Genomic DNA, 57,671 nt, shown 5'->3' on the forward strand with positions numbered 1-57,671 from the left:
CACTTTCTATTTTAGGGTGAAACATAAGCATGGAGTAAATAAAAAATACAAATACAGAAAAAAAGCTCGCCATAAAAAATGCCGCATAAATTCGGAAATTTCGAAAGACATTACGGTAAGCGAATTGATGAAAGGTCACCTACTTGTCCCCCTCCGAGTAAGCTCAGCAAGTTTAAAATGCGTTGGAAAAACATCTGTCTACGATCATCACGGTAAATTTCATTAAAAAACTCGCCGTCCTTAATAAAGAGCACCCGGTCACAATAACTGGCTGCTATTGGGTCATGCGTCACCATCACAATTGTCGCCTGCTTCTCAGCATTCATTTTACTAAGAAGCTCCAGCACCTCACGCGACGAATTCGAATCTAAATTCCCTGTCGGCTCATCCGCCAAAATTATTGAGGGTTCATGAATAAGTGCTCTAGCAATCGCTGTACGTTGAGCCTGTCCACCTGAGATTTCATTCGGACGCTTATTTAATATATGCATTAAATCAAGCTTTTCACTAAGTAGTTGTACACGCTCCTCCATTACCGCTACCGGCTGTTCATCGAGCGTTAAAGGCAACACAATATTTTCCTCCACCGTCAGCATCGGCAGCAAATTGAAATCTTGAAATACAAAACCGAGCTGGCGTCGTCTAAAATACGCCAACTCTTGTTTCTTTAAGTTTTGCGGCTTTATGCCATCGAAAATAATTTCTCCAGATGTCGGCATATCAATTGTCGAGATAATATTAAGCAGCGTCGTCTTACCACTTCCGGACGGACCCATTATTGCTAAAAATTCACCCTTTTCCACTTCAAAGCTTAACTGATTAAGCGCACGATTCGTGACTTTCCCTTCGTACACCTTTGTTACTTCACTTATTTGCAATATTGGCATCGTTATCCCTCATTTAACTTTCACATTTCATCTATTCAAGCACCCAAGGCAGTACAACTTCAAAGCTAATTTCAATTGTAGGTTCCTTCATCATCGTTGGAATGTGTGTATATTCATCGGTTATCGAAAAACAGTGTTGCCCAACAATGGCATCCCAGCCGTCAATTTCTCCTGCCTCCACTTCTCCGATTACATGATACTGACCAGAATACATGACCGAACTATTGTCCTCTAAACGATGACAAGATAATTGACTTGGCTTCGATAAATCGATGGCTAGGCACTCGGCAAAATCAAGTACAACCTTGTCTAAGGAAGCACACGCTGCAACAAAGTTTTGGCAATCCTTACTGACGCATTGATACGTTATTAAATCCAATGCTTTTGTCGTTTTCTCTACATCTACTAACAATATCCATTCCCCAATTTGAACACTTTCCACACACTTTCCCCCTATGAATGAAAAATAATTTGGATCATTGTACCTTCCCCGACTTCAGATGAAATAACTAGCTGATGACCGAGCTTGTCACAAATTTCTTGTGCTATATATAAACCCATCCCGGTAGATTCTCCCGTTCTGCGTCCATTTTCTCCAGTAAAAAATGCTTTCGTTACACGAGATAAATCAGATTTCGGTATCCCAATCCCTTCATCCTTGATTGACAGTATGACCGATTTATTCGTTTGTTCTGTTGTTATATAAATTTTTTTATTCACGTCGAATGTGTATTTCACTGCATTTGTAATAAACTGCTCAAATACGAAACGAAGCCATTTAAAATCGCTCATTACCGTGATTTCCTCGTCAACTTGAACGTCAGGAAATACACGTTTTGTAATAAAGAGACGCTTATTTTCATTAATCGTTGCAAGTATCATAGATTTCAGAGGTACTTGGACAATTTGCATATCATCCTCAAAATTTTCTAAACGTGCGTTCATGAGCACCATTTCAAGCCCTCGCTTTAACCGCTCCACTTCTTCTTGCACGCTTTTTTTATCAAGCTCTTCATCCTGCTGCAGTAATAACTCTAGAACGGAGACGGGTGTTTTCATTTGGTGCACCCACTGATTCATAAATTTATGTTGCCTTGATTGGCTGGCATATAGCGTCTGCACCTCTCGCTGATAAATGCGGTACAGCTCCTGCATATATTCCTCCGTCACAAAATACTCCGGTGTCTTGGAATTTTTTTGTAGCGCTCCATCCATTGAGGTTGGCAGATGCGTAATTTTATTTAAATAGCGTCGTCTTAACATATAGCGGAGAACCAAAAACGAACTGATTAATAAAATTGTAATTACCACAGCGTAAATAGCAGTATTAATATTACGGAAACCATCTAGCCAAAATAGCGATAAGATAAACAGCGTCACAAATACTTGAAATACGATATAGGAAATATGCTCCTTTAAAAAAAGTCTAACGCCCATTACATTTCCTCCGAACTTAATACAAAGCGATAGCCAGCCCCTCGTACCGTTTCGATTACCGACGCAATTTTGTAATCCGTCAGCTTTTTACGTACACGGGTCATATTTACATTTAAAGTATTTTCATCAACGAAAGCCTGGTCGTCCCATAACTCTTCAAGCAGTCGATCACGTGTCACAACTCTTGGCGCTTGGCTCATTAATAAATCTAATATGATACATTCTTTTTTTTGCAACGGAATAGCCAAATCCTTTAAATGCAATTCCATTCGCTCTAAATAAAGCGTCAGATTTCCCTGCTTCACGGTACGTTCCTCTTGGCGAGCAGCATATTCACCGTATGTTCTGCGTAAATGACTGCGGATTTTTGCCAGCACGATTTCATAGTTAAACGGCTTCGTAATAAAATCATCCCCGCCATTCTCTAGCGCAAATATTTGATCCATCTCCCCAGAACGTGCCGAAATAAATAAAATCGGGCACATCGTATATTGGCGTAACTGACGACACCAATAGTAACCATCATAAGACGGTAAATTTATATCAAGCAGTACAATATGCGGTGCAAATGCTAGGCACTGTTCAATCAATGTATCAAAATTTTGAATTGTCTCCACTTCGTATTGATATTTCCGAAGTGTATCTGCAAGCATTGAAGCAATTTTCGGATCATCCTCAACGATAAAAATCCGATGTTTTTCCATATAGATTGCCTCCTTTTCGCGTTTATTTTATGTATTGCAATATGATTGTATCAAAAAAGAGAAGATCTCGAAAATAAATCCGAGCCTTCTCTTGTGCAATGATTTTTTCAAGATTCACAAAAAATCTAGCGTTTTAATATATTAATTGTAAGAAATCCTCTTTTGTAATGCCGCCTAAGTATTTTTGCATGTCGATTTCTTCCATTGCTGTAGCAATCGCTGCACGGTCATATTTAGCCCCTACGAGTAGCGCTTCTACTTCGGCAATATCGCCAACTCCAAAGAAATCACCAAAAATCGTGGCTTCTTCAATAATGCCGCGATTTACCTCTAGGCGAACATCTATGCCTCCTGATGGGAATCGGTGCGTTTTTTGAATGTTAAAGCGTGGCGATTTGCCGTAGTTCCAATCCCATTGCTGATAACGCTCCTCCGACAATGCGTAAATTTGTTCCCAGTCTGCTTCAGTTAACTCGTAGTACTGAATATTTTCTTCGCCGCCGAAAATTGATTTCAAAATTTCTACACGAAACTCTTCTACCGTAATTTTTTCTGGTAAGAAATCAATAATATTTGCTACGCGTGAACGGACCGATTTAATTCCTTTTGATTCAATTTTATCTTTTTTCACTTTTAATGAAGCAACAACTGCATCAATATCTAAATCAAACATTAGGGTCCCATGACTAAACATGCGCCCACGAGTTGCATACTGCGCATTTCCAGATACTTTGCGGCCTTCTGCTAAAATATCATTGCGTCCGGATAACTCTGAATTCACACCGAGCTTTGCCAGTGCTTCTACTACAGGCTGCGTGAATTTTTTATAGTTATGGAAGCTGTTGCCGTCATCCTTTGTTAAGAAGCTAAAATTCAAGTTGCCTAGGTCATGATACACCGCACCACCACCAGAAAGTCGACGAACAACGATTATGCCGTTATCTTCCACATAATTTGTATTAATTTCTTCGATTGTGTTTTGATTCTTTCCGATAATGATTGATGGCTGGTTTATATAAAATAATAAAAAGTCATCTTTTTCAATATCCATATTTTTTAATACGTACTCTTCAATCGCTAAATTGACGCGAGGATCTGTAATCCCCTTATTATCGATAAAATACACTGTCTTCACTCCTTCACAAAATATCCATATTTATTTTAACTTAAAACTCCGCTTTTGTATTGACGAACCTAAACTGTTATAATACAATAGATAATATCAACACAGTAATATAACAGTTAAAGTAAAGGAGGAGCCCACAATGTTAGAAAACGTAGTCGAATTTTTCAAAAATTTACCCGATAAAGTTTGTGTTCAATGCGGTGATAAAATCGAAGAACAAAGCGAGTGCTACAGCAACAATTGTGATAAATGCAACTCTCTTTAATCAATATATTATTGTTACTCCGTTAGCTACTGCTAACACCTTCATCTAAGTTTAGGATCGCTCTATAAACTAATACAGCTTACAACATTCAAAATCCAGGGTTCGCTCAATGCCCTGGATTTTTTTTGCACGTAAAAAAACGATTCACGGGCACTAGCCGCGAATCGTCTTTTTTATTTACACTTGTTCTACGCCTTTTGAATAGCGTTTGTTATATAGCAGTGCAAAGTAACCAAAAGTTAATGCTAGGCATGCTACTAAGAAGACACCAAGAATTGACCAATTGTATATTAAGAATGAACTATCCCCTGTTGAAATCGCCGCTTTGAACGATTGAACAGTAAATGTCATCGGTAAGAATGTATTAAAGATGTGCAACTGATTCGGTACTAATTCAATTGGGAATGTCCCCGCGCTTGTTGTTAATTGGAAAATTAAAATTAATATACCAACGAAACGACCTGAATCACCAAGTACAGACACTAATAACTGAATTAACGCTATGAACGTAAAACTTGTTAATATTGCTGTTACAATAAATTTCGGCATGCTATCCACTTCTAATCCTAACCAGCCGACAACAACGAATACTGATATTAACGCTTGAATAATACCAACAATTGTTAATACAGAAACTTTACTGAAGAACCAACTTGCACCGCTTTTCGGGCGAATGGCTGGCTCAACGAGTGGAAATACGATCGAAATTAGTAAAGCTCCAACAAATAATCCAAGAGAAATGAAGTACGGTGCGAAACCTGTACCATAGTTTGGTACGTGGTTAACCGCTGTTTTTTCAATTTCTACGGGTGCTGCTACCATATCGTATGTTTCCTCTGTTGGATTCACGTTTACTTGCTCACTTGCTTCACCCAATTTTCCAGCTAAAGTAGTTGTACCATCTGCTAACTCTTTTGTGCCATTTACTAAAGTAGTTGTACCATCTGCTAGTTCCCCAGTTTTTTCTGCAAGCAAAGATGTACCATCATTTATTTTTATTGATCCTACCGCTAAAGTATTTAAACCTGTTGCTAAATCATTTGCGCCTATAGCAGCAGTTTGTGCACCCGCTGTAAGCTCCGTTAATTTTTCAGCTAATGTTGCATTACCGCTAGCAAGACTATTTGAACCGTCTACTAACTGTGATGAACTACCATTTAATTGTTTCACACCTGCTGCTACTTGTTGTTGACCCGCATTTAATTGGGCTGCGCCGTCGCTCAGTGCTGCAATTTTATCATCAATATTTTCTGTACCCGTGTAAAGCTGTGATAATCCACCGCTTACCTGTTTACTACCTGCTTGTAATTGTACTAATGCTGTTTTTAAAGCAGTTTGATTTTCTTCAGGAAGCATGGGAATGATTGCTTCGAGTGATGCCGCTAGCTGATCAATGCCCCCTGCTACACTTGTTGAACCATCTGCTAACGCTTTAATCTTGTCATCAATTCCAGCTGTACCTGTTGTAAGCGCCGCTAAGTTTTCAGCTAAACTTGATTGACCACTTGTAAGTGATGCCTGGCCATCAGCTACTTGAGCGACCCCATTAGTATATTGAGCAATACCTTGCTGCAACTGACTAGCACCTTCAGACACAGTGGAGGCTCCTGATGCTAGCTGTGCACTAGCATCTGCAATTGTTGAAACACCTGACGCTAGTTGAGATGCTCCTGTTGCTGCACTAGCAGCACCAACCGTTAACTCACTAGTACCATCAGATAACTCAATCGTACTTGATGCTAACTGCTCTAAATACCCTTTGATGTCACCTGCTCCGTCCACAATTTTTTGTGCACCATCATCAAGCTTAGTAGCACCGACTGACGCTTCTGTAAAGCCATCACCTAATGTTGAGATGGAATCGAATAATTTTTCAGCATATGTTTTAGAAACTTGACTATTCACCTCTGCTTTAATTCGATCCATTGCTGTTTCCCCGATTTGTGCTCCTAAAAAGTTAAAACCTTCGTTAGGAATGTATTCAATTGTTAATTTAGAGGGTGTTTCATCTAATAATGTTGTTGCATGTTGTGAGAAGTTTTCAGGGATTTTGATTAAAATATAATAATTTTGTTCCTTTAATTTATCTTCTGCACCGTCTGAGTCGATTTCAATGAACTTAAATTGTTCACTTTCAATCAACTCGTCTGTTAACGTTTCTCCTAATCGTATTTCTTCACCGTCTATTGTAGCACCTTTGTCTCCATTGACAATCGCAACCGGCATACTACTTAGCTGAGCATACGGATCCCAAAATGCCCAGAGAAACATACCACTATACAGTACTGGAATAAATAATACTGCAAAAATTGCCACAAGCATTTTTTTCGTTTTGAAAATTTTTAACCATTCTGCCTTAATCATGCTTTTCCACCTTCCTATAAAACTAATTGACCCATATCGTCATTCGGTCAAATTAGACTATGAAAAAATCAGTTTTCCATTACTGAAAATCTGATTTTCACATTAATTTTTAGCTAATCCACGAAAAATTGTTTCTTTAAATATCGATAAAATAGCCTGTTCACCTAATTGCTCATCATGTGTTATTTGCCAATCGACAATAAAGGCTAAATAGGATTTTAATAATAAATATGCGACATGCTGAGGATTACATGGATTAATCTCGTCTTTATCAATACCGATTTGGATACGACCTGCCACATACGATACGATTTCTTCTTCTATTTGAAGGAGCATTTGTTTCACTGTAGGTGTTCGAAGTTCCTTTTCCTCTTCAATCAGCTTTGCAAACAACAAATGACGCTCCCTAAATTGAAGCATTTTCATTAGTGCAATATGTGCATTTTTCATAAAACCTAGATTAGGATCAATTGTTGCATCCGTTTCTGCCTTCATTTCACGAATCATCGAAATAACAACTTCTTGAAGTAGCTCTTCTTTATTCGCAAAAAATGTATAAATCGTTCCTTTACCGACATTAGCAATTTTTGCTACTTGGTCCATTGTCGTTGCTTTATAACCAAATAATGAAAAAGATTTTGATGCGGCTTCTAAAATTTCTTGCCTTCTATCCATGTCGTTCACCCCCAAAATTAAAAAGTGACCAGAAAACCATTTCGGTCATCTAGTCACCATTATACACCCACCACATTAAATTGCAATATTAATGATTGTGATTTTCATCTGATTCTTCAGTTTGGCCATGCCCATCTTCTGATTCATCCATCTCTTGGTTGCCGTGATTCATAGAGTTTGAGCTCGTATCTTCTAACACTTTGCCCATGTCTGGATTCCCAACTATAATTTCTTGTTTCGGCATCATGTGTAAACCGCGAGCTGTAGTATGTGCAAACATATAGTACACACCATCATGATCAAATGTGTAATCCACTTTATACGTACCTTCTTCCGTTAATGTCCCATCAAGCATTTCGCCCATATCACGCATTCCGGATTCCCATATTTCAAACTTCACTTCGTCAGCATCATTTACAGCTTCTTCCCCCTGTGTTACATGTGCAGAAAGCTCCACTGTCTCCTTTGCATTAAAAGTTGCTGGAGATGTAATTGCTACATCAATTGCAACCGGCATCACGCCGCTATCAATTGTATCCACGACTGGCTCTTCTTCCGCACAGCCAAATAATAATGCTGGTACTGCTACTAAACTAAATAACCACTTTTTCATTTTATAGTTCCTCCATTAATGGCAGCGTTATATGCACGCATGTCCCTTTTTCTAGCTCACTTGTAATAACTAACTTCCCATTATGCAGTTTAATTAACTGCTCCACAATGGACAGTCCTAACCCACTGCCTCCATCTACTCGGCTACGTGCTTTATTAACACGGTAAAAGCGCTCCGTAATATGTGGTAAGTCTTGTTCAGGAATTCCGATCCCATAATCCTGTACCGTAATCTGTGCAGCGTCACTAGCTTGCGTAGTAACAATCAATACTCTCGAATGTTCATTTGAGTAACGAATCGCATTTTCAATTAAATTAATAAAAATTTGCTTTAGTTTTTCCTCATCTCCGAGCACAATCAATTCTTCGTCAAGTTCGGTATGAAATGTTATATGTTTAACTGCTGCCTGATACTCTAACAGTGACAACGCATCACGAATCGTTTCCGCTAAAACAATTGGATCGAATTCTATCGTATCTAGCTCCTGATTCGTACGCGCGAGTTGCAGTAGTTCATTCGTGAGCCGCTCCATCCGGTTTGCCTCACGAGTAATTAGTTGGAGTGCCTCATCACGCTCTGCTCCTTCAATAAAGCCATTTTGTATCGTTTCACTATACCCCTTTACATAACTAATCGGCGTACGAAGCTCATGTGAAATCGTAGCTAAAAACACTTTTTGTGCTTCGTCCTCTTGCTGAATCGACTGAGCCATTTGATTGAAAGCCGAAGATAGTGTACCAATCTCGTCACGCGATGTTACTGCCACTCTGGCTCCGTAGTCACCTTTCGACATTTGCTCCACAGCATGCTGTAATTCATTTAGTGGACGCATAATGCGACGAATACCTTTATAAACGAAGAAGCCGATTAGTAACGAAAAGATAAGTGCCCCGCCGAGCAATAACAGAACCTCTTTATTCGCAAGCTCTGAAATTTTGGCAAGTGGATAATATAAATATAAAATGCCTTCTAGTCGATTTTGATCGGTAAATGGCAAAATGACCGAAATAATTTGACGTTCAAAACGCTCCTCATAGCCGATTTTCGTAATCGACTTGCCTTCTAAAAGCAGCTGCCGTTCATCAACACCGATTAATGTATCATAATCGATATCAAACGGTACGCAGGCACTCAGCTCCCTCGGGTTTCGCACCGCAAATACATTTATATTTGAAAAAGCATTATAGCTTTCAATTTCTTGGATCAGGTCTTCCGTTACCTTGCCGCCCTTATAAATCGTTTGTAGCTTTTCGCCAATCTCGACCATCGAGACTTCGGTATCCTCAACATATAATTGCTCATATAAAAAGTCCGTAAACCAATACATAAAAATAATCGTCACAAGTAAAAACAGGACAATTAGTAACCAAATTTTTGTAGATAATTTCTTCATTTACATTTTTCAAAGCGATAACCAATACCCCATACCGTTTGGATATAGTCACTTGCTTCCTTCGACTTTTTGCCTAGCTTTATGCGCAGCGTTTTAATATGGGTATCTACCGTGCGCGTGCCTCCAGCATAATTAATATCCCAAATAAGCTCTAGCAATTGCTCACGTGAATAGACCGTATCTGGATTTTGCATAAATAAATGCAGGAGCTCGTATTCTTTTAATGTTAAGACTACGGGCTGTTGATTAATCATTACTTTACGTGAACTTTCATCGAGCTGAATAACCCCACGCTGTAAAAACTTTTGCTCCACATCATGTGTAGTTACACCTGTACGACGTAGCACTGCGTTAATTCGTGCTATGAGCTCACTTGCTGTAAATGGTTTGACCATATAATCATCGCCGCCAAGCGTTAATCCTTTTACTTTATCCTCATTTGCATCGCGAGCTGTTAGGAAAATAACTGGGGTATTTGAAAGACTACGAATCGCTTCGCACACCGTAAAGCCATCTTCCCCCGGCATCATCACATCAAGTAAAACGAGATCCACTATTTCTTGCATGAGAACATGGTATGCTTCCGTTCCATTAGCAGCGGTAAATGTTTTGAAGCCAGATTTAGTTAGCATAACGTCAATTAAATTACGCATATCTTGTTCATCATCGACGATTAAAATCGTTGCCATATGTTTATCCCTCTCTTACAAGTAATTGAAACGGACCTTTGCCTGTCCTGATTTCTGCTGTTACATTGCCGTCCTGAATGAAATATAAGGTTTGGTCGTCATAGCCTGCTACTATAATCGCTTTCTTAAAATAAGCGACCGCAAATGGATTGGCTCCTATTTCAGCCTGCCATTTGATCACTCCTGCTGAATCTGTTACATATAGCTCATTTTCACCGTGACTAATAACAGCAATTTCATCGTCTTGCTTAGCAAATCCTACAGGCATTAATGGCATAGCTACTTCCTTCACTTTTTTACCGTTGTTCAAATTATAAATATCGACGCTTTGATTTGGGCTACTTCCTTCACCGTGCCCACCAATCCAAATACTATCTTGTTCTGGCAATACTAAAATACCATGTGATGATTTGGCAATGTCCCATTCATCGACCAGTTGTAAATCTTTCATTGATACGACGGATAGCACCGTATCTTTATAGTTAATTACATATAAATTTTCTCCAGAAGCCGCCATAGACATCGGATAATTCCGTAGCTTTATAGATTGTAAGAGGCGGCCCTGTGCGCTATAGCTCGATAACTCATTCGTTCGACTATTAGTAATAAATAATTGTTCCGATGCGTCATTATAATATGCATTCGTAACGCCAAGCCCTGTTTCTATCGCCGTTAATTTTTTACCAGACGACAATTCATATAAATCCGCTTCATCTAACTGATGTCCATATAGCAAGATAGAATCGTAGCCAACTAAGACTGCACCTGTATATGCTTTTTCAAAAGACCATGTTGCAATTTCCTTTGCTTTTTTGTCATAAATTGTGAGCGACGGCTGTAAAATATTCATCGATGCAACAAAGGATTGATGGGGATCAACTTCTGCATAATGTTCATTTGAACAGCCTGCAATAAGACAAACACATAACATACTCATATAAATTATTCGACGTCCTGTCATTAAACGACACCTCTATTTTAGAGTACTTGATAAATGTGAAATTTGCATGAAGTATCTGAAAAAAATTATGAACGTAAATAGGGGGGTGATTCTAAAAGATTTTAGAATCACCCCCCTATTTCGTTAAACGGCTTCACTTGAAAACATTTGGTCTATAAGGTGCTTTGCTGCATTTTTCCCTTGTGCAACACAGTCCGGTACACTAATCCCCTCATATGAGCTCCCAATAAGCTGTACTTGAGGGAACTGCTCACTAAACCGTTCCTTTAAAATGCTTAAAAGTTTATCATGACCTACTGTGTACTGCGGCATAGATTGCTTCCAACGTGCAACGACTGTAAATACTGGATTATCATGCAGGTCAATTGCCTTTTGTAAGTCTTGAACGACAGTTTTTTCAATTTCGCTATCCGATAATTCTACGATTGATTCATCTCCAACACGACCAATATACACACGGAGTAAGTCGTAGCCTTCTGGTGAGACATTATCCCATTTTCGGTTATTCCATGTACACGATGTAATCGCAAAATCACTGTTACGTGAAACAAAAAAGTTTAACGCGTCCTTATATTTATTAATTTGGCCTTCTTTAAATGCCATTGTGACAGTAGCAATCGTCGCATAGTTCATACTCGGTAAATCTTGCATTAGGTTGGAACCTCTAAATACATCTTTTGCTACATTATACGGTGTCGTCATAATGACCGCATCCGCTTGAATCGGTGCAATATTATTTAAATAAATTTGCAATGAATTGTCAGATGATTTTTCGATTGAATCGACTTTTACACCTTTTAGAATCGTATTTGGTGCTAGTTCCGCTTCTAACGTTTCGACTAATGTTTCTAAGCCATTGCGAAATGTTTCGTAATGTAGCTCATCTTTATCGTCTCCAATGGCGTAAATTCCTTTACCTGATTTCTTCATGCCTAAAATAAGACTGCGATGCTCTTTCTCTAACTGGTAAAACTGTGGAAACATAGATTGCATACTTAAATGGTCCACATCACCTGCAAATGTACCTGCAAGAACGGGCTCCACTAAATTTTCTACCACTTCTTTTCCGAAACGTCGTCTAAAGAAATCACTAATTGGTTCGTCTATTTTCTCACTTGATTTCGGCAATAAAAGATCACCTGCTGCTCGAATTTTACCACTTATAGAAATTAAACTAGAAGTAATGAATGAGGAGACTTCAGGTGATCCCCCGAATAATAAATTACTCGGGATTGGATGCAGTTCACTACCCACTGCTATATAAGTTTGTCCATTTTTATTTTGAACAATCTCATGTTCAATCCGCAAATCACGAGCTAACGAACGGACACTACTACAAGAATCGAAAAACGACTCAGGGCCACGCTCAATGATAAATCCATCCTTGCGCAAAGTATGGATTTTCCCACCTACGCGCAATGAGGATTCGATTAACACCACATCTAATGGCAAATTATACTGCTTCGCTTCTTGTTGTAAATAGAATGCCGTCGTTAAACCTGTAATTCCACCACCTATTACGACTACCTTGCGTCTTGTTAAAGTCACCCTCATCATCGCTCTCTATATTAATTCGCTAACGTTTTATTGATTACATCTACCATTGCATCTATAAATAATGGATGCGTGTTTGGCATTGTTGGGCGGTAGTAGCTTGCCCCAATTTCGTCACACACAACTTTACATTCGATATCGTTATCATAAAGAACTTCTAAATGCTCCGTTACAAAGCCAACTGGAATATATACGAATGCTTTATAGCCAAATTCATTATATAAATCACGTGTTAAATCTTGTACATCGGGTCCTAACCATGGCTCTGGTGTTTGACCAGCTGATTGCCAACCAACTTTTACGTTTTCGATACCAGCTGCTTCTTGAATAAGACGCGCTGTTTCGATTAATTGCTCCTCGTATGGGTCACCAGCTAATTTGATTTTTTCTGGTAATGAGTGGTTTGACACAACTAGACATGCATTTGCTCGTTCATCGTCTGTCATTTTTGCAAACTCACCTTGAACGGCTTGCTTCCAAAATTCGATAAACTTTGGCTCAGTGTAGAATGATTCTACAGAAGTAATGTTTAATGTACCACCAAGTTTTTCAGCCGCTTCTTTTGCACGACCGTTGTATGATTTGATTGAGAATGTCGAAAAGTGAGGAGCAAGTACGATTGATACCGCTTCACGGATTCCTTCTGCAACCATTGCTTCAACAGCATCTTCTACGAATGGCTCAATGTGCTTAAGACCGATAAATAGTTTGTATTCTACTTCGTCTTGTACTTCATTCAACCGTGTACAAAGTGCTTCTGCTTGCGATTTAGTCATTTTAGCAAGTGGTGAAATCCCACCGATTGCCTCATAACGAGCAGCAAGGTCATCAATATGTTCTTGAGATGGCTTACGACCGCGACGGATATGTGTGTAATAACGTTCGATATCTGCCTCTGAGTAAGGAGTTCCGTATGCCATGACTAATAATCCACGTACTTCTTTCATTCTTAATCACCTCTAGTTTTTTTATCCCTACTTGTATTATAAAATTCGAATAATTTGTGACAAATTTATTTACGTGTAGCAATTTGCTCACGGCTATAATCATGTATAAATGCTGTTAATCGTTTTAATACGTCTGGGTCTACTTCTGGGAACACCCCGTGACCTAAGTTAAAAATATGACCTGGTGTTTCTAAACCTTGGTCAATAATATCTTTCGCACGAGCCTCAATTACTGACCAGTCCGCAAGTAATAATGTTGGATCTAAATTACCTTGTACTGGTTTTGTGATGCCTTTAGCTCTTGCTTCACGAATTGGTAAACGCCAGTCTAAGCCTACTACATCAATTGGAAGGTCATGCCACTCATTAACTAAGTGACTAGCACCCACACCAAACTGAATTAGCGGTACATTTAACTTACGTAATTCGCCAAAAATACGTGTCATTATTGGTTTAATGAAAATGCGGTAATCTTCAACGCTTAATGCGCCTACCCAAGAGTCAAAAATTTGCACAGCTTTTGCGCCTGCTTCAACTTGTGCTGTAATATCAACAATAATCATATCGCTTAGCTTATCCATTAATAAAAACCAAGCTTGTGGTTCTGATACCATAAATGATTTTGTTTTTGCATAGTTTTTAGAAGGGCCACCCTCAATCATGTAACTTGCTAATGTGAACGGTGCCCCACCAAAGCCGATTAACGGAACATTCAGTTGTTCTTCTGTTAACATTTTAATTGTATCTAATACGAATGGTGTATGTTCTTTTGCATTAAATTCGCCAAGTTTCTCTACATCTGCAGCTGAACGAATTGGATTTGAAATTACCGGACCAACACCCGCTTTAATTTTTACGTCTACACCAATCCCTGGTAGTGGCGTTACAATATCTTTATATAGAATTGCTGCGTCTACATCATAGTTTTCTACTGGTAAACGTGTTACATATGCACATAATTCTGGTTGCATTGTAATTTCTTCTAAAGAATATTTTTGTTTAATTTCTCGATATTCTGGTTGTGAACGACCAGCTTGACGCATGTACCATACTGGTGTGTAATCTGTACGTTCGCCTTTTGCAGCACGTAACAATGTATCATTAATTGTTCTCATGAACTTGTACCTACCCCTCAATATTGTTTTAAATCTCTCTTTTGTTATTGATATCAGCTATCAATATAAACTGTTCCTTCAATATTGTATAGTTTTCCAAGGTAAATGTCATAAAATTGTTCTTTCTAACTGCATGTTTTTGACAAATTGCTTGAATCTGCTTTTTAATGGAAATAGTAAAGGGAAACTTCAATTATAGAGCTTTACTTGCAGTTGCCTCCTCTACTTACGCTTTGTTGCTTACACCAAGTATGAATTTAGGGAGCTTACTGCAAGTTAATGCGTAAAAAAGAACAACTACTAAAATGAGGAGGCAACTTTATGTATATTTATTTAACGTCCGGCACAGCTGATTACATGGAAAAACTAGTAGAGAAATACACGAAAGAAAATTTATTAATTTTACATGGCAACGGGAATTCTGTGTTATTGCATGAATCCGAAAAAAAATCAGTGTTTGCGATGCCACGCAAGTTCGAGGTCATTGATGGAGTTGGTGACTTGCAGCAAAAAGGCTTCTTTGTTTTTCATAATATCCCAGTTACAGAGGAAGGGCGTCCCATTTTTGAAAAGCAATTTTTAGAACAGACCGCTTCGCTAAAATCTGATTCTTCGTTAATTGCCTACCGTTTTTTAAGACCCGTTAAGGCAGAGACGTATATCATTTTGACACAATGGCCTGGCCCTGCTTCCTTTGAGGTTTGGAAAAACTCGAGCCATTATAAAAACAACATCGCCCCATTAATTGAAGAATCAACTTCTACAGTTCAAGCCATTTTTCATGCTACGGCTTATACAACAACTTATTCTGCACCACCAAAAAAGTAGGGACTGTCTAATAAGTCACATTTCGAATGAAACGGAGAATAGTCTAATTAGTAAGACACAACTTGCAAAAATAGGGCAAGTTACTGTCCTTACGTATGTGGATAAGAAAGATATACTTTCTTGTCCACATACAAAACTTTGACCATCATTCTTTGTTTTTTACTTTTTGCCCCCCTCTTTTACATAGAAAATACAATTAACTGAATATTTTAACATTTAAACTAAAGATGTTTAGCACTTCTGACGAAGATACCCATAGAGGCATCATATTTTTTACAATAGCCTTAAGTTTTAAGGGGATTTCACTATACAAGGGGGTCTATACATGACATTTCAATACCGTGCAACAACAATGGCGACAAAAGGGATGGTAACTACACCACATTATTTAGCTTCTCAAGCTGCAATGACTATTTTACAAAAGGGTGGCAATGCAATTGAGGCCGCGATTGCAGCAGCTTCTACTATAGGCGTTGTTTATCCACATATGAACGGCATTGGTGGCGATAATTTTTGGCTTATTTACAATGCGAAAACGAGTGAACTAAAAGCAATTAATAGTAGTGGTCGTTCTGGTGAAAACGCAACAATTGATTTTTATACATCACAAGGCATTGCAAAAATCCCATCACGCGGGCCACTCGCAGCAAATACGGTGCCCGGTGCGGTTGCTGGCTGGGGACAAGCATTTGAATATGGCAAGCGTGAAATGACCAGCTCAATGGAATGGGCAGACCTTCTTGCACAGTCCATTCATTATGCATCTGAAGGCTTCCCGGTTACACCAAGCCAAGAATACTGGACTTCAGTCAATCTAGATGCTAACGATACAGAGTTTCGCGCGTTACAACGTTTTGAGGAATTTTCTCGCGTTTTCTTAAAAGACGGGGCACCTTATAAAGCTGGCGACATTATGAAGCAAACAGATTTAGCAAAAACGTTAACTGCTATTGCGGAAAACGGTGCAGACTATCTATACAATAGCGAGCTAACTGAAAAAATTATCGCTGATTTGCAAGCATTAGGTGGCGTTTTAACAATTGAAGATTTCAAGGCACATAGGGGCGATTGGGTTGAACCAATTTCTGTCCCGTACCGTGATTATGTAGCTTACAACTTACCACCAAATACACAGGGCTTTGCTTCCTTATCTATTTTAAATATTCTAAATCATATGGATTTCAATGCCATTGAGGAAGGCTCTGCAGAGTACTATCACGTGCTTGTTGAGGCGATTAAACATGCATTCATTGACCGAGATGCGTTTTTAACAGACCCTGAGTTCCATGATATTCCCATCGATGCACTACTTAGTAAAGAACACGGCGCGCTACTGGCAGAAAAAATTAAAGAAAACTTCTTTGCAAAAGAATTACAGCCACTTGATCCAAAGGGTGACACAGTGTGGTTTGGTATAGTCGATGCGGAAGGCAATGCCGTTTCTTTTATTCAAAGTATTTATCATGAATTTGGTTCAGGAATTATCCCAAAAGGCACAGGCATTGTACTGCAAAACCGTGGAAGCTTCTTTTCATTAGACGAGACGCAAGTGAATGCACTAGCACCGCGCAAACGCACGTTCCATACATTAAATCCAGCGATGCTACTAAAGGACGGAAAGCCCGCACTCGTTTATGGCACAATGGGCGGTGAGGGTCAGCCGCAAACACAAGCTGCACTCGTTACACGTATTATTGACTACGGCATGTCTGTACAGGCTGCAATTGAAGCGCCACGCTGGTTATATGGACGTACGTGGGGTGCCTCTTCTAATAGCTTAAAAATTGAAAATCGCATTTCCAAAGATGTGCGCGTAAATCTTCAAAACGATGGTCATGAGCTTGAGGTGTTAGCTGACTTAACAGATATTATGGGTCATGCCGGCGCGATATTTATTCACGAGGAGACAAACGTTAAATACGGCGGCGCTGATCCACGCGGCGACGGAGCAGCATTAGGTTATTAACACATTCAGGAGATGAGTTCATGGGAATACAAAAGGATATTTTTATAGCCTTCTTTCGCTCAGGCATTCTTGGGTTTGGTGGAGGTCCTTCTACCATTCCCCTTGTTCATAAAGAAGTCGTTGGCACGTTTAATTGGATGACCGACGAGGAATTTTCAGATGTACTATCCATCGGAAATACGCTCCCAGGTCCAATCGCCACAAAAATGGCCGGCTATATCGGCTACCGCGTTGGTGGATGGCGAGGATTAGTGACAGCCCTAATTGCAACGGTATTACCAACCGTTGTCTTAATGGTCCTGTTTTTAGGCTGGTTCAACCAATACAAAGATTTAGATTTTGTAAAAGGGATGACGAATGGCGTTGTACCCATCGTTGCAGTAATGCTCGCCGTAATGACATGGGACTTTCTAAAAAAATCTCAAAAATCACTCGGCTGGAAGGTTGGAGCGCTAATACTAGTAACTAGCTTTGTTTTAATGATAATACTAAATATTCATCCTGGCATTGTAATTGCTATTTTACTACTTCTTGCTCTCTTCCTACCTATTAAAAATGAGGAGGAAAGTGAATGATTTATTTTCAAATCTTTTTAGCCTTCTTCTTTCCAGGAATTTTAGGTTATGGCGGTGGCCCTTCCTCAATTCCGTTAATAGAGCATGAGGTCGTAGAAAAATATGACTGGATGACAACAGCTGAGTTTAGTGAATTACTTGCAATTGCAAATGCCTTACCTGGTCCTATTGCTACGAAAATGGCCGGCTATATTGGCTTTGAGCAAGCTGGGGTTTTAGGCGCTGTCATTGCCCTGTTTGCAACAGTTGGACCTTCACTCATTTTAATGCTAATTTTATTAAATCTTTTATATCGGAATCGCAATTCACCTCGTGTGAAGCGCTTATCCAATTTTATCTTACCTGCTATTACGATTTTACTAGCGGATTTAACATTCGACTTTTTACATACGTCGTATAATTTAATTCACTTACTGCCAACTATCGCAATCGTTATTATTAGTTATTTTGCGCTTGAGAAATATAAAGTTCATCCAGCTTTTGTAATTATCTCTGGTTTAATCGTTGGCGGTTTATTTTTATAATGATAAGAGGGAGAGATTCCCTTTTGGAGGGCATTGAAAAAGTCTATAAAGTAGTTTAGCCAGTTCTTGAACGATGAATCGTTCAAGAACTGGCTTTTTTTCTTCGATGTCGTTGATTTCCGTTGCGGCGAACGCTTTTCTGGGGGCGAGCCTTGAGCCGCTTCGAGGAAATAATGGAACAAAGGCTAAGTACGCCACGTCCTGTGGCAACGCCTTTGTGACCAACATAGTGTTGGCCTCATTCCAGGGTCTCAAGCTGCTCGCTAATCCCCTAGAAGTCGTCGCCTCCACTCCAATCAACTTGTATCTGTTAAGAATGAATGGTTCGTTCTCTTATCTAAAAAGAGTGATTTTCTTGTATAATAAAAGGAATAAATTACAGGTAGTGCTCACGATGATTTCAAACCAAGAAACACTCAATTTAAGCCCGTTTATGGCGATTTACGATATTGTTGTGCCAAAAGATAACATGCTTCACCAAATCAATGAACTTGTTGATTTCCCATTATTTTAGAAGAGTTAAAAACAAAATATTGTTTAGACAATGAACGTAACGTGATTCCCCCAAACCGTATGTTTAAGTACTTATTATTAAATTCGATTCATGATGCATCAAACGTCGACTTAGTAGAACGCTCAAAATACGGAATCAGCTGCGGGTCTATTTGGCATAAAAATATTAGGTGCCACAACGATATTCACTGTCAATCTAAAACGGATATTGAAGCTATTATATGAAAAAGAGTAAGGAATAGAGAAAAAAATAAGGCACGTCTTGTTCAAAATTGAACAAGACGTGCCTTATTTTTAACTGAAAAAGATTCGTCATTTTAAAAATATTAGCTTTTCAGTGCCCTTCCTTTTAGCGCACCCTTTATTTTATGGTAGTGTTATTTTGCTACATAGTTTTTATTTGTAAAGAAAATGCCAACAGTGCCTAAGCCGACATGCGAACCGATGACAGCGCCTATTACTGTTGTATCAAATCCTTTAGGTGATAATCGCGCTTCAATTGCAGCCTGCATTTCTGCTAAAAATGCGGGATCATTACTATGGGAAATCCCTACGATTTTGTTAGAAAAATCTCCGCCGCGTTGCTCCATTAAATTAACCATATGTGTAATCGATTTTTTATGACCGCGCACCTTTTCAATAGGCACAAGCTTCCCATCTTCTACATTTAAAATCGGTTTAATGCTCAGCAGACCACCTAAAAACGCACTCGCTTTTGAAACACGTCCCCCTTTTGCCAAATAATCTAAATCGTCCACTGTAAAAAGATGTTCCATATTCGATGCCATGTCACGAATGGCAGTAGCTACTTCTGTAACAGTCTTACCACTATCTCGCAAGCGGACTGCTTCTTTAACTAAAAGCCCCTGACCGAGCGACGCACATTTTGAATCAATAATTGTTAATTTGAGCTCTGGGTAACTTTCAAGTACTTGATTTCGAATCATCATTGCGGTGCTATATGTACCGGATAATTCAGAGGAAAAGGCAATATATAAACCCTCTTCTTCATTTTTGGCTAATTGTTCAAAGTGCGTTAGGAAAAGCTCAGGTGAAACTTGCGATGTTTTAGGCTGAGCTCCTTGCGCGATGGCATCGTATACTTGTTGTGATTCTATAGCAAGTATATCATCGTATTCTTCACCATTTAATTGTACGCGTAATGGAAACAATATGACATCATGCTCCGAAAAATAGGCTTTCGATAAATCACAGCTACTATCTGTGAAAAGTTTCATGTATGCTAGCCTCCCTTATAAAAATAGTAATAATCTCTCATTAAAAACTACATATAAATACTATTAAATAATTGGCTCTACACCAAAATCTGTACTTGACAGCACATTGCACTCCAGGCGTACGCTTTCCGCGGGCGTGGCTTGAGCCTCCTCGGGCCAACACGATGTTGGTCACGAAGGCGTTGCCACAGGACGTGGCGTTCTTAGCCTTTGTTCTTAGACGCTACGTGCGGGGTCTCAAGGCTCACGCTTTTCCCGCAGGAAGCTTTGCTCTGTAGCGAAAGGCGAATGCCGTCAGCTACACTCGCCGCCTTCCGTTCCATGTGCTTATAAGTAGTATACTTTCTTTAAAAAGTAAAGGTTATGTTTTGGTAAAGACCCTATACTATACGTATCTTTTCGGATATTCTTCTTACTTTAATAGTTTTATGCTTTCTATTTTTCATATATGCATAACTCTCTCCGCATGCTTTAAACCATTATTTTAAAAAACAGCCACCTAGAGTTCTTCTCCAGATGGCTGTGAGTTATTTCTTTGATAATCTTAATGTCAGTTCACTTACAACAATAATTAGTAGAGGCGTTATGTAAAAATAGGGGTGCCCAAAATTACATAATCCTACAATAATCGCTTGCACAACACTGCTTGCACGCAATAATGTTTGCACGGCTTTTTTACGTGAACTTCCTGCCACAGGATACAACATATCCATACGGAATTCACCCGAAGAAAGTAGTGCATATTTCAACTGAATTGTCGTAGCAAAAGCAAGTGTTGCTGCCATAAACCACGTCACAATTGTAATATCAACAAACATTGCTACAACTGCAGAAATCGCTGTTAGGCGTAGCCACAAATAAAAATGATCATCCGTTCGAATAAAGGTGCGGAATACTAAATAAGTTTGTGCATTTTCCTTTTTATACGGAATCCATTTATACACTATATCTAACCAAGCGCGGTGACGAATTGAACCGCGCAAATGCGGGACATCGGTAAAATAATTCGCAAAACGGTAAAAGCGCATCATACGATTTTGTTCGAGACGTACGAAATGCTCATACGGTACAGGCTGATTCACTACCTTTTTGCGGAGCGACATATTATACATAATAAATAACACAAGATAAACAAACCCAACTGCTAAGCCGCTCGTTAAGATAGTATGCATGGCTAATATCGATAACGCTACACGGGCTAGACGGTCAATCAACACAGCTTGTCCACGGTTACCATAACGATAATTAAATTCACTTCGAACATTAAAATACTTTAAACTAATTAAAAAGCCCACTCCAATCCAAATTTCAGCTACAGCTAGTTCGGTTACAGCCTTCAACAAAGGAATGGCTACGATATAAACGATGGCTGGGACGAGTACCTGTGACCAAAACGTCCAGTTTACAGCCCTTTTAAAATACTGTGGCATTTGCGATTCAAGCGGCAGTAGATACACTTGGTCCGGCTCACGAATTAGTGTTGTGGGACTGCTAAACGCTAAAATGCAACCTACTACGACCGCTACAAGCCATTCAGCTGGAAACTCCGTCGATGCTACCTTTAACCATTCACTATACTGAAAACCTCCTGCTCCGAGCACAAAGACGAACACGATGGCAATATGCCCCGTGAATACAAAACGCATATATTTCATCAGCTCATTTATATAGTGCTCGAAGCGCTTAGACCAAACACTATGCATGTTGTTCATTGTCCTGCTCCTTCGTCATGGCAATGTACAAATCATCCAATGTCGCTGTAGGCATTTCAAAGACAGCTCGCAAATCATCCATTGTTCCTTGAGCGCGAACACGTCCTTCGTGCAATAAAATAATGCGGTCACAATGCTTCTCAGCGGTTGATAAAATATGCGTTGACATTAAAATCGAAGCACCATCACGCTTTTTCTCATCCATTTGGTCAAGCAGGGACTGAATACCAAGCGGATCAAGCCCAACAAATGGTTCATCAATAATGTATAACGCAGGATTCACTAAAAACGCACACATAATCATCACCTTTTGACGCATCCCTTTAGAGAAATGCGAGGGAAACCAGTTGAGGCGTTTTTCCATCCGAAATTCCTTCAATAGGATTTCCGAACGGGCAGCAAGTGTTCTCTCGTCTAAGCCGTATGCCATCGCAGTGAGCTCCAAATGTTCTTTTAATGTAAGTTCATCATATAATACCGGCGTCTCGGGAATATATGAAAAGCTTGAGCGGTACGTATCTAAATTTTCCTTCATCGTTACCCCGTTTAAACGAATTTCACCTTGTCGTGGTAGAAGTGTCCCGATAATATGCTTAATTGTCGTACTTTTCCCGGCACCATTTAGTCCGATTAAGCCAACAAGCTCTCCTTTATTAATATCAAACGATAAATCTTTAATAACTGGTTTACGTGTATAGCCACCCGTTATATTTTGTACTTGTAAAATGGTCATGTCGTCACTCCTCTTCTTGACTATAGTTTATCAAAAAATGTCAAAACAATCAGTTCACATATGTTAAAATAGTACAAACAAACAGAAAGGATGTTTTACTAATGAGCGATTGCCTATTTTGTAAAATTATCGATGGACAAATTCCAAGCTTAAAAGTGTATGAAGATGATCATGTATTTGCGTTTATGGACATTATGCCACTAACAAAAGGACATACATTACTCATTCCGAAAACACATTGCAAAGACCTTTTTGAAATGCCAGAAGACGTGGCGCGCAATTTATATGCAGCCGCACCAAAAGTAGCTAATGCAATCAAATCTGCATTCAATCCAATCGGTATGAACACGATTAATAATAATGGTGCAGAAGCCGGCCAAACTGTATTTCACTACCATCTGCATTTAGTACCCCGTTACGACGACGCAGACGGACTTAGAGTGGAATGGAACCATCGCCAAGCAGAGTTCCCAACAGACGTGCTAACAGACGTAGCAACTGCAATTAAAGCCAATTTATTGCCATAACGGAACAAAGTATAGATTTTTAGAATAGTAACGTAAAACTATTGCTTTTTAAAGCTTCACCGATTACAATCATGAATAAGTTTTCGCTAATGGCAACTAGTGCACATTAGGAGAATTTAAGACTAGTTTAGTTTAGAGGAGACGAGAAAAATGAATACAAAAAATTTAGTTTTAATGGCGCTTTTAGTAGGTGTAGGAGCCGCACTTTATGTTGTGACGCCTGGTATGGTAAACGGTATGAAGCCAGACTTCATGCTAACAATGATGTTTATCGGCATTATCTTATTCCCTTCCGCTAAGGAAACTTTTTTACTTTCTTTAACGACGGGCGTACTTTCAGGATTATTTACAACATTCCCTGCAGGCTTAGTACCAAATATTATAGATAAAGCGGTTACTGGTTTTGTCTTTTTAGCGGTAATCTTACTGCTTAAAAAGCTAGCAAGTAATATTGCTGTATCAGCTATATTAGTAGGATTGGGAACGATTTTATCAGGATCAGTCTTCCTGTCAGTTGCATTATTCGTATTCAATGCGAATGTAGGTGCAACGTTTGCTGCGTTATTCGTTGGTGTTGTTTTACCAGCAGTTGCATTTAACGTCATTGCATTCATCATCATCTATCCAATCATTACAAATTTAGTAAAGCGCTCAAACTTTAAGACATCTTTGAATCAGGCATAATGTATTCGAAGCTACACGGTTGCATCTTAGCAACCATGTAGCTTCTTTTTCATTTCTACAATTCGTGGTTTAATATAAATAGAAAATGGAGATTGTAAGTGAATACTTATTTTCAAGCTTCAAATACAAGGGAGATGAACTTAATGAAAGCAAAATCATTATTAATCGGACTTACTGCAGGCATCGTCGGAGGTGCAGTAGCGGTGTTATTAACAACTCCGCAGTCAGGCGAACAACTACGTACCAATTTAATACGTAATACAAATAGTGCAAAAGAAAAAATCTGCGACGTAAAATATCAAGCATCAGCCGTGAAACAATCGTTTTCAGTCTTATCAAATGAAGCGAAAAATAATATACCTAATATAATAAATGAGCTTAAGGAAACTTTTGCACACTTTAAACAAGACATTGAACCTGAAACTGTAATATTGAAACAAGAAATCGAAAATTTACAGAAATCTATTACTGAAATCGAGAGAAATCTTTCTAAAAACGAAAAAAACGAAAATTAATAAACATTTCCAAAATAACTAATAATACCCATTCATTATCGAATAACCACCACAAATACATGAAAAATTACCATTTTTTATCATTTTTAAGACGTATTTCAATTATTCAATTTTTCTAACTTTAAACTTTTTTCTTTTATTGCTATAATAATTTCTAAACGCTAATGAAAGAAGAAGGTGATTGCTTTGTCTGAAGAATTATACACTCAGAAGGAGGCTATGTTATATAGCCAAAGAATTGCACAATTATCAAAAGCACTTTGGAAAGCCGTCGAAAAAGATTGGCAAACATGGATCAAGCCTTATGATTTAAACATTAACGAGCATCACATTTTATGGATTTCTTATCACTTAAAAGGTGCCTCAATTTCTGATGTTGCTAAATTCGGAGTGATGCATGTTTCTACTGCCTTCAATTTCTCGAAAAAATTGGAAGAGCGTGGTTTACTGACATTCTCAAAACGCGACAATGATAAACGTAATACTTATGTTGAATTGACGGATACAGGCGCTACACTTATTTTACGTATGTATGAACATTATCATGACACACATCATGCAATACTAGAAGGTTCATTAGCATTAAAAGAGCTCTATGGCCGCTTCCCTGAGTTTTTAGATGTGATGGCAGTTATTCGCAATATTTACGGTGAAGACTTCATTGAAATTTTCGAACGCTCTTTCCAAGATTTCGAAGAGAGTTATGATAACCTTCAACAACAAGTATCACTTTAATTATTTTAGAAAAAGAGTGTTTTAGCTCATTCTTTTTTATTAAAACGTAACCATTCGTAAAAAAGAGTGTAGCTGTACACTCTTTTTTTCTATATACTGAATTCCTAAGAAAAGGAGGGATTCCGTGCATTGTTGGAAAACCATTAATGTAGAATATGAATATGGAACAACACGGCTTTTTTTACTATCTGGAATTACATTCATCTTCGTTTTTTGTTTTGCCTATATTGCGTTAAGCTTTAACTATACGGGAAAACACAATGATCATAATTTGTGGTTGCTTCTTTTAGTTGTTCCATTCATCTATCCGCTTCATAAGTTGCTACATTATGTATCATTATTCGACTATAAAAAATCGCTTGTCTTTCGTTTTAAAATTCGGCATGTATGTATTCCAATTGTGCATATGCGCCTACAACAAACAATCCCGAAACACCGTTACTTAATAACGCTACTAACACCTTTTTTCTTTTTGAATACTGTAATTATTATATTAGGTGTGTACTTCCAACAATATGCTCATTATTTTAGCCTTTTGTTAGCCTTACATTGCAGCATTTGTTTAATGGATATTTTATATGTAAAAAATTTAGTATCTGCACCTCGAAATGCTATAATTGAGGAAACGCCTAAAGGCTATGAAATTTTAGTTCCAACAATTATTTAATGGCACCTTATACTTGTTTTGCCACTCAGTCATTTGATATGCTTGAATTCGAAGTATTAGAGGGGAGGAATAGATTTGCTACTTTTGATCGTAGTGCTATTCTCAGTATTTTATTTATTTCAAATTAACCGTATGACAGCAGCGCTATGCATGCGACGTGAAATCCCAGAAGAAAAGCAACCTAAAATATTCCGAACAATTAATGTGCTCATTACGATTTTACTCGTTACTTTTTATGTGGAAGTTTTATTTGCAGTATAAAAAAAAACGAAATCCAACTTTGATTGGATTTCGTTTTTTTTTTTGGATAAGAAAGTATAACTTTCCGTTCCACATAAGTAAGGACATCAACTCGCCCTATTTGGGCGAGTTGTGTCTTTCTAATATTTCCGTGCCAACACTAGGGTCGGCACGATGCTTTTCAGTAAACCGTTTCCACATGAATACGGAGACAGTTTACTACCTTATATTAGTATAGAAACGCTGCACCGACAATAATTAATAAAATGAACAATACGACTATTAAAGCAAAACCTGAGCCGTATCCACCACCGTTATTATAGCCACCTCCGCTGCCCATTACGTCACCCCCTATCTAACTTCTATCGTATGCACTTACTTTTGTAAAACTTAGGCAATTCATCCAAGGAACCATTTAGTTTTCAAATCGTTTATGTTATAGTTACTAGTGCAATATAGAATGTTAGGAGAGTAAAAAAATGAAAAAAACATTTATGGCGTTAACATTAGCTGCTTCACTTGGCTTAGCTGCTTGCAGTAACCCTGGCGATGAAGTAGTTGTTTCTTCAAGCGTTGGCGATTTAACTCAAGATGAGTTTTATCAACAAGTAAAAACTTTAGCGGGTACTCAATTACTTGAGCAAATTATGATTGAGAAAATTCTTGCGGATAAGTACGAAGTGTCTGAAGAAGAAATGACTGCTGAGTTCGATGCTTTAAAAGAACAGTACGGCGAAGAATTTGAGTCTGTATTAGCTCAAAATGGACTTACTGAAGAGGCATTAAAAAACAACATTCGTTTCAATCTTTTACAAAAAAAAGCAACAGCTGATGTTGAAGTGACAGACGAAGAAATTAAAGCTTATTATGATGAAGCATCAAAAGAATTGAACGCTCGTCATATTTTAGTTGCAGATGAAGCAACAGCTAACGAAGTAATTGAAAAGTTAAATGCAGGTGGAGATTTTGCTAAACTTGCAAAAGAATATTCATCTGACCCTGGTTCAGCTGCTAATGGTGGGGAACTTGGTTGGTTTACAGTTGGGAAAATGGTTGCTCCATTTAGCGATGCCGCGTATGCACTTAAAATTGATGAAATCAGTGCACCAGTACAATCCGAACACGGCTTCCATATTATCCAAGTTACAGACAAACGTGATGTTGAAGGCTACGGAAAATTAGAAGACAAAAAAGAAGAAATCCGTGAAACAATCGCTGCTACAAAAGGCGACTGGAATGCAAAAGTGGCTGAATTAATTAAAGATGCAAAAATTGAAGTAAAAGATGCTGAATTAAAAGACGCATTCTCTAGCTACAAAACTGCTGAAGAATCAACAAAAGAAGCTAAATAATCGAATTTAAAGGACCTCATCTCACCCTAAAAATAGGACGAGATGAGATCCTTTTATTATTTCGTTAAGAAAGTAAAATTTTCTCAAACCAAAAAAAATGCGAAGCTGCTTAAGCTTCGCATTTTTTTTAGTTCTTTTTCACGAATTCTGATTTTAACTTCATGGCACCAAAGCCGTCGATTTTACAATCAATATTGTGATCGCCTTCAACTAAGCGAATGTTCTTTACACGCGTTCCAATTTTAAGCGTTGATGAACTGCCTTTTACTTTTAAATCTTTAATAACGGTCACAATGTCTCCATCTGCAAGTAAATTTCCATTTGCATCTTTGACAAATAAACCTTCCTCTACTACTTCAGCTATCTCTGCTGACCATTCATGTGCACACTCTGGACATACTAGCATGACGCCGTCTTCATATGTGTATTCAGATTGGCACTGTGGGCAATTAGGTAATTTTCCCATTATCTATACCTCCAATATATTTATCACTTCTATACTGGCATATTCCATCTTTAATAACAAGCTACCTGGTATTTTAAGCATGAAAAAGAACAACAACGCGATCTTATTGTAAATTAAGATAGTTGAGAATAGCTATTAAAGAGAGGCATCAAAAAATGAGGGTACTGAAGAAGTCTAAAAAGTAGTTTAGCCAGCTCTTGAATGAGATATCGTTCAAAAATTGGCTATTTTCTTCGCTGTCGTTGATTTTTCGTTGCTGCAACTCTTTTCTGGGGGCGAGCCTTGAGCCGCTTCGGGGTAATAAAGGAACAAGGGCTATAGTAATGTGCCAATTGAAGAAATTATAAATGATCTTAAATTACTAGCAAAATAAAAAGAGTAGACAAAATGCACCTACTCTTTCTTCATTGTGTGATTTCCCTACGAGTGCTCGTGAAAATTGTTGGAGTAACTCATTTTATATCGGCTTAATTATCACGTTTAAAAACACCAAAAAACATCATATTTTTGACGGATTGTAAGAACTCTTCTTTTGGTATATTTGTAGGGTTAGGTATGGCTACACTTTGAAAAATAAAGCCTAAAATCAAATTATTTTCTAGCTCTGCGTGTAGCACTTGCTCTTGTTTCCCTTGCTCAATCATTTTTTGCATCGGCAAATACATCGATATATGTAATTGCTGGAGCAATTTTAGCTTTTGTGCAATTTCCTCATTACCACGATCATTAATAATATACGTATAGCTTAGTATTTGATGTAAATCCTTGGTTTGAAATATAACATCTAGTAGTTCATTTAGTTGTTCTGTGAATGATGCTTCCACATTTATTTCTTTTATTGATTCAATACATGTTGTCATGCGTTCAATCATAAAATCAGCAATTAAATATTCTTTATTCGTATAATATTTATAAATTGCTGCACGTGATACATGTAGCTCTTCTGCCAGTAAGCCGATTGTGAATCCTTCATAACCCACTGTTAATAGCAATCGTTCCGTTATATTAAACAGTTCCGAAATCGAAAATTTTCTTCCACGACCCAAATTTAACACCACACTTATGCTAGTTTATATGTAATTTCATTATAGCATCTCTGTATTCAAATAGGACTTTTTGGAGGTTTTGCACTAATATTTACAATGAAAAAGACTGTAACAATTTCTTGTCACAGTCCTAAATTACGTATTCTCTCTCGGCTGACTATACCAGAATAATGACCCAATAATAGCGCCGCCAATTGCATTACCAATTGTTACAGGAAGTAAATTATGTAGCATGCCACTCAGTGACACAAGTTCCCCGTGCGGAATCATCAGTGCCAATGAAAACAGCGTCATATTTGCTACGCTATGTTCAAACCCCGATGTTACGAACGGGAAAATACAGCAGAAAATCATAATAAGTTTACCTGATTCACTTTTCAGCTTATACGCACACCATACCGCCAGACAGACTAACATATTACATAAAACCCCACGGAATAATAACTCAGAAAAACTTGCGCTCATTTTAATGCCGGAAATTTTTTCAATATACTCTCCCGTATGTCCACTAGCTAAGCCTGTCATGAAAAAAAAATAGGCGCATACTAATGACCCAATAAAATTACCACCATAGCTAAATAGCCATATTCTCACTAAATCTAACCACGACGTTTTCTTCTCAAGCGCTCCAATTGTCATTATAAGATTATTGCCTGTATATAAATCAGCACCACCAAGTACGACCATGCTAAGTGCCACGCCGAATGCTAAACCTTGGATAATTTTCATACTAGGTACACCGGCAGAATCAAGAAGACCACCAATAACAACTAAAATGACCATGCCAAATCCGACAAATAGACCTCCAAGTAATGTCGCCATTAAATAGCTAAATTTGCTTTTTTGTAATGTCGTAATTTTATATACTGCTGCAGTAGAAATAGTATCGAATACGTCTTTCATCCTGTTCACATCTACCTCCTGCCGTTAGAAAAGTTATTTACACACTAACAACCCAAATTATAGCAATAAAAGCTTTTTTTTCAACATTTTGCATTAAACTATTTTGGTCCCTTTTAATAGAACGCGAAAGTTATGTCCATTTTTCCTTTTTTTTGTCCATTACAGCAAAAAAATTTATGCATTTTGCCATTTATAGCGTAAAAGAGTATATTATCAACATAGGAAATCATTCATATGAAAAAGGAGTGTTCAAATTGACTTTAAAAAACCGCGCTTACAATTTTAATGCTGGTCCTTCTGCTTTACCTTTAGAAGTACTAGAAAAAGCACAACAGGAGCTTGTCGATTTTCAAAATTCAGGTATGTCTATTATGGAAATGAGTCACCGTAGTGCTACATTCGAGGAAGTACATAATGGGGCAATTGCCCGCTTACGTAAAATTTATTCCATCCCAGAGAACTACGAAGTATTGTTCCTTCAAGGAGGGGCAAGCCTTCAATTCACTATGATTCCAATGAACTTCTTACAAGAAGGGCAAACAGCTAGCTATATTCAAACAGGTGCGTGGTCTGAAAAGGCATTTAAAGAAGCGAAGTTTTTTGGTACACCTGTAGAAGCAGCAAGCACAAAAGAAAACAACTATAAAAACATCCCAACTGAGTTCTCATTTAGTGCAGATGACGCTTACGTTCACTTAACATCAAATAATACAATTTTCGGTACACAGTGGAAAACGTTCCCTGAAACAGGCGAAGTGCCATTAATTGCTGATATGTCTTCTGATATTCTTTCTAAACCAGTTGATGTTTCTAATTTCGGCATAATTTATGCCGGTGCACAAAAAAACCTAGGTCCTTCAGGTGTTACGGTTGTTATTATCCGCAAAGACTTACTGGAAAAAGCAAATAAAAATATTCCAACAATGTTAAAATACACAACGCATGCAGATAACAACTCTCTATACAATACACCACCAACATTCGGTATTTACATGCTAGGGGAAGTATTAAAATGGGTTGAGAATGAAGGCGGACTTGCAGCTATCGAAGCACGTAATGAAGTCAAAGCAAAACTAATTTATGATGTGATCGATAATTCAAACGGCTTCTATACTGGTCATGCAACACCGGAATCTCGTTCATTAATGAACATTACATTCCGCGTAGCTGATGAAGAGTTAGAAAAACAGTTTTTAGCAGAAGCAACAGCAGCAGGATTTATCGGCTTAAGTGGCCACCGTTCTGTAGGAGGCTGCCGTGCATCAACTTACAATGCTGTACCGGTAGAAACTTGCCAAGCATTAGCTGAATTCATGATTGAATTCCAAAGTAGCAATCAATAATTGCGTTTGAAAGAAGCGGCCGCGGCCGCTTCTTTTTGTTGTAGTTGTTAGCGGGATGAATTGAATTAGTGCGTTTAGAACCCCCACAAGTACGTTACGAAATTACAACCAATAAAAAAATCTCCCTGTCATTTCGAGGGCACTGAAAAACTTACATTTTTATAATGTCAAATATTTTTCAGTTAAAAATAATTCACTTATTGTTCGATTTTGAACAGGAAGTGAATTATTTATTTCTCTATTCCTTACTCTTTTTCATTTAGTAGCTTCAATATTCGTTTCAGATTGACAGCGAATATCGTTGTGGCACAACCATATCGTAAATCTCCATAAACGGGCTTAATTTGAGTGTTTCTTGGTTTGAAATCATCGGGAGCACCGCCTGTAATTCGTTCCTTTTAGTAGATAAGAAAATCACTCTTTTTGATGAGAGAATGACGCATTCATTCTTAACAGGTACTAGTTGATTGGAGTGGAGGCGACGACTTCTAGGGGATTAGCGAGCAGCTTGAGACCTTGAACTGAGACCAACACGATGTTGGTCACAAAGGGGTTGCCACAGGACGTGGCGTACTTAGCCTTTGTTCCTTTATTTCCCCGAAGCGGCTCAAGGCTCGCCCCCAGAAAAGCGTTGCAGCAACGAAAAATCAACGACACCGAAGAAAAAAGCCAGTTCTTGAACGATGTCTCGTTCAAGAACTGGCTAAACTAATTTATAGACTTTTTCAGTGCCCCCTGCCATTTCAGCAGAGGAGACCCATTCTTAAATAGATGGCTTATAGAACGAACGATTATCCAGTGGGAATAAACGCTCTGTAAATTCACCTGGTTTCGTTTTATCTAAAGCACGCGTTAACATATTCATTTTGGCATCAATATTATCGATGTAATGAAGAATTTCTGCCTCTTGAATCATTGGCTTTTTCGGGCTACCCCATTCTTCTTTGCCATGATGCGACAATACTAAATGTTGCAGCAGCATAATTTCTTCGCCTTCAATATTCAGCTCTTTTGCAGCTTGGCCGATTTCATTCACCATAATTGTAATATGGCCTAGTAAATTACCCTCTACAGTGTAAGCCGTTGCTACTGGGCCTGTTAATTCAATTACTTTACCAATATCATGAAGAATAATCCCAGAGAACATTAAATCTCGGTTTAATGTTGGGTATAGCTCACAAATGGCTTTCCCTAGGCGCAGCATAGATACAACATGATCAAGTAACCCTGAAGCATAATCATGGTGATTTTTAGACGCTGCAGGATACACTAAAAACTCTTCCTCATATTTTTTAATTAAGTGACGCGTAATCCGTGAAATATGTGGATTTTTTATTTCAAAGAAATATTGCGTTAGCTCATCATACAGCACCTCTTTTGGTGTAGCAGATGATGGTACTAAATCATTAATTTGCACGCCTTCTTCTGGACGAGCTAGACGAATTTGCTTAATGCGTAATTGGTTTTTACCACGATAATCATGGATTTCGCCGCCTACACGTACGATTGCCTCCGCACGGTATGTTTGCTCATGCTCTTCGTTTGTATCCCATAACTTAGCCTCAATATCCCCACTTTTATCTTGTAAAACAAGTGACATAAATGGCTTTCCGACCGTAGTAACACCTTTACTAGCTTGTTTAATTAATAAAAACTGATCAACCTGTTCCCCTACTTGGAGTTTTGTAATTCCTTCCACGCTAGAATCACTCCTTTTCATTTCTTTAAAATTTTGCATTTGTAATTTCGTCCATGTCTCTATTTTATTGTATCATGTGTACTCAATGGTTTCGATTGATATGCCATGTAAATTACTAAAAACAATGAAAATATCTTTTTCAAACGTATTTTTTAATTCGTACAAGTTTCCGACAAAACTTAATAAAATACGGTTAAACTGTATTTTATTAACTACATTCTATTAATTATCGCAATTTTTCGTGTATAATGAAACTATCTTGTATTAAAAAGGGTGATTAGTATGGAGAATTATCGATTCACAGCATTTGAAAAAACAGGGGAAACGCTTTTTGATGAAGTTTGGGCATTCGAAAGCGATGCAAAAGCGAAATTAGAAGGCCAAAAGCAAATTGAAGAAAAAGGCGTAGCAGAAAAAACACACCGTCTTGTTAACGTAACTGGTAAACTTATTTTATTCCATGTATAAGCTCCTATACCATACGAGTACATTAGACTGCTTATACGTTAGAAAGACATATCTTAAACTTAGAAAGACACAACCCGCCCAAAATAGGACGAGAGGATGTCCTTTATTAGTTGGTATACTTTCTTAACCATAAAAAGAGTACTATGAATCATTTCGCATGACTCATAGTAGCTCTTTTTTTATTGCATTGATTGCAGTACTTTGTAAATTTCTTGATTTGTTGGTACGTGTAAATACATACGGAGCTTCACAATACGTGATAACTCACTTTCAATTAAGTTTTTAGCAAATGCTTCGCGGTCCTCCGAGGCATACATCTCTCGAAGCTGGTTCGGCATATCATGCAGCGTATTGAAGTCATGCAATGCTTGTTTCAATTCTTGTTCATTTAACAAGTAATCCTCTACACTAATTGCTAGTTGAGTATTAAAGATTTCTAGCATATATAAAGAGTCGTCCTTAATAAATAGATCCAACACTTTCTTCGTCACTTTACTTGCAAGACTACTACCAATAAGTAATCCAATAATTCCCCCGATAATACTAACGACTGTTGTACTAACATTAGGAATAGAAAAGCCAACTCCACCACCGATAATTGTACCCGCGATACCTCCTGCTACACTTGCCGTAGTTTTGGCAATATTTTTGAATAATTGTGCCGGCGATAGCTCCCCTTTAATAGCTCGCGCAATGTCTACTGTTGACATAACACCCGTTACAAGAGCACCCGTTACAACATTGGCGTTTAAGAGCAAAATGGCCTTTTTCGCCATTACCGAACCATACATCGCTTTTTGTGTCGCCTTTGTTGCCATTTTTTTGACGACAACCTTCGCACCGTTTTGCTTCACTGCATAAACGATACCTTCATCTATTTCGATATGCTCTGACGCATTAATTCGTTCTAATTCATGCGAAATGACATCCTCTGCAAATGCATCACCTAAAATTGTTAAGCCTGTAACTACTCCATTTTCAATTGCTGTTTTTCGTTCTGCACCGTTCCACTTACTTTGTGCGAAAGCAATGGCTGTGCTAATTCCTATCGGTTCATCTTCAAAATAAATTCTCCCTACTACATTTACATGCAGATGATGAATATTTCCTGCATCAGCAGTATGCTTGACCTGTGCATACGTAAACGCACCTTGTTTTACAACATCTTTTACAACAACTTCTGCCCCTAATTGCTCTGACAAAATCGCGATGACTTCACCGTACTGATCAAATGGTACCTCGATACAAATTGCGTGCGCAACGTCCTTGTATTTTAATTCACTATTTTCAATACACGCTATTGCTGTTAACTCACTCGTAGGGCAATAAGCATTTTCAATTAATCGCTGTTGCTTACGCTTGTAGTTTTCGTCCATTAATGTAAATCCTCCATTCAAGCCCTTTTAATGATAATCAGCCGCACTCATTCTGTACAGTAATTTGTATACAATTCGATTCGAAAGATACAACTCGGCCATAATCGAAATGATGTCCATTATTGTGAAGTTAAGAAAGCTATACTTTTTTTCCACTAAAAAAGTGTATTAGTAAACGTTCTACTAATACACTTTACCTGTTTATTTACCAATAAATTCAGGCAAACGTTTTTCAACAAATGCTTGAATGCCCTCAAGATGGTCTTGCGTTTTGCGCATCTTTGTTTGCCCCTCTGCCTCGCTAGTTAAAATACCTTCTAGCTGCGGTAGTTTTTGGGCGTGTAAAATCTTTTTTGTTTCAATCATGGCTGCAATTGGCGAGGCTAATAATTTCCCAACAATTTGATCGACCGTTGCGGCAGCCGCGCCTTCAGGTACATTATAATCAATTAATCCAAGACTTGCTGCTTCATCGCCGTTCATGACCTTGCCTTCCCAAATGAGCTGCTTTGCCTTCATTGTTCCGACACGTTCCTGCATAAAGAAATGACCACCGCCGTCAGGAATAAGCCCTATACCAATAAAATTCATCGCAATCTTACTTGGCGTTTCTGCAACAATGATATCACTGCCCAGTGCGAGGCTGAAGCCAAGACCTGCTGCTGCACCATGTATTTTTGCAATAGTAATCATCGGCAATGTATAAAAAGCGCGAACTAATCTAGTAATAACACTCATAATCTTTTCAAAATCATTCGGATCTTCAGACTTCAGCATCATTTTCACATCGCCACCTGCTGAAAACACCTTGCCCTCACCTTTAATAACTAATACTTGCACAGATTCTTCTTTATGTAACTGCTCAAAGCAATCTGCTAGTTCGCGCATCATGTTATAGTCCATTGCGTTCATGGCGTTTGGACGACTTAACAATAAAACCGCTCTACGATCATAAATTTCCAATTGAATTGTATCATATTCCAAATTCAACACCCCTTTATTTTAATGAATATCTATTCACTAATTTAATTCGACCTTGTTCTCGAAAAACCTTTTATTTCATGGTTAAGAACTTATTATTTCTTATCCAAATAAGTAAGACTAGCACCTCACGCTCGGGGAAAAATGTATCTTTCTAACTTAAATTATTTTCATCTTGGCGTCCCTTAAATAAGCAACCACTATTAAATGTCCCTTCATGTAAGCCGTAGCCGTTTACACCACCAACAAATCCACAGGCCTCCCTAGTCGCAAATAAGCCGCCAATTACTCCTCCTTGTTCGTTTAACACCGCTCTGTTTAATTCCAGCTGGAGGTCACCTAACGTTTTACGCGTAAAAATATCGAATTTGCTGGCTCCTAGTCAACAATTAATACACGCGTATTTGACTTCAATAGTTCACATGCTACAGATAATCCAGCTAACCCTGCACTAAGAATATTCACATCATACTCCTCCCCCCTCCATCAAAAATATAATGATTACATTCGCCTTGGACTTCTAAAGAATTTTCCATTTCAAAATTAATTAGACCGTAATAAAAAATAAAAATTGACAAATTTGTGTCAACGCTAATGTTCGTTTTATTTTTTCTTTTGAATAAAATTACTAGGGTATTTACTCAATTTAAGTGTTTTAAATTTTCTGTCATTTATGTATATACCTATTAGTAATGCACGGAAAAACGCTTACATTTAACAAGAGTAAAAATACGAACGAAATTAAATATATACATCAAAATAGTTCGGTTTTAGCTAATGTTTGATCATGATTAAGTAAATATTTTAATTTTCATTTCAAATATCATTGACAGAAGTGAACGATGAGGATTATGATGTTAACAAATTTAATCACGAAAAATATAACGATAGAGACATGCTTGTCGACTTGTATAGCGAAGAGAACTGGTGGTTGGTGCAAACCAGTGTATGCGACGATTTAGTTCCACTCTTGAATAGATTAGCTGAAACTAAGTAGGTTATTCCGGCACATGCACGTTACGCATATAGATAAGGTTGCACGCATTTTTTTCAGACTGTTGCGGCAACGAATAAGGGTGGTACCGCGATACTATAGTTTTCAATAGCCTTTCGCCCCTTACATTAACATGTAAGGGGCGGAAGGCTTTTTTATTTGCAGATATAATTTTAAGGCTATCCGCCTAAACATGGACATCATCTCGCATTTCTTTTATGCAAGATGCGTATTTCTAATATTTAATTAAAGGGAGCGAAACAAACTCATGGTAACAGCAACAGCAACAAAAACAATTAACGTATTTATCGCAGATCCACTTAGTGAAGATGGTATTTTTCCACTTCGTCAAGAAACAGGTTTAGACTTAAATATTATTATTGATACAGGTCTTACACCAGAACAGTTAATTTCAAAAATCGAGGATGTAGATGTATTACTAGTACGTTCTCAAACAACTGTTACACGCGAAATTATTGAAGCAGCTAAAAACTTAAAATTAATCGGACGCGCTGGTGTTGGTGTTGATAACATTGATTTAACAGCAGCAACGGAGCACGGTATTATCGTAGTTAATGCTCCAGACGGCAACACAAACTCTGCAGCTGAACATACCATTGCAATGATGACATCACTTGCACGCTACATCCCACAAGCATTTAACACACTAAAAAATGGAAAATGGGATCGTAAATCATATGTAGGTGTTGAGCTAAAAAATAAAACATTAGGTGTTATCGGTATGGGCCGCATTGGTGCTGAAGTGGCATACCGTGCAAAAGGTCAACGTATGAACGTTATCGCGTATGACCCATTCCTAACTGAAGAACGCGCGATAGAACTTGGCGTAACAAAAGGTACAGTGGATGAAGTATGTGTCGCAGCTGATTTTATTACAGTACACACTCCATTACTTCCTGAAACACGCAATATCATTAACAAAGAACGCTTTGCCATTATGAAAGACGGCGTACGCATTATTAACTGTGCTCGCGGCGGAATCATTAACGAAGATGATTTATATGATGCAATCGTAGAAGGTAAAGTTGTTGGTGCAGCACTTGACGTATTCATTGAAGAGCCTGCAACAGATCACAAATTATTAACATTACCACAAGTGATTGCAACACCACACCTTGGTGCATCTACTGTTGAAGCACAAGAATCTGTAGCGGTTGACGTTTCAAACGACATTATTAAATTTTATAAAACAGGCACAGTAACAAATCCAGTAAACATGCCTTCAATTCCAAAAGAAAAGCTGGCGGAAGTAGAACCTTTCTTCGCATTAGCCGATAAGCTTGGTAAATTCTTAATCCAAGTTACTGGAGAAGTTGTAAAAGAATTAAATATTTCTTATGCTGGCGATGTAGCGAACTATGACGTACGTCCACTAACTGCTAACGCAATCAAAGGATTACTTTCTACAAACCATGGTACACATGTTAATGACGTAAACGCTCGTTACCTTGCAGAACGTATTGGCATGAAAATTAATGAACATAAAACAACAACTGCTAAAGGTTTCACAAACTTAATTACAGTTGAAATTAAAACAAAAAATGAAGTACACACAGTTGCAGGTACGCTTCTTAACGGTTTAGGGGCACGCATTGTGAAAGTAGAAAACTTCGTAGTAGATGTTATCCCTGAAGGTCATCTTCTATACATTAAAAACACGGACAAACCAGGTGCTATCGGTCGTGTAGCAACTAAGCTTGCTGAAAAAAATATCAATATCGCAACAATGCAAGTAGGACGCGCTCAAATAGGTGGAACTGCTGTAATGATGCTAACGGTTGATAATGAAGTAACTACAGAAGACTTAACATTCGTTGGGCAACTTGAAAACATCGACGAAGTAAAAGCAATCACACTTTAATTAGAAAGACACAACTCGCCCAAAATAGGGCGAGTTGATGTCCTTACTTATGTGGCTAGGAAAGTTATACTTTCCTAGCCACTAAAAAACGAAAGGCAGTCGCAATTTTGCGGCTGCCTTTCATTTATATACGTCGAACTATTTGCACGTACTTTCTTTTCCAAGAGACGACAAAAACAACTCTTCGCATAAATACTATTTCCTCCACATATAAATAACCAGTTTGTACTATTTTTACATAAATATACTATACTAGTTTAAATGTATTTCGGAGGGGGAATATGCATGAAAAAGTGCTGGCTTATGATATGTATGATTATTACAGCATTGATCGTTTTTCAATGGTCTCACCAGCAAGGGTTTGCTGCTGAACAAGTACAAGTTAAAACACTGTTAAACGGAGCAAATTTATATAGTGAGGATTATTTAACTGTAGTAAATATTGTCCCGAAAAATGGATTTGTTCTTATTCTTGAAGAACAGGAAGTATGGAGCAAAGTAAGCTATCAAAATGAGATAGGCTATGTTAAAAACGCAGCCCTATCACACACAAAACCTACTTTAAAACGAGTAGTCTCACAGAGTTCACCGATTGTACGTTTAACGAATGAAAAACATGCACAGCAGATCGGAACATTAGAATTAAATACATTTGTAACTGTTTATGCTGATACCGAAAACGGTTTTTCACTTATCCAAAGCGGCGATTTTTTTGGCTACGTTTATTCCACTGTCCTAGCTACACCATCCATTACTAAAATGGTTGTACACGATAAAAAAGGCGCCGCGGTTCGCCAACTAACAGACATGTCACAACCGATTTCCACGACGCTTGTGCATAAAACCGTCGTGGATGTCTACTCATTGGCAAATGGATGGGCATTTATTCAAGCTGACGGAATCAAAGGTTATGTAATCGACAGCAAACTAAAAGCAATTACGGTTCAAACAGGAAAATATAACGTTGGTGTTGTATCTACTAGTAAACGTGTAGCCCTAACATTTGATGATGGCCCGCATCCAAAGGTGACACGTCAAATTTTAGAAACACTTAATAAATACAATGCGCTGGCAACGTTTTTCATTACTGGAAGACGTGTTGAAATTAGTCCTACAGTGTTAAAAGAAATTGCCGCAGCAGGTCACGAAATCGGCAACCATACCTATAATCACCCGAAGCTCACGACACTTAAGTTAAAAGAAGCAAAATCACAAATAGACTTGACTAATAAACTAGTAAAATCAATTATTGGAATTGAGCCTAGTTTATTCCGACCGCCATATGGTGCCTACAATGAACAAATACAAGCGCAATTAGAAGTCCCTTTAATTATGTGGTCTGTTGATACGCTAGACTGGCAGCACCGCAACCCCCAAAAATTGTTACAAAATGTGAAGGCACAAACGAAAAATGGCAGTATTATATTAATGCATGATGTTCACCAAACAACAGCAGATGGACTAGATGCTGTGCTTGCTTATTTAACGCAGCAAGGCTATGAGTTCGTCACTGTTTCCGAAATACTTAACTAAAAAATGGTCCGCTACAGAACATCCGTTCAGTAGTGGACCATCGTTTATTTCAACTGTTTTAAATGTACGAAAGACATATAGTTATGTGCTTGTTGTAGTTGATCAGCATTTGCTAAAGTGCCAGACACTGTGTGTAAATTTTGTGATATCCCGAGGGCCGTAATTGTAACAATAAAGACCATTCCGACTGCGATTAGCATTGATAACTTGTGATGCACCTTTTGCATTTCTTTATTGGATGATTTCACATCTTTTTTTCGACAAAGTTCATAATAGCTTTCGCGATTTATCGTTTGTGATAAAATATGTGCGCATGTCACACAAAGCTCTGCTACGTGACCACTGATCGACAGCTGTTCTATTTCTACAACTTCATTTGAACGCCCGCAATTTTCACACATACATTTTTTTATCATTTCCACACGACAAAACCCTCTCATTTAGTAACGTTTTATTGTATACTATCACAATTAATCAGAAAATTCACTCATTAAAAATCACCCGTTAATTTCGTCACATTTTCGACAAAAAAATAGCATACAGGCTTAATGCCTACATGCTATTTTTTCGGAATATTGTTAGCAACAATGATAAATTGCCTTAATCTATTTTAAAGCCCTTTTACAAGCTCTAAAAACTGCGTTAGTGATGTAACCTCATAAGTTGGCGTTACTTCTGGGTTATGCGCTTTATTTTCACGGTTAATCCATACATTACGCATACCGACGCGAGAAGAACCTAAAATATCTGTCATTAAATTATCTCCTACCATTATACCATTTTCAGTCATTACTTGGGCCTTATCCATAACAAATTCAAAAATTGATGCATCTGGCTTCCCTTTACCGAAATCACCTGAAATAATAATATGGTCAAAGTATGGCGCAATTTCAGGTGTAATTTCAAGCTTTAAATTTTGTAAGCTTGGTGCACCGTTTGTTAACAATATTAATTGATAGTTCCCTTTTAATTCATCTAAAACGGCAAATGTATCTTCATATAAGAATGGAGCTTTCTTGCGTTCTGCCACAAAGCGTTCGCCTAGCTCAGCACCAAATACTGCATCGTTAACACCTAATGCCGCTAACCCATTTGTCCAAGCCTGCGCACGGTAGCCCGGTACAATTTCCTTCATCTTCTGAAACTGTGGTGTTGGATCATCAAATGTTCCCCATAATCCTTCGAACGGGTTTATACCGATTTGCACTGTGTAATCATATGTTTCATACCCTTCATAAAGCTGTCTTGCTGCAGCGCGCACTGCTTCTTCTAACTGCACAGCATTTACATTATGTACTTCATTTGCATAGTCACATGTTTTTTCAAAAGCCGTTTTTACCGATTGTTGATCCCATAATAATGTATCATCTAAGTCGAAAATAATTGTTTTAATAGACATCGAGCTCGCTCCCAAAATTTAAGTTATCGTGCATGTTCAAGTTTATATTTTATCATAATAAAAGGACTATTTTGACGCTATTTATCACATTTTTCCAAATAAATTAATTATGACAATGGGTAAATCATCTGCCAAATATATATCCGCGGAAATTTGGATGATATCCGCCGATTAACAGGACATATCCGCCAATTCCCACCCTTTATCCGCGCGCACGTAAAAAAGCAGGTCAAATGTCGAGTTTGACCTATTTGCCGTTGCGCAACTGCTGCATTAGTTTTTGAATACGCTCTTGTTGTGAGGCTGTCTCGTCTTGTAAAACCTCAATCGTATATGATTTACCGTCGTCTTGAATGTGGACGATATCTCCTTGCTTCACCGGAACCTGGATTGCTGTACGCAGGATTAGTAATGGCTCTTGTTCCTCTGGTCGTTTTAAAAAAATCGCATAATCGCCTTCAAAGCGGTCTAACGTATATTTACTCGAGTTCACTCACAACTTCCCCTTTTGCGTTCCGTAATTGTGCGGCATCCCCTGAGTTCAGCCAAATTTGTCTTCTCGTCCATTCAAGTGAATTGGAACTTGCTTTCGCATCCGGTCCACTCGTTACATAAATCAACTCCCCAGCTTGAAGCGTCCTATTCGGGAAATTAAATACTTGCGCACCTTCCACTGAAACGAGCTGCCAACCTTGTAAATTAACCGCGTCACTGCTCTTATTTTTAATCTCTATGATTTCTGCATTTACATCTTGACTTACAAGCTCCACCTTATCTGAACTTGTTGTAGGGGGCTTAATCGAAATCGAACTAGTCGCGCCGATACCTGTCCACTGAGGTGCAGCAGTACTGTAAGAGTTCCCGTCTGTTGTAATAACAATTGTTCCAGCTTCTGCTGTACTAAAAATATCACTATCCACCTCTTGTAAATAGGCAATAACTTCCGCATGCGGGTGGCCGTATTGATTGTCCTGTCCGTAGCTTAAAATAGTTGCTTGTGGATCGACTGCCTCAATAAATAATTGCGAGCTACTCGTATTCGAACCGTGGTGCCCCGCTTTTAAAATCGTCGCATGGACATTTGTGCGCTCAAGCATCTCACGTTCCATCTCAACACCTGCATCACCCATTAACAAAAACGATATATCTCCGTAAGCAACGCGCAGCACAATCGATGCATCGTTATTGTCAGAGGCATGTTCATCGGCACTCAACACGTCAATTGTTAAATCTCTATCTAAATTAATTGAATCATCCGTATTTGGCACTCTGTACGGGATATTTTTCTCATTAATTAGCGTTAGCATTTCCTCAAACGTTTGGGAAGTATGGACCTTGCCAGAATCAATAAAGTTTTTAATCGATATCGAGTTCAACACAGCAATAAGCCCACCAATATGGTCAGCATCTGGATGCGTTGCGACAACATAATCCAGTTTTGTCACGCCTTGCTCTTTCAAATAGGCAACAATATTTTTTCCCGCACCCTTCACTCCGCCGTCAATCAGCATCGTTTTGCCATTCGGGGATTGAATCAATATTGAATCCCCCTGACCAACGTCGATAAAATGAACAGACATTTCCTTGCCAGATGTCGCTAGGTTTGTTGCGTTCGGCTCATTTGTTACTTCTGTACAACCAGCAATGAGTAGTACAAAAAACATTAACAATATCTTTTTCATATTCTATAATCCTTTTCACTATTTTCTTCAGTGTACATGACTTTTAATTACAAAACAAAAAGTGTTGTCTCTTCAACGTTTGAGACAACAACTATGCTCACATTTTGGATAATCCTTTATCGCAATCAATGCATGAAAAGTTTTTTCACAGAGTCATTGTTTAACACTACTGTTGTTTTTATTGCTAATACTACCGTGGTCATTTGGGCGCTGCCGCATGTCTTGCACAGGACGTAATGACTTCTGCGTTGTCACATGGAAGTGAGTTCTTAAGCAGAATCCACAAGGCGAAATTTTATAATCCCCTTAACAATGAAAAAAGTCGCCTCAAATATATTTTCGAGTCGACTCTTTTGAAAAGAAGCTTGCAATGCAAATTATGGGCTCAAGTAACCATAGAGACCATCCTTCTAGCAAGGTTCTTTATATTATTGTAAGGCGATACAAATATTTTTTGCTTCTGTGAAGAATTCTAAGCTGTGATGCCCACCCTCACGACCTACACCGCTTTTTTTATAGCCGCCAAAAGGTGCTCTTAAATCACGTACAAACCAGCAGTTCACCCAAATTGTACCTGCTCGTACATCATGAGAAATGTTATGTGCTCGTTGCAAATTTTGTGTCCATATAATCGCATTTAATCCATAGTCTGTACTGTTAGCAATTTTTAATGCTTCCTCTTCTGTATCAAATGGAATAATTGTTACAATTGGACCGAAAATTTCTTCTTGGCAAATGCGCGCTTGATAGTTTTCTTGTAAGTATATAGTTGGGAGCAAATAGTAACCTGTTTTTAAATGCTCCGGTAAGTTTGGTCTTTTCGCTCCATAAATTAGTTTCGAGTTTTCAAATTCAGCAATATCTATATAACTTGTAACTTTATTATAATGCGCTTCGCTAACGACTGGTCCCATATTCGTCGATGGATCTTGCGGATCCCCTACAACAAGATTCATTGCCGCTTCTTTAAAGCGTGTTAAAAACTCGTCTAGTATCGTGCGCTGTACTAAAATACGGGAGCCAGCTAAACATACTTGACCTGAATTCATAAATGCCGCTTGAATCGATACAGGAATTGCTTTGTCTAGGTTTGCATCCTCAAAAATGATATTTGCAGCTTTACCACCTAATTCAAACGATACTTTCTTTAATGAATCTGCACCATTTTTCATAATCGCTTTCCCTGTTGACGTTTCTCCTGTAAAGGAAATTAAATCAACTTCAGGATGTGTTGTCATAAATTCACCAGCTGATTGTGTCCCAAAACCGTGTACTACATTTACTACGCCATCTGGAATGCCAGCTTCTTTTGCTATTTCTCCCAATAGCGAAACGGTAAGTGGCGTCACTTCAGCTGGCTTAATAACTGCTGTATTACCAGTTGCTAAACATGGGCCAAGTTTCCACGTTGTCAGCATAAATGGTAAGTTCCACGGTGTGATTAGCGCTGCAACACCCACAGGTTCATAACGCGTATAGTTTAAAAATTGATCATCCATTGGGTACACTTCTCCACCTTGTTTTTCCATAAAATCAGCGAAGAACTTTAAATTTTCTGCAGCGCGTGGAATTTCTCGTTCCACAGCCGTTTGGTACGGCTTCCCTACATCCATTGCCTCAAGTCGAGCCAATTCTTCCTTACGCTCAATAATGATTTCTGCCATGCGACGAATTTTTTCACAACGCTCTGATACAGACATTGTCCGCCATGGTCCTTCTTCAAACGCTTTTCTTGCAGCATTGCATGCGCGGTCAACATCTTGGAAACTTGCTTCGTGCACTTTGGCAATGACTTCTTGTGTCGCTGGATTTTTCACTTCAAACAATCTATTAGATGATGACTCAACATACTCTCCGTTAATGAATAACTTTACTTCTTTTAGCATCGTTTCAGTTTTTGTCATCACTTCGTTACCTCCTGTTCTTGTTTACGGCGGTGAACAGACTTCCCAGCGATTCCCCAATTTGTATCAGGAATTTCATTAATCCCAATTCGAATTGATTCAAGTGGTGCTCCGAGTACAGTTGATACGGTTTTCGTAATTTCTTCGATTAATTTCTCTTTGCGTTCTGGCGTCCTACCTTCAAGCATCGTAATTTGAATAAGTGGCATTTGTCGTTCCTCCCATTTCCTATCCTTCTACTGTTACTCGTAATTCATCCATACCGTCAAAGCTCACGGTAAATTCATCGCCTGCTTGCATCACAGCTGAGCCCGTCAACGCACCACTCAGCACGACATCTCCAGCTCGTACTTTTTGGCCACGTGCTAGCATTTTATTGGCCATCCAAGCAATCGCACGTGCAGGGTGACCCATAATCGAACCGGCTGTGCTCGTTCCAAAAATCTCGTCATTTTGTTTAAAAATACAGCCCATCTTCACTAAATCTACGTCACGAATCGAATACTTCTTATCACTCATAATGTATTTTGACGAAGATGAATTATCTGCAATCACATCAGGTAGTGTGAAATTAAAGTTTAAATAACGGCTATCAATAATTTCCATCGCCGGTGTAACGTAATCAGTTGCTTGTAAAACCTCGGCTACGGTTACAACTGGTCCTTCTAAGTCTTTTGCAAATACAAACGCAATTTCTGGCTCAATTTTTGGATGAATTAGCGGTTTCAGTGAAATTGGCTCAGCCGCTAGTAACTCCATATTTTGTAGCAGTACCCCATAAGACGGTTCATGAACACCCATCATTTGCTGCTTCGCTTTACTTGTTAAACCAAGTTTCATGCCAATACGCACAGTTTTTTCCTGATCACACTTCAACTTAATTAGTTGATCTTGCACGTCATACGCAACCTCTACTGTTAGTTCTGGGTATTCATCTACAAATTTCTTCACTTCATATACATCACGTTCAGCTTGAAACAATGTATACGCAATTTGGTTTACTGTATCTGTTTTTAACATGGTGCGACCTCCTTTATACAAACTGTTTGCCATTTGCTAAAGCACGAGCAATTTCAATAATTAAATCTTCCTGTCCACCAACTGCCTTCATTTGTCCTAGTTGTAATAAAATTTCTCGCTCGTCGACCCCATATTTTTGGGACGCTTCTTGTGTAAATAATAAGAAGCTCGAGTAAACACCCGCATAGCCCATCAGTAAACTCGAACCATTAATTTCTTGTGGGCGTGGCATAAATGGTGCAACAATTTCATTGGCTACATCCATTGTGGCGAACAAATCCACGCCCGTTCCATAACCAAGACGTTCAAACACCGCAACCATCACTTCTGTTTGTGTATTACCACTACCTGCACCTAAGCAGCGTAAACTTCCATCGATAAATGTAGCGCCTGCTTCAACAGCAGCCATAGTATTTGCCATCGCAAGTGACAAATTATTATGTGCGTGGAAACCAATTTCACACGAAATCACTGAACGAAGCGCAGTAATTTTTTCTGTTACTTCGTGGGGAAGCATTGCACCAGCCGAATCAGTTACGTATACAATTTCTGCGCCATAGCTTTCAAATAACTTCGCTTGTTGTACTAGTACATTAGTTGGTGCCATATGGGCCATCATTAAAAACCCAACCGTCTTTAAACCGAGCTCACGGCTTAACTGTATATGTTGTTTTGCAACATCTGCTTCTGTAACATGTGTGGCGACACGTGCCATTTTTGCGCCAGCCGTCACTGCGTTTTTCAAATCTTCTCGAATACCAATTCCCGGTAAAATAAGTACGGAAATTTGAGCATCACCGCATTCTTCATTCGCCGCTTCGATTAGTTTTAATTCGTCTACTTTTGAAAAACCATATTGTAATGAAGAGCCACCTAAACCGTCTCCATGTGATACTTCAAAATACTTAACGTTGGCTTTTCCTATTCCTCGCGCTACATCACGTACCTGCTGCTCCGTAAAAGCATGTCGCATTGAGTGACTACCATCACGTAATGTAACGTCTAATATCGTCAATTCCTTCATGATACCTCTCCTTTAAACGACAACATTTTGTTGTTTAGCTATTTCATTTCCTACCTGTACTGCTGCAGCCGTCATAATGTCTAAATTGCCTGAATAAGACGGGAAGAAATCACCTGCACCTTCTACTTCTAAAAAGACGGATACTTTATTGCCCTCAAATACAGGTGGACTTGTCATACGGTATCCTGGTACATATTGCTGAACGTCTTTTACTATTTGTTCAATGGAATGTAAAATTTCTAATTCCTGATTTTGCTTTCTTACTAATACATGGACTGTATCACGCATCATAATTGGGGGTTCCGCCGGATTTAAAATAATAATTGCTTTCCCGCGATCTGCTCCACCTACTTGCGCTATTGCTTGAGCGGTTGTTCTTGTAAATTCATCAATATTGGCACGTGTACCCTGACCTGCACTTTTACTTGCAACAGTCGCCACGATTTCAGCATATTCAACATCTGCTATACGATTAATGGCATAAACAATTGGAATAGTTGCTTGCCCACCACACGTCACCATGTTGACATTATCTGAAGTAATATACTGTTCTAAATTCACACATGGCACAACAAATGGACCAATTGCAGCTGGCGTTAAATCAACCATTTTCTTGCCTAATGCGATAACCTTCTCACTATGTTCTTGATGTGCTTTTGCTGTTGTTGCATCGAACACAATATCAAATAGTTCTGGTCGCGCGATTAATCCATCAATGCCTGTTGTAATTACTTCATAGCCACGACTTTTAGCGCGCGCGATCCCTTCTGAATTTTCATCAATTCCGACCATGACACTCATTTTCAAATAATCACTACGTTCGATTTTATACATCAAATCGGTTCCAATATTACCAGACCCTAAAATGGCTACTTTTAGTTTTACCATTATTTTTGCACCTCCTAATATTTAAACGTTGCGGATACGTCACCTAAATGAGCAAATGAGGCTGAAAATGTATCGCCGTCTTCAATAGGGACTGCTGCTGTTAAAGCACCCGATAATACAAATTCGCCTGCTTCTAGCGCGATATTATAATGGCCTAATTTATTCGCTAACCAGGCAACGGCATTGACTGGATTCCCCATCACTGCCGCTGCTGCTGCGCTATCAAATAACTCCCCGTTACGATAAACATTCATACCGATATGTGATAAATCTACCGAATCAAGTTTCGTTGGTGTACCTCCAATAATGGCCATTGCAGAAGAACCATTATCTGCAACTGTATCTTCAAACTTTATGTTCCAATCAGCAATTCTACTGTCAATCACTTCTAATGCGGGCACAATATAATCCGTTGCATCTATTACATCTTGTGGTGAAATAGTCGTTCCAAATAGTCTCTTTTTCAGCACAAAGGCAATTTCAAATTCTAGTTTTGGTTGAATTAGGTGCTCCAGTGAAATCGTCGCTCCATCTACTTCAACCATATTCGATAAAATATGACCATAATCTGGTTCATTTACTTTAAACATTTGTTGCATCACTTTACTTGTTAAACCAATTTTCTTTCCTACAATTGTATGACCATCTAGCTGTTTTTTCTCAATTTGCAATAATTGAATAGCATACGCATCCTCTACTGTAATAGAGGGGTTTGTTACAGTTAATGGTACAATAGGGTGTTTCATTTGTTCTGCCTGCTGTAATTGTTGTGCATATTGTTGTCTCATCACATGATTCCTCCTGCTATTGAATTGCAACCTTTTCCTTTAATTCGCTATATTGTCCATTGAAGAAAAGAAGCGGATTACCATCTTGTAAACAAACATCTAGTACATGACCTATAAACAACGTATGGTCTCCTTCAGCATGGGAGGTCGCTACTTCACAACTGATTTGAGCAATCGCTCCTGGAATCGCCGGTGCACCATTTATATCATCAAAATCTACTTTTTGCGGATCTTTGATTTGACCAGCAAAAAGTTGAGAGTAATATTGTTGATCTTCTGCTAAAATATTTACTGTGAATTTATTACTTTGTTTAATACGTTCAAGCATTGATGCTTTTTCGCCTACCGATATGACGACTAATTTGGGATTAAGTGAAACAGACATGAACGCGTTTGCCGTCATGCCATAAATTTCGTTATTTAGTTTTGTGGTAATGACTGTAACACCAGTTGCAAACTTACCCATTGCTGTTCTAAAAAGGCGATCATCCATTTTAAAAACTCCTCCCGAATAACGTGATAGCTGCCTTAAACGTTACTTCGTTCAAGGCAGCATATACTTGCTTTTTTTTACTTGATTACCGGTACTTTCGCTGGCTTATCTGGTGTACCGTATAGGAAGTACTCGTTCGGTAATGGTGAGCCGTACCAAATAATAGCTTCATTTAGCTCGTGCTCACGCCATACTAATGGTTTCCAATCTGGGTCAAAAATTAAGTAACCTGAGTCACCGAATAATTCTACTCGATTTCCGCCTGGTTCGATTACATACATAAAGTACGCTTGGCTCACACCATGTTTACCAGGGCCTGCTTCGATTTTAATCCCGTTTTCAGCAAAAATATCAGCAAGATCCATTAAGTGTTGTGGATAACCATACCAGAAGGCAATATGGTGGAAACGTCCACTATTGCCTGTTTGGTCGCCCATTAATGCCACTTCATGTACAAGTGGGCTCACACTCATCCAAGCACCAAGCTCCTGGTTTTCCCCTACGATAATTTGTTCTCTTAATTTAAAGCCAAGCTGTTCAGACATAAATTCGCGATTTTTCGCTACATCGCTACACATCATATTAATGTGGTCAAGACGTCTTGCTGGAATGCCTGTTAATGGACGCTTTTGCGGACGGCTTTTTAGTAATGTTTTTTGATCAGCAGATGCTTGGAAATAGTCCACTTCCCATAAGATTTCTTGATTATGACCATCTGGAGTTACAAATTGGTAAGCTCGGCCATGCCCTAAATCTCCATCGATCCAGCCTTTTCCATAACCACTTTGTTGAATAGATGCTACACGACGCTCTAGCGCTTCTGGTGAACTTGCACGCCATGCAACATGCCCCATTCCTGCTTCCTTTGCTTCCGTTAACTTTAATGTGTGATGATAAAAATCTTCATAACCACGTAAATATACAGATTGACCTTCACGTGCTGTAATTTGTAAGCCCATATAATCTGTGAAAAACTTTAGAGATTCCTCTGGCTTTGGTGTATAAAGCTCCACATGTGCTAATTGTGCAATATCAAAATTTGACATAATCATTTCCCCCTTTGTTAAGTAAATTATTTATTAGTAAAGTAATTAATATCATCAGGATTAATCCATGTTGAATTTGTCCAACCATTTAGGTCGTAGTCAGACATACATTGATCAGCAAATGCGATTAATTCATCTGTTTTACCACTGCCCTGTGCACCGAATAATGTTTGTAGTCGAATATCGTCCTGGTTCCCCGCATAGTTACGTTCATATAGTTCGCCACGACCACCAAATTCAGTACCAATTGCATCCCATAGCAGTTTGACTGTTTTAATTTTTTCAAGCGCATCAATACCATTCGAACCGCGATATAATTTATCGAGCGTTGGACGGAAATCCTCATTTAGGAAGTCACGTGCGCTTGATGGTTGAACGATAAGATTACCGGCTACTAATTGTTGAATCATCCCCGTAATTTTTGGCCAACCTTCTTGTAAAAAGATTCGATATGCTAAGCCTCCTTGTAAGTTCGGTACAACAAAGCCATTGTCACGCTGTTCTGGATTTAGTGCCATCGCATCACTTAATGACCAGAACATGTGACGCCATGCAATAATTTCACCGACACTCGCTTGGACACCTCGGAATTGATCCGTACCTGCTGTTTTTAGCGCTTTCAATAACACACCAATGATAAAGTCAAGTTTGACAGCAAAACGTGTCACTCCTTGGAATGTAAAGCGGTTAATAAAGCCACTTTCTACGAAGAATGATGTTGTTTTTTGCATGTCTTCATAAATTAAGACATTTTCCCAAGGGATTAACGCTTGGTCGAATACTAATACCGCATCATTTTCATCGAAACGGCTGCTTAGTGGATAATCAAAAGGGCTACCCATTACAGCAGCATTCATTTCATATGAGGCACGGCTAATTAATTTCACGCCTGGTGCATCCATTGGCGCGATAAACACTACCGCAAACTCTTTTTCTTTAATCGGTAGTCCATAGGTACCAACAAAGTTATAGTTTGTAATGGCTGAACCAGTGGCAACCATTTTTGAACCGCTTACAATTAATCCTTGATCCGTTTCACGTTCAACGCGAATAAATACATCGCCTACTTCATGTACTTCTTTATTACGATCAACTGGTGGATTTACAATAGCGTGGTTAAAGAACCAGTTGCGCTCTTGTGCTTCCTTATACCATCTTTTTGCATTCTCTTGGTACGGCGAGTAATACTCTGGATTACTGCCAAGTGTCGCTAAAAATGACGCTTTATAATCTGGTGTACGTCCCATTTGTCCATAAGTAAGTCGTGACCATGCAGCAATTGCATCGCGTCCTTGAATCAAGTCATCTGCACTGCGCGCGGCACGGAAATATTTATGAGTAAAGCCGCCATTCCCAGTGTCAGTTTCACAAGTTAAAACATCTTTGTATTGTGGATCATGCATAGCGTCATAAAGACGTGCAATGGAACGAGCTGAATTTCGAAAAGCTGGATGATTTGCTACATCTTTAACACGTTCACCATGTAACCAAATTTCACGTCCATCCTGTAAACTTTCTAAATACTCTTTGCCGGTTAATGGCTTCGTCGCTTGTTGAGTAACCATCTCTATTCCCTCCTACATTTGTTACTTGTTTGACATGTCCTCCTAAATTTATATTATTCTGAATAATTAAGTAATTTATAAAATGTATAGTAATTTCTCTTTTCACTTTCATTTTTGTATAAATAATCTCAAAAAAACAAAAAAACCAGCGTCTCCACTGGTTTTTTTAATAGTTATTTTATTGTAATGAGCGCACGGCATAATACACTTTAATCGCAAGCTGACATCTAAATCGCCCTTCGCCGTTTCGTAAATCTTCCTGCAGTAACGATTCAATTTTTTCCATCCGATAGCGGAAGCCTGGAATAGATAAATTCAGTTCTTTGGCTGCCTTATTAACATTACCTCCGTTGTTCAGAAATACTTCTAAAGTTTGAATAAACGCCGTACTATTTTGCTGATCATGTTTTAACAAATGCTCAAGCACCTGCTCATAAAACACAATGAGCTCTTTTGGATTGGTCGTTTTCAAAAACAGTATTATATGCTGAAAATCTTCATAAATTGCTCCCTGGGTCTCACTAGGTGTAATGTTTTGTAAAAATCTACTCACAAGTTTTGCGTCTTGATAACTATGTCCGATGTCGCTAAGCTCATTCGAATTATGACCAATCCCAATATGAAACGTTACTTGTTTAAAACGATTTTTCAACTTAGTAACTAATTGCTTCATAAAGCTTTTTACATGCTTACTATTTTCTGTTTGTTCTTCTAAAATCATTAATATTTCATCATTTTTTATAAAACACTCAATTGACGGATATTCTATTGTTAAATAATTCAAAATGGTTTCTGTTTCTTCGAATCCAACTGCTATTACAATCAACCTACTACTCTTATTCGGATCGAAATTAAATATATTTCTTGCCTTTTTTATCATTCTTTCAATTGCTACTTGTCCATTCAACATCTCGTCTAAAAAATCCGACTTGCGTTGCCACTGAGACTGAGCGATTTGTGCTTGTATATACAAGTACACAGAAAATACAGAGATAGCACTCTCAATCATCATTTTCTGCTCTCGAGTAAGTGCCTCATCATGAATAACCGTCAAATTTCCTAATTGCTTATTCATCGTCATAATCGGGAATTTATGCAAACGCTTTCTTATATGAGAGTGATTTTTTATAAAATATTGCTCATCTTCTACTGTTTTAAAAGATGTTGCAATTGGCTTGTGCATATTCACTTTTTCAATTATAAGACTGCTATGCAACCCTTCACTTAACATATTTAATAATTGATTAAGTGTATATCCTTCTAACATAGCATTTGTTAACTGTTTTTGAATCGTCTCCGAATGGACAATTGAGTGATTTAACTCTTTTAATTGTTTATAGGCTGCATCCAATTCATGCTTTAGTGAATCTTCTTTAAAATATTTTAAAATATCAAGTTGTTCCGGTGCTGCATGTTCTTTTGTGCGAACAATAAAGCTACAATAATCGTCTCGTTTACCTCTACACTTGTCTTCGAAAACAACTAATTCTTTTGGATAAATTTTTGCTAAAAATCCTGCTACATAGCCAACCAACGTCCAACATATACTTTCTTCACTAAAGCCAAAATGTCGAACATGTTCAGCAGCTTCATAAGAATGATACCATCTTCCTTCCATTTCAAACTTATGATCATCTACTTCTAGTAACTCAATTTCTACACTGACTACACCTTCTAACGTGTGCATTGCTGCCCCAGCCATTATGAGTTCTCTTATATCATTCCAATTATATGATTGTTTAACAGACTCACCAGCACTATACCCACACGCCCAACCGTATCTTAGCAAAAAACCCTTTGCTCGTTCCATATCTAGCGTTTTGACAATATCACGCCGAAAAATTCCAAGAGCTTCAGCCGATTTTAACACCATTCGGTTGCCATTGAAGCGAATAATTCCAGTACGAGGATTCACATCAAATGAATTTTCAAACACTAGTCGATTTGCTTTCATTTTATACACCCCAATTAATATATTTTGTGCAATACGAAATACATTAAATAAAATAATAAGTAAAATAATGCCATTTAATATTAAAAAAACTATACTATAAAATCCCTTTTATAGTACAGTCATATCGTTACTTTACATAGAGTCCATTCAAAATTTCAATTTTTTTCTTAATCGCATCTTCAAACGTTAAAATATATGCGGCTGGATCTTTCGGGTTGAAGAACTGCGTAATTTTGCCCGTTTCTGGGTGAATAAATTTAGATGAAGCACCGCAGCCAATTCCTAAAATCGTCTGTACTTCTTCCATAATAACAATATTATAAATGGATTCCTCACCTGGCTTACAGTAGCCCACGTTTTCTAAGTTCCCTAAAATATTTTTTTGACGATATAAATAATATGGAACATAGCCATTTTCAGCAGTCCAATCACTTGCCATTTCCATCATTTGCGCTACTGTATCACGGTCTGCCACACGGTATTTATCTTTATTGCGTGTCATTTCTGAAGCGCGCTTAAAGCTTAGTGTATGTACCGTTAATGATTCTGGGTGCATTTTAGCAGTTTCATCTAGTGAGTTTTGGAATTCCTCAATGCCTTCGTTCGGCAGGCCGATAATTAAATCCATATTAATATTGTTCATGCCCGAATTGCGCGATAACCAAAACTTATCAATGGTTTCCTGAACAGTATGGTGGCGACCAATTGCTTTTAGTGTTTCTTCTGTGTAAGACTGTGGATTTACCGAAATACGATCAATACCCCACTTTTTCAGTACTTCGATTTTTTCTGGCGTAATTGTATCCGGACGTCCGGCTTCTACAGTAATTTCACGAATGTCCCCTGGATTTGGGAATGATTCAAACATCGTTTTATAGAGGGCATCCATTTCATCGGCTTCGATTGAGGTTGGCGTACCCCCACCCCAGTAAATCGACGTAATTTTCATGCCGCGCTCTGTTAGCCATTTACCCATTTCTCGAATTTCAATGTGCAATCCATCGATAAATGATTCCACTCGACCAGCTTTACGATTACTTTGGATTGCATACGCTGGGAACGTACAATATGCGCATTTTGTCGGACAGAACGGCACACCAATATAAATAGAGATTTCCTTACCGATTTCATCTAAATCAGGAATAATATGAAGCTGACGCGCAACAATTTCTTTCATTAACGCAATCTTTTTATCAGAAATACGGAAATCTGTTTTCAAAACATTGAAAATCTCTTCTTCTGACATCCCTGCTTTTCGGTAATTATGATAAAGCTTTGTCGGCCGAACGCCTGTTAAGATGCCCCACTGCTGCTTCATCCCCGAATATTGCTCTAATACATCTAGCATTACGTGTGATAATGCACGCTTCAGGCGGATGTTTCGTTCTTTTTCGGTGCCTTCCGTTGTGTAGCCAATCGAATAATTATTTGTATACTGCTGGCCTTCCACCTCTAAAACTGCGGAAGTATGCACCGTATTGTTTTCTTCGATTGAATGCTCAAACACAATCGACAGATCTGCACCGTCATGTGTGAGCTGGATAACTGAATCTTCATAAAAAAGATTCGCAATATGATTAAGGACTCGATTCCAATCCTCTTTAAGTTTTTGATTGATTTGTATTGTTTTCATCTATTGTTCTCTACTTTCATATCATTAAATAGTATTAAACCATCCTTATTGTAACAAAAAATCATGCATTATTAATGCTCCGTAACTAATCTCACCTTAAAAATTAATTCCAAAAAAATAATACTTTTACAATATTTTAATACAATTTTACCCATTATTTCAGTATACTTAATTACAATAGTCATTATGTTCATTACTATTATTTCCACTGTATTCGCAGTGTAAATAAGGATGGAATGTATAATATTGCTAACATATTGTTAGACGAAATGCTTTATATACTCTATAATTTTCTTACTATTCGATTATTTGGGAGGTGCATCTTAAATGAGTAACTTAGCAATACGCTCTACTGATGATTTTACGACAATTTTACATTCAATTAACATCAATTTGTATAAATTTGATTTAAAGCGCTGTGATGAGCGAACTTTTTATGTAACGATTTCCTTGCACTATGAACAACATGAGGCAATTTGCGATTTAATTTACTTAATTGACAAAGAAGAACTGTATGGTGCTATTTCATTGAATAACTTATATGAACGGGCACAGCAATTTTTTCTTAAACACTTTAAGTATGAACTAATGTACACGGATGAGATGCTTATCGCCAAAAATTTTTCGCAAACAATTCAACTCCAAGCATGCTTGAAAACATACTCTGAAAAATATCCTAAATATGTCCAACCAAAATTTTTCAAATAAAAAAGGACCACACTATCGTGTGATCCGGCTTTTTTTACAGACCTTCATATAATGATTGAATTGGTTGCGCTAAAATACGGTTGACTTCTTCAATCACGTTGCTAAGAGCCATTTCTGCCTCTAGCATTGCTAATATTTTTACATTCTGCTGTGCCAGTTGCGCAGCTTTTTGAACGTAAACAAGCTCGTCTTCTTGTAATTCCTCACCAGCGACTTGTTTTTGCTGTAATTTTAACTGAATGTCGCGGAAGTTTGTAAATAATGTTTTCGCTTCTTCGTCTGCACGTACCGCCTCAACTGCTTCTTTTAATGTTTCAAATTCAGCTGTTTTACGGAATGTTACTTGTAATTTATTTATATCTTCGTAAATGTTAATCATATACAATCCCCACTCTCATTTATTAGTTCGTCAAAAAGACGATAATCCCCTGTGCAATACCGATTAAACCACCGATTAAACCACCTAAATAAGTGATCATTTGAAGTTCTTTCTTGGAAATACCAAGCACTAGCTCTTCTAAACGTTCTACTGGGAAAACATCAACCTGCTCGCGTACAACCTCTTGAAGATTTAAACGTTTTAGAACATCCTCCAACTTGTTTTCTGCCTGTACAAAAAATCGATCAACAAGCTTAGGGATTACATCATTTTTCGCCCAGTTGTTTCCATCTGGCCAATAGTCTTGAACCGTTTTAGCTAATCGATCATCCAGCGCCAGTTGCTCTTTCGCATAGCGTTGAATATTGTCTACAATCGGATCTAATTCTACGTTAGATAAAAAGTCCATTACCGGACGCTCTTTAATTTTTTCCCATTCTTTTGAGAAGATCGCTACGAGTAAATTTTTTGTACCCGGTGCACGCAAAAATTTAATAAGCTCCTGTTGAATTTTATCTACGATCGACGATGAATCGCCCACTAACATTTGAATCATACCACCAAAAGAACCCTTTGACGATAAAAAATCGTCTAGCATATATTTAATTGTTTTCTCGCCTTCAGAAGATAAAAAATAGTCTTCCCCTTTAGCTAAAATTTGCTCTACCGCTTCTGGTACTTTGCGGTCAATTACTTGCTGAATATCTTCAGGTAGTAGCGCACGTATTGATTTTGTTGAAAGTGTATTTTTTACTTGATGAAACTGCTCAGCAATAACTGCATCTACTTTTGCTTCAATCGTTTGTGGTAAATGAGTAAATCCAGTTAGTTCTAACCATTGCTGGAGCGTTTTGTGGTTGTTGAAAAGTTCCTGCTCTGCTTTTGTTTGTATAAAATGTAGAGTGCTTAAACGAACTTCCGGTGAAAAGAATTTTTTGCGAAATGTTTCTGGTGTTAA

General features: G+C 38.2%; 61 protein-coding genes and 1 pseudogene (2 of these 62 cut by a window edge). 18 read left to right on the forward strand and 44 right to left on the reverse strand.

All coding sequences use genetic code 11. From position 1 onward, the window contains the following. The 6 genes from MHH87_RS14700 to MHH87_RS14725 form a co-directional block, all read right to left on the reverse strand. Positions 1-139, reverse strand: partial view of an ABC transporter permease gene (locus MHH87_RS14700; RefSeq protein ID WP_340749997.1) — the beginning only. It extends 1,796 nt beyond the left edge of the window; the window shows 139 of its 1,935 coding nt (coding positions 1-139); the start codon lies at positions 137-139; its stop codon lies off the left edge, out of view. Continuing rightward, positions 111-887, reverse strand: coding sequence for an ABC transporter ATP-binding protein (locus MHH87_RS14705; protein WP_340749998.1), 777 nt, complete (start codon positions 885-887; stop codon positions 111-113). The genes MHH87_RS14700 and MHH87_RS14705 overlap by 29 nt, the downstream gene beginning before the upstream one ends. Positions 888-918: 31 nt before the next feature. Next, on the reverse strand, positions 919-1,329 hold the full coding sequence (locus MHH87_RS14710; protein WP_340749999.1) for a hypothetical protein: 411 nt from the start codon (positions 1,327-1,329) through the stop codon (positions 919-921). Between the two features lie 11 nt (positions 1,330-1,340). Then, positions 1,341-2,324 carry a sensor histidine kinase gene (locus MHH87_RS14715; RefSeq protein WP_340750000.1) on the reverse strand — a complete coding sequence of 328 codons (984 nt, stop codon included), beginning with the start codon at positions 2,322-2,324 and terminating at the stop codon, positions 1,341-1,343. After that, complete coding sequence (locus MHH87_RS14720; RefSeq protein WP_340750001.1) at positions 2,324-3,028, reverse strand: response regulator transcription factor; 705 nt, start codon at positions 3,026-3,028, stop codon at positions 2,324-2,326. The genes MHH87_RS14715 and MHH87_RS14720 overlap by 1 nt, the downstream gene beginning before the upstream one ends. Before the next feature lie 133 nt (positions 3,029-3,161). After that, on the reverse strand, positions 3,162-4,154 hold the full coding sequence (locus tag MHH87_RS14725; RefSeq protein WP_340750002.1) for a lipoate--protein ligase: 993 nt from the start codon (positions 4,152-4,154) through the stop codon (positions 3,162-3,164). A 139-nt stretch (positions 4,155-4,293) separates the two neighbouring features. Between MHH87_RS14725 and yhfH the strand changes: the two genes are divergently transcribed. After that, a complete protein-coding gene (gene yhfH / locus MHH87_RS14730; protein WP_340716362.1) occupies positions 4,294-4,419 on the forward strand; it encodes a protein YhfH in 126 nt (41 codons plus the stop codon). A gap of 177 nt (positions 4,420-4,596) precedes the next feature. On the opposite strand, the gene MHH87_RS14735 is transcribed toward yhfH, so the two are convergent. The 9 genes from MHH87_RS14735 to hemE form a co-directional block, all read right to left on the reverse strand. Then, entirely contained in the window at positions 4,597-6,783 is a 2,187-nt protein-coding gene (locus MHH87_RS14735; protein ID WP_340750003.1) for a YhgE/Pip domain-containing protein, read from the reverse strand. A 102-nt stretch (positions 6,784-6,885) separates the two neighbouring features. Beyond that, a complete protein-coding gene (locus tag MHH87_RS14740) occupies positions 6,886-7,458 on the reverse strand; it encodes a TetR/AcrR family transcriptional regulator (protein WP_340750004.1) in 573 nt (190 codons plus the stop codon). 88 nt (positions 7,459-7,546) lie between these two features. Next, entirely contained in the window at positions 7,547-8,071 is a 525-nt protein-coding gene (locus MHH87_RS14745) for a FixH family protein (protein WP_340750005.1), read from the reverse strand. Between the two features lies 1 nt (position 8,072). Next, positions 8,073-9,464, reverse strand: a complete 1,392-nt coding sequence (locus MHH87_RS14750) for a sensor histidine kinase (RefSeq protein WP_340750006.1) — start codon at positions 9,462-9,464, stop codon at positions 8,073-8,075. After that, on the reverse strand, positions 9,461-10,153 hold the full coding sequence (locus MHH87_RS14755; RefSeq protein WP_340750007.1) for a response regulator transcription factor: 693 nt from the start codon (positions 10,151-10,153) through the stop codon (positions 9,461-9,463). Before MHH87_RS14755 ends, MHH87_RS14750 begins: the two co-directional genes overlap by 4 nt. A 4-nt stretch (positions 10,154-10,157) precedes the next feature. Then, the gene (locus MHH87_RS14760) at positions 10,158-11,114 is read right to left on the reverse strand and encodes a YncE family protein (RefSeq protein ID WP_340750008.1); all 957 of its coding nucleotides are present in this window, start codon (positions 11,112-11,114) and stop codon (positions 10,158-10,160) included. 123 nt (positions 11,115-11,237) lie between these two features. Then, a complete protein-coding gene (gene hemY, locus MHH87_RS14765) occupies positions 11,238-12,671 on the reverse strand; it encodes a protoporphyrinogen oxidase (protein WP_445683105.1) in 1,434 nt (477 codons plus the stop codon). Positions 12,672-12,682: 11 nt separating this feature from the next. Beyond that, a complete protein-coding gene (gene hemH / locus MHH87_RS14770) occupies positions 12,683-13,615 on the reverse strand; it encodes a ferrochelatase (protein ID WP_340750010.1) in 933 nt (310 codons plus the stop codon). A gap of 65 nt (positions 13,616-13,680) precedes the next feature. Beyond that, a complete protein-coding gene (hemE, locus tag MHH87_RS14775; RefSeq protein ID WP_340750011.1) occupies positions 13,681-14,730 on the reverse strand; it encodes a uroporphyrinogen decarboxylase in 1,050 nt (349 codons plus the stop codon). Positions 14,731-15,051: 321 nt separating this feature from the next. Between hemE and MHH87_RS14780 the strand changes: the two genes are divergently transcribed. From MHH87_RS14780 to MHH87_RS14795, 4 genes are all read left to right on the forward strand, one after another. Beyond that, positions 15,052-15,558, forward strand: coding sequence for an antibiotic biosynthesis monooxygenase family protein (locus tag MHH87_RS14780; RefSeq protein ID WP_340750012.1), 507 nt, complete (start codon positions 15,052-15,054; stop codon positions 15,556-15,558). Positions 15,559-15,883: 325 nt separating this feature from the next. Next, on the forward strand, positions 15,884-17,524 hold the full coding sequence (gene ggt, locus MHH87_RS14785; protein ID WP_340750013.1) for a gamma-glutamyltransferase: 1,641 nt from the start codon (positions 15,884-15,886) through the stop codon (positions 17,522-17,524). Positions 17,525-17,544: 20 nt separating this feature from the next. Then, positions 17,545-18,099, forward strand: coding sequence for a chromate transporter (locus MHH87_RS14790; protein WP_340750014.1), 555 nt, complete (start codon positions 17,545-17,547; stop codon positions 18,097-18,099). Continuing rightward, positions 18,096-18,623 (forward strand): chromate transporter, encoded by a 528-nt coding sequence (locus MHH87_RS14795; RefSeq protein WP_340750015.1) that lies wholly within the window; start codon positions 18,096-18,098, stop codon positions 18,621-18,623. The genes MHH87_RS14790 and MHH87_RS14795 overlap by 4 nt, the downstream gene beginning before the upstream one ends. Here MHH87_RS14795 and MHH87_RS14800 read toward each other — a convergent pair. Then, positions 18,618-18,851: a hypothetical protein gene (locus tag MHH87_RS14800; protein ID WP_340750016.1), complete on the reverse strand. Its 234-nt coding sequence runs from the start codon at positions 18,849-18,851 to the stop codon at positions 18,618-18,620. The two genes, MHH87_RS14795 and MHH87_RS14800, sit on opposite strands and share 6 nt — an antisense overlap. Before the next feature lie 166 nt (positions 18,852-19,017). Here MHH87_RS14800 and MHH87_RS14805 point away from each other — a divergent pair. After that, a pseudogene (locus MHH87_RS14805) lies at positions 19,018-19,277 on the forward strand (IS5/IS1182 family transposase); the annotation flags it as partial. A gap of 236 nt (positions 19,278-19,513) precedes the next feature. On the opposite strand, the gene MHH87_RS14810 reads toward MHH87_RS14805, so the two are convergent. The 3 genes from MHH87_RS14810 to MHH87_RS14820 form a co-directional block, all read right to left on the reverse strand. Next, entirely contained in the window at positions 19,514-20,374 is an 861-nt protein-coding gene (locus MHH87_RS14810) for a DegV family protein (RefSeq protein ID WP_340750017.1), read from the reverse strand. Between the two features lie 527 nt (positions 20,375-20,901). Continuing rightward, a complete protein-coding gene (locus tag MHH87_RS14815) occupies positions 20,902-22,086 on the reverse strand; it encodes an ABC transporter permease (RefSeq protein WP_340750018.1) in 1,185 nt (394 codons plus the stop codon). Then, complete coding sequence (locus MHH87_RS14820) at positions 22,070-22,819, reverse strand: ABC transporter ATP-binding protein (protein ID WP_340750019.1); 750 nt, start codon at positions 22,817-22,819, stop codon at positions 22,070-22,072. Before MHH87_RS14820 ends, MHH87_RS14815 begins: the two co-directional genes overlap by 17 nt. Positions 22,820-22,920: 101 nt before the next feature. On the opposite strand from MHH87_RS14820, the gene MHH87_RS14825 reads away from it, so the two are divergent. From MHH87_RS14825 to MHH87_RS14850, 6 genes are all read left to right on the forward strand, one after another. Then, positions 22,921-23,346 carry an HIT family protein gene (locus tag MHH87_RS14825; RefSeq protein WP_340750020.1) on the forward strand — a complete coding sequence of 142 codons (426 nt, stop codon included), beginning with the start codon at positions 22,921-22,923 and terminating at the stop codon, positions 23,344-23,346. A 150-nt stretch (positions 23,347-23,496) separates the two neighbouring features. Further along, positions 23,497-24,030 carry a tryptophan transporter gene (locus MHH87_RS14830; protein WP_340750021.1) on the forward strand — a complete coding sequence of 178 codons (534 nt, stop codon included), beginning with the start codon at positions 23,497-23,499 and terminating at the stop codon, positions 24,028-24,030. 143 nt (positions 24,031-24,173) lie between these two features. After that, on the forward strand, positions 24,174-24,545 hold the full coding sequence (locus MHH87_RS14835) for a YtxH domain-containing protein (protein ID WP_340750022.1): 372 nt from the start codon (positions 24,174-24,176) through the stop codon (positions 24,543-24,545). A gap of 180 nt (positions 24,546-24,725) precedes the next feature. Beyond that, the gene (locus tag MHH87_RS14840; protein WP_340751014.1) at positions 24,726-25,280 is read left to right on the forward strand and encodes an HTH-type transcriptional regulator Hpr; all 555 of its coding nucleotides are present in this window, start codon (positions 24,726-24,728) and stop codon (positions 25,278-25,280) included. A 124-nt stretch (positions 25,281-25,404) separates the two neighbouring features. Continuing rightward, positions 25,405-25,947: a DUF3267 domain-containing protein gene (locus MHH87_RS14845; protein WP_340750023.1), complete on the forward strand. Its 543-nt coding sequence runs from the start codon at positions 25,405-25,407 to the stop codon at positions 25,945-25,947. A gap of 75 nt (positions 25,948-26,022) precedes the next feature. Beyond that, entirely contained in the window at positions 26,023-26,208 is a 186-nt protein-coding gene (locus tag MHH87_RS14850; RefSeq protein ID WP_340750024.1) for a hypothetical protein, read from the forward strand. Between the two features lie 208 nt (positions 26,209-26,416). Here the strand turns inward: MHH87_RS14850 and MHH87_RS14855 are convergent, their stop codons facing one another. Next, on the reverse strand, positions 26,417-26,527 hold the full coding sequence (locus MHH87_RS14855; RefSeq protein ID WP_340750025.1) for a YjcZ family sporulation protein: 111 nt from the start codon (positions 26,525-26,527) through the stop codon (positions 26,417-26,419). A gap of 139 nt (positions 26,528-26,666) precedes the next feature. Between MHH87_RS14855 and MHH87_RS14860 the strand changes: the two genes are divergently transcribed. Continuing rightward, complete coding sequence (locus MHH87_RS14860) at positions 26,667-27,539, forward strand: peptidylprolyl isomerase (protein WP_340750026.1); 873 nt, start codon at positions 26,667-26,669, stop codon at positions 27,537-27,539. Positions 27,540-27,666: 127 nt separating this feature from the next. Here the strand turns inward: MHH87_RS14860 and MHH87_RS14865 are convergent, their stop codons facing one another. The 3 genes from MHH87_RS14865 to MHH87_RS14875 form a co-directional block, all read right to left on the reverse strand. Next, positions 27,667-28,005 carry a zinc ribbon domain-containing protein YjdM gene (locus MHH87_RS14865; protein WP_340750027.1) on the reverse strand — a complete coding sequence of 113 codons (339 nt, stop codon included), beginning with the start codon at positions 28,003-28,005 and terminating at the stop codon, positions 27,667-27,669. Between the two features lie 467 nt (positions 28,006-28,472). Next, on the reverse strand, positions 28,473-29,051 hold the full coding sequence (locus MHH87_RS14870; protein ID WP_340750028.1) for a TetR/AcrR family transcriptional regulator: 579 nt from the start codon (positions 29,049-29,051) through the stop codon (positions 28,473-28,475). Positions 29,052-29,186: 135 nt separating this feature from the next. Continuing rightward, entirely contained in the window at positions 29,187-29,954 is a 768-nt protein-coding gene (locus tag MHH87_RS14875; RefSeq protein WP_340751017.1) for a formate/nitrite transporter family protein, read from the reverse strand. A gap of 254 nt (positions 29,955-30,208) precedes the next feature. On the opposite strand from MHH87_RS14875, the gene serC reads away from it, so the two are divergent. Next, on the forward strand, positions 30,209-31,297 hold the full coding sequence (serC, locus tag MHH87_RS14880; RefSeq protein ID WP_340750029.1) for a 3-phosphoserine/phosphohydroxythreonine transaminase: 1,089 nt from the start codon (positions 30,209-30,211) through the stop codon (positions 31,295-31,297). Positions 31,298-32,060: 763 nt separating this feature from the next. Here the strand turns inward: serC and yhaM are convergent. After that, positions 32,061-32,996, reverse strand: coding sequence for a 3'-5' exoribonuclease YhaM (gene yhaM, locus MHH87_RS14885; protein WP_340750030.1), 936 nt, complete (start codon positions 32,994-32,996; stop codon positions 32,061-32,063). 282 nt (positions 32,997-33,278) lie between these two features. Between yhaM and MHH87_RS14890 the strand changes: the two genes are divergently transcribed. Beyond that, entirely contained in the window at positions 33,279-33,464 is a 186-nt protein-coding gene (locus MHH87_RS14890; RefSeq protein WP_340750031.1) for a YhzD family protein, read from the forward strand. Positions 33,465-33,643: 179 nt separating this feature from the next. Here the strand turns inward: MHH87_RS14890 and MHH87_RS14895 are convergent, their stop codons facing one another. The 3 genes from MHH87_RS14895 to MHH87_RS14905 all read right to left on the reverse strand — a co-directional run bounded on the left by MHH87_RS14895 (position 33,644) and on the right by MHH87_RS14905 (position 36,131). Next, on the reverse strand, positions 33,644-34,840 hold the full coding sequence (locus MHH87_RS14895) for a hypothetical protein (RefSeq protein ID WP_340750032.1): 1,197 nt from the start codon (positions 34,838-34,840) through the stop codon (positions 33,644-33,646). 201 nt (positions 34,841-35,041) lie between these two features. Beyond that, a complete protein-coding gene (locus MHH87_RS14900) occupies positions 35,042-35,824 on the reverse strand; it encodes an enoyl-CoA hydratase (protein WP_340750033.1) in 783 nt (260 codons plus the stop codon). A 151-nt stretch (positions 35,825-35,975) separates the two neighbouring features. Further along, on the reverse strand, positions 35,976-36,131 hold the full coding sequence (locus MHH87_RS14905; RefSeq protein WP_340750034.1) for a hypothetical protein: 156 nt from the start codon (positions 36,129-36,131) through the stop codon (positions 35,976-35,978). 952 nt (positions 36,132-37,083) lie between these two features. Here MHH87_RS14905 and serA point away from each other — a divergent pair. Beyond that, on the forward strand, positions 37,084-38,697 hold the full coding sequence (gene serA, locus MHH87_RS14910; RefSeq protein WP_340750035.1) for a phosphoglycerate dehydrogenase: 1,614 nt from the start codon (positions 37,084-37,086) through the stop codon (positions 38,695-38,697). Positions 38,698-38,982: 285 nt separating this feature from the next. Then, positions 38,983-40,230 (forward strand): polysaccharide deacetylase family protein, encoded by a 1,248-nt coding sequence (locus MHH87_RS14915; RefSeq protein WP_340750036.1) that lies wholly within the window; start codon positions 38,983-38,985, stop codon positions 40,228-40,230. Between the two features lie 44 nt (positions 40,231-40,274). Here MHH87_RS14915 and MHH87_RS14920 read toward each other — a convergent pair whose 3' ends face one another. The 15 genes from MHH87_RS14920 to MHH87_RS14990 form a co-directional block, all read right to left on the reverse strand. Then, positions 40,275-40,652, reverse strand: coding sequence for a DNA polymerase III subunit delta (locus MHH87_RS14920; RefSeq protein ID WP_340750037.1), 378 nt, complete (start codon positions 40,650-40,652; stop codon positions 40,275-40,277). A 188-nt stretch (positions 40,653-40,840) separates the two neighbouring features. Then, a complete protein-coding gene (locus MHH87_RS14925; protein ID WP_340750038.1) occupies positions 40,841-41,629 on the reverse strand; it encodes an HAD family hydrolase in 789 nt (262 codons plus the stop codon). 247 nt (positions 41,630-41,876) lie between these two features. After that, positions 41,877-42,122 carry a DUF3006 domain-containing protein gene (locus MHH87_RS14930; protein WP_340750039.1) on the reverse strand — a complete coding sequence of 82 codons (246 nt, stop codon included), beginning with the start codon at positions 42,120-42,122 and terminating at the stop codon, positions 41,877-41,879. Beyond that, positions 42,109-43,311: an MBL fold metallo-hydrolase gene (locus tag MHH87_RS14935; RefSeq protein ID WP_340750040.1), complete on the reverse strand. Its 1,203-nt coding sequence runs from the start codon at positions 43,309-43,311 to the stop codon at positions 42,109-42,111. Before MHH87_RS14935 ends, MHH87_RS14930 begins: the two co-directional genes overlap by 14 nt. A 428-nt stretch (positions 43,312-43,739) precedes the next feature. Further along, complete coding sequence (locus MHH87_RS14940) at positions 43,740-45,215, reverse strand: aldehyde dehydrogenase (protein ID WP_340750041.1); 1,476 nt, start codon at positions 45,213-45,215, stop codon at positions 43,740-43,742. Beyond that, positions 45,215-45,424, reverse strand: a complete 210-nt coding sequence (locus MHH87_RS14945) for a 2-hydroxymuconate tautomerase (protein ID WP_340750042.1) — start codon at positions 45,422-45,424, stop codon at positions 45,215-45,217. Before MHH87_RS14945 ends, MHH87_RS14940 begins: the two co-directional genes overlap by 1 nt. Positions 45,425-45,443: 19 nt before the next feature. Continuing rightward, complete coding sequence (locus tag MHH87_RS14950) at positions 45,444-46,235, reverse strand: 2-keto-4-pentenoate hydratase (protein ID WP_340750043.1); 792 nt, start codon at positions 46,233-46,235, stop codon at positions 45,444-45,446. Between the two features lie 13 nt (positions 46,236-46,248). After that, entirely contained in the window at positions 46,249-47,259 is a 1,011-nt protein-coding gene (gene dmpG, locus MHH87_RS14955; protein ID WP_340750044.1) for a 4-hydroxy-2-oxovalerate aldolase, read from the reverse strand. A 12-nt stretch (positions 47,260-47,271) separates the two neighbouring features. Then, positions 47,272-48,147: an acetaldehyde dehydrogenase (acetylating) gene (locus tag MHH87_RS14960; RefSeq protein ID WP_340750045.1), complete on the reverse strand. Its 876-nt coding sequence runs from the start codon at positions 48,145-48,147 to the stop codon at positions 47,272-47,274. A gap of 14 nt (positions 48,148-48,161) precedes the next feature. After that, on the reverse strand, positions 48,162-48,935 hold the full coding sequence (locus tag MHH87_RS14965) for a 2-keto-4-pentenoate hydratase (protein ID WP_340750046.1): 774 nt from the start codon (positions 48,933-48,935) through the stop codon (positions 48,162-48,164). Between the two features lie 16 nt (positions 48,936-48,951). Beyond that, on the reverse strand, positions 48,952-49,428 hold the full coding sequence (locus tag MHH87_RS14970) for a flavin reductase family protein (RefSeq protein WP_340750047.1): 477 nt from the start codon (positions 49,426-49,428) through the stop codon (positions 48,952-48,954). A 77-nt stretch (positions 49,429-49,505) separates the two neighbouring features. Then, a complete protein-coding gene (locus tag MHH87_RS14975) occupies positions 49,506-50,474 on the reverse strand; it encodes a catechol 2,3-dioxygenase (protein WP_340750048.1) in 969 nt (322 codons plus the stop codon). A 26-nt stretch (positions 50,475-50,500) separates the two neighbouring features. Then, a complete protein-coding gene (locus MHH87_RS14980) occupies positions 50,501-52,039 on the reverse strand; it encodes a 4-hydroxyphenylacetate 3-hydroxylase N-terminal domain-containing protein (protein WP_340750049.1) in 1,539 nt (512 codons plus the stop codon). A 178-nt stretch (positions 52,040-52,217) separates the two neighbouring features. Further along, complete coding sequence (locus MHH87_RS14985) at positions 52,218-53,993, reverse strand: XylR N-terminal domain-containing protein (RefSeq protein WP_340750050.1); 1,776 nt, start codon at positions 53,991-53,993, stop codon at positions 52,218-52,220. Positions 53,994-54,120: 127 nt separating this feature from the next. Beyond that, complete coding sequence (locus MHH87_RS14990; protein ID WP_340750051.1) at positions 54,121-55,626, reverse strand: coproporphyrinogen III oxidase; 1,506 nt, start codon at positions 55,624-55,626, stop codon at positions 54,121-54,123. A gap of 327 nt (positions 55,627-55,953) precedes the next feature. Here MHH87_RS14990 and MHH87_RS14995 point away from each other — a divergent pair, with 327 nt between their 5' ends. After that, positions 55,954-56,334, forward strand: coding sequence for a hypothetical protein (locus MHH87_RS14995; protein ID WP_340750052.1), 381 nt, complete (start codon positions 55,954-55,956; stop codon positions 56,332-56,334). 34 nt (positions 56,335-56,368) lie between these two features. Here the strand turns inward: MHH87_RS14995 and MHH87_RS15000 are convergent, their stop codons facing one another. After that, entirely contained in the window at positions 56,369-56,713 is a 345-nt protein-coding gene (locus MHH87_RS15000) for a YlbF family regulator (RefSeq protein ID WP_340750053.1), read from the reverse strand. A gap of 22 nt (positions 56,714-56,735) precedes the next feature. Continuing rightward, positions 56,736-57,671 carry the 3' portion of a DUF445 domain-containing protein gene (locus MHH87_RS15005; protein WP_340750054.1) on the reverse strand. The gene runs 207 nt beyond the window's last position, so the window shows 936 of its 1,143 coding nt (coding positions 208-1,143); the start codon falls outside the window, past its right edge; its stop codon occupies positions 56,736-56,738.

The sequence above is a fragment of the Solibacillus sp. FSL H8-0538 genome, from assembly GCF_038003525.1.
Classification (GTDB): domain Bacteria; phylum Bacillota; class Bacilli; order Bacillales_A; family Planococcaceae; genus JBBOPI01.

What these genes read in the sequence shown, in the direction of transcription:
- MHH87_RS14975 (WP_340750048.1), bottom strand. Translation starts at nt 50,474, where the DNA reads ATGTCAAATTTTGATATTGCACAATTAGCACATGTGGAGCTTTATACA.
- MHH87_RS14860 (WP_340750026.1), top strand. Translation starts at nt 26,667, where the DNA reads ATGAAAAAAACATTTATGGCGTTAACATTAGCTGCTTCACTTGGCTTA.
- MHH87_RS14915 (WP_340750036.1), top strand. Translation starts at nt 38,983, where the DNA reads ATGAAAAAGTGCTGGCTTATGATATGTATGATTATTACAGCATTGATC.
- MHH87_RS15000 (WP_340750053.1), bottom strand. Translation starts at nt 56,713, where the DNA reads ATGATTAACATTTACGAAGATATAAATAAATTACAAGTAACATTCCGT.
- MHH87_RS14995 (WP_340750052.1), top strand. Translation starts at nt 55,954, where the DNA reads ATGAGTAACTTAGCAATACGCTCTACTGATGATTTTACGACAATTTTA.
- MHH87_RS14990 (WP_340750051.1), bottom strand. Translation starts at nt 55,626, where the DNA reads ATGAAAACAATACAAATCAATCAAAAACTTAAAGAGGATTGGAATCGA.
- MHH87_RS14715 (WP_340750000.1), bottom strand. Translation starts at nt 2,324, where the DNA reads ATGGGCGTTAGACTTTTTTTAAAGGAGCATATTTCCTATATCGTATTT.
- MHH87_RS14835 (WP_340750022.1), top strand. Translation starts at nt 24,174, where the DNA reads ATGAAAGCAAAATCATTATTAATCGGACTTACTGCAGGCATCGTCGGA.
- MHH87_RS14795 (WP_340750015.1), top strand. Translation starts at nt 18,096, where the DNA reads ATGATTTATTTTCAAATCTTTTTAGCCTTCTTCTTTCCAGGAATTTTA.
- MHH87_RS14965 (WP_340750046.1), bottom strand. Translation starts at nt 48,935, where the DNA reads ATGAGACAACAATATGCACAACAATTACAGCAGGCAGAACAAATGAAA.
- MHH87_RS14960 (WP_340750045.1), bottom strand. Translation starts at nt 48,147, where the DNA reads ATGGTAAAACTAAAAGTAGCCATTTTAGGGTCTGGTAATATTGGAACC.
- MHH87_RS14810 (WP_340750017.1), bottom strand. Translation starts at nt 20,374, where the DNA reads ATGAAACTTTTCACAGATAGTAGCTGTGATTTATCGAAAGCCTATTTT.
- hemY (WP_445683105.1), bottom strand. Translation starts at nt 12,671, where the DNA reads ATGATGAGGGTGACTTTAACAAGACGCAAGGTAGTCGTAATAGGTGGT.
- MHH87_RS14925 (WP_340750038.1), bottom strand. Translation starts at nt 41,629, where the DNA reads ATGTCTATTAAAACAATTATTTTCGACTTAGATGATACATTATTATGG.
- MHH87_RS14740 (WP_340750004.1), bottom strand. Translation starts at nt 7,458, where the DNA reads ATGGATAGAAGGCAAGAAATTTTAGAAGCCGCATCAAAATCTTTTTCA.
- MHH87_RS14875 (WP_340751017.1), bottom strand. Translation starts at nt 29,954, where the DNA reads ATGAAAGACGTATTCGATACTATTTCTACTGCAGCAGTATATAAAATT.
- MHH87_RS14735 (WP_340750003.1), bottom strand. Translation starts at nt 6,783, where the DNA reads ATGATTAAGGCAGAATGGTTAAAAATTTTCAAAACGAAAAAAATGCTT.
- MHH87_RS14800 (WP_340750016.1), bottom strand. Translation starts at nt 18,851, where the DNA reads ATGTTGGTCACAAAGGCGTTGCCACAGGACGTGGCGTACTTAGCCTTT.
- dmpG (WP_340750044.1), bottom strand. Translation starts at nt 47,259, where the DNA reads ATGAAGGAATTGACGATATTAGACGTTACATTACGTGATGGTAGTCAC.
- MHH87_RS14865 (WP_340750027.1), bottom strand. Translation starts at nt 28,005, where the DNA reads ATGGGAAAATTACCTAATTGCCCACAGTGCCAATCTGAATACACATAT.
- MHH87_RS14940 (WP_340750041.1), bottom strand. Translation starts at nt 45,215, where the DNA reads ATGACAAAAACTGAAACGATGCTAAAAGAAGTAAAGTTATTCATTAAC.
- MHH87_RS14950 (WP_340750043.1), bottom strand. Translation starts at nt 46,235, where the DNA reads ATGTTAAAAACAGATACAGTAAACCAAATTGCGTATACATTGTTTCAA.
- MHH87_RS14790 (WP_340750014.1), top strand. Translation starts at nt 17,545, where the DNA reads ATGGGAATACAAAAGGATATTTTTATAGCCTTCTTTCGCTCAGGCATT.
- MHH87_RS14855 (WP_340750025.1), bottom strand. Translation starts at nt 26,527, where the DNA reads ATGGGCAGCGGAGGTGGCTATAATAACGGTGGTGGATACGGCTCAGGT.
- yhfH (WP_340716362.1), top strand. Translation starts at nt 4,294, where the DNA reads ATGTTAGAAAACGTAGTCGAATTTTTCAAAAATTTACCCGATAAAGTT.
- MHH87_RS14815 (WP_340750018.1), bottom strand. Translation starts at nt 22,086, where the DNA reads ATGAACAACATGCATAGTGTTTGGTCTAAGCGCTTCGAGCACTATATA.
- MHH87_RS14945 (WP_340750042.1), bottom strand. Translation starts at nt 45,424, where the DNA reads ATGCCACTTATTCAAATTACGATGCTTGAAGGTAGGACGCCAGAACGC.
- MHH87_RS14830 (WP_340750021.1), top strand. Translation starts at nt 23,497, where the DNA reads ATGAATACAAAAAATTTAGTTTTAATGGCGCTTTTAGTAGGTGTAGGA.
- MHH87_RS14820 (WP_340750019.1), bottom strand. Translation starts at nt 22,819, where the DNA reads ATGACCATTTTACAAGTACAAAATATAACGGGTGGCTATACACGTAAA.
- serA (WP_340750035.1), top strand. Translation starts at nt 37,084, where the DNA reads ATGGTAACAGCAACAGCAACAAAAACAATTAACGTATTTATCGCAGAT.
- MHH87_RS14890 (WP_340750031.1), top strand. Translation starts at nt 33,279, where the DNA reads ATGGAGAATTATCGATTCACAGCATTTGAAAAAACAGGGGAAACGCTT.
- MHH87_RS14705 (WP_340749998.1), bottom strand. Translation starts at nt 887, where the DNA reads ATGCCAATATTGCAAATAAGTGAAGTAACAAAGGTGTACGAAGGGAAA.
- MHH87_RS14750 (WP_340750006.1), bottom strand. Translation starts at nt 9,464, where the DNA reads ATGAAGAAATTATCTACAAAAATTTGGTTACTAATTGTCCTGTTTTTA.
- MHH87_RS14760 (WP_340750008.1), bottom strand. Translation starts at nt 11,114, where the DNA reads ATGACAGGACGTCGAATAATTTATATGAGTATGTTATGTGTTTGTCTT.
- MHH87_RS14935 (WP_340750040.1), bottom strand. Translation starts at nt 43,311, where the DNA reads ATGAAAAAGATATTGTTAATGTTTTTTGTACTACTCATTGCTGGTTGT.
- MHH87_RS14980 (WP_340750049.1), bottom strand. Translation starts at nt 52,039, where the DNA reads ATGGTTACTCAACAAGCGACGAAGCCATTAACCGGCAAAGAGTATTTA.
- hemE (WP_340750011.1), bottom strand. Translation starts at nt 14,730, where the DNA reads ATGAGAACAATTAATGATACATTGTTACGTGCTGCAAAAGGCGAACGT.
- MHH87_RS14895 (WP_340750032.1), bottom strand. Translation starts at nt 34,840, where the DNA reads ATGGACGAAAACTACAAGCGTAAGCAACAGCGATTAATTGAAAATGCT.
- MHH87_RS14755 (WP_340750007.1), bottom strand. Translation starts at nt 10,153, where the DNA reads ATGGCAACGATTTTAATCGTCGATGATGAACAAGATATGCGTAATTTA.
- ggt (WP_340750013.1), top strand. Translation starts at nt 15,884, where the DNA reads ATGACATTTCAATACCGTGCAACAACAATGGCGACAAAAGGGATGGTA.
- MHH87_RS14745 (WP_340750005.1), bottom strand. Translation starts at nt 8,071, where the DNA reads ATGAAAAAGTGGTTATTTAGTTTAGTAGCAGTACCAGCATTATTATTT.
- MHH87_RS14720 (WP_340750001.1), bottom strand. Translation starts at nt 3,028, where the DNA reads ATGGAAAAACATCGGATTTTTATCGTTGAGGATGATCCGAAAATTGCT.
- MHH87_RS14985 (WP_340750050.1), bottom strand. Translation starts at nt 53,993, where the DNA reads ATGAAAGCAAATCGACTAGTGTTTGAAAATTCATTTGATGTGAATCCT.
- MHH87_RS14825 (WP_340750020.1), top strand. Translation starts at nt 22,921, where the DNA reads ATGAGCGATTGCCTATTTTGTAAAATTATCGATGGACAAATTCCAAGC.
- hemH (WP_340750010.1), bottom strand. Translation starts at nt 13,615, where the DNA reads ATGAAAGAAGTACGTGGATTATTAGTCATGGCATACGGAACTCCTTAC.
- MHH87_RS14780 (WP_340750012.1), top strand. Translation starts at nt 15,052, where the DNA reads ATGTATATTTATTTAACGTCCGGCACAGCTGATTACATGGAAAAACTA.
- MHH87_RS14970 (WP_340750047.1), bottom strand. Translation starts at nt 49,428, where the DNA reads ATGGATGATCGCCTTTTTAGAACAGCAATGGGTAAGTTTGCAACTGGT.